The organism is Streptomyces sp. NPDC030809, assembly GCF_055572195.1.
On the sequence record NZ_JBVIDV010000018.1, the window covers coordinates 1 to 55432 of the forward strand.

Sequence of the window (55432 nt, forward strand, 5' to 3'; positions counted from 1 at the left end):
CCCCCCCCCCCCCCCCCCCCCCCCCTGCCCGGCGCCAGCCGGGTTGCCTTGGGGCTCCGCCCCAAACCCCGCGCCTCAAACGCCGGCGGGGCTGGAGGTTGCCCCGCCCGGTGGGCGGCTGCGGGCTGTCGTGTCGGGGCTCCGCCCCGAACCCCGCTCCTCAAGCGCCGGAGGGGCTGGGTATTGGCCCGCCTCGTGGGCACCGCCCGCTCGATGGGCATTGGCGGGGTGGGGAGAAGTGCGGCATGCTACCCGCCGGTAGTGCATCACGCGTCCGCCCCGCCCCGAGGAGCCCCATGGCCGTCCCCCGCCCCAACCCCGCACTCGCCCTGGCGGGCCTGCTCGCGACCGCCGGGGTCGCGCACTTCGCCGTGCCCCGGCAGTTCGACGCGCTCGTGCCGGAGGCGCTGCCGGGTTCCGCCCGGGCCTGGACCCAGGCCAGCGGGGTCGTGGAACTCGCCCTCGCGGCGGGCCTGGCGATACCGGCCACCCGCCGGCTCAGCGCCAAGGCGGCCGCGCTGTTCTTCGTCGGGGTGTTCCCCGCCAACCTCAAGATGGCCTACGACTGGCGCGACCGCCCCGCTCCGGCCCCCGCGCTGGCGATGGCCCGGCTGCCGCTCCAGGTGCCCCTCGTCCTCTGGGCGCGCGCGGCCGCCCGCACCGCCCGCTGAGACCCGCGGGCCGGACGGGGCCGCGACGGGCCGGAGCCCGTCCGCCCCGTCCGCCCCACCGGCTCAGTGCACGAAGGAGTAGCTGCGCCAGGGCTTGGCCTCCGGCGCGCGCCGGTTGCTCAGCGTGGTGCCCAGGTAGGTGTAGCCGCCCTTGCAGTCGGCGTCTTCGTACAGCCGCATGTCGACCAGCGTGCCGTTCTGCACCACGCTCGCCCCGCCGGCCAGCCGGTGGCAGCCGCGCACCCGGGGGCTGGTGACCGCGATGGCCAGGTGCTCGGCACCCTCGGCCGCCTCGGCCTGCTGCCCTTCCTCGGTGCGTGCTCCCTCTTCGGCGTGCGCGGCCGGCTTGGCGGCCGACTCGTACATCACGGGGCCCACGGCCGTCCGGCCGAGGGAGGAGCACGCGGTCGTGGTGAGCGCCAGGGCCAGGACGGCCACGGCGGCGCCGCGCAGACGGCGGCGCCGGGCGCCGGGGGCGGTTGCTGCGGTCATGGTGTTCCTTCAGAAGTGACGGACAGGTGGGAAGGGTCGGGAAGGTCGGAAGGTTTGGTGCCGGGCCGTGCGCGCGTGCGGCGCGCGGTGCTTCTCGCCGCCGGCCCGGGTCGGCCGAGTGCCGCGGGGCGCATTTCCGCAGCCGCGCGCGATTCTGGCAGACCCGCTGTCGATCCGCCGGTTTTCCGGGGCGCGGCCGGTGCGGCGCGCCGGTCCCCGCTTCCGCACCACCCCCCGCCACACGGGTGTTCCGGCGCCCGGCACACAGCCTGAACACGGAGGACGGGCCCCGGCACCGGGCGTGCGCATCGCGCGGGGAGGGCGGCCCGCCGGCTGCACCGTGCGCGCCGGGGCGCCCGTCGGGCTCACCGCGCCCCGTGCACGTCGCACGTCCACCGGAGCAGGACCGGGACCGGGCCCGCGGCCGCGCGCCTGGAACGGCCTGCGGAGGCCGGGCCGCCGCCCGGGCGCGCCCGTGCCTCAGTCGGCCGCGACCACGCCCGGCTTGAGGGTGCCGTTGCCGGGTCCCTCGTACAGGTGCAGGCTCCGGTTGTTCCAGTAGCCCATCACGTCCGAGCCGCCGCTGCCGGTGAACTCGCCGGACAGCACGGCGCGCATGCCGCCCCAGGTCCGGTCCGGCCACATCGTCCGGGAGGCGCCCACCGTGCCCGCCGCGTTGCCCCGGTAGAGCCGCAGCGAGCCGTCCCACCAGACCGCGAGCAGGTCCGTGGCGCCCGATTCCGTGAACTGCCCGGTGGCGAGGTGCCGGATGCTGCGCCAGGTGTTGTCGTGGCCCAGCTGCTGCGAGCCGGCGGTCAGGGCGCCGTCCGCCTTCGTCGCGTACCGGTGCAGGGTGCCGTTGTTCCACACCGCCACGAGCCCGTCCCGGCCGCCGTCGGCGCCCTGCCAGGCGGCGAGCCGGCGGATGTTGCGCCAGGTGGTGTCCTGCCACATCCGCCGCACGTGCCGCAGTGCGCCGTCCTCTCCGGCCGCGTACAGGTGCAGGGAGCCGTCGGCCCACACCGCCGCCAACTGCGCCTCCCCGGTCCCGGTGAAGTCGCCGCCCGTCACGAGCCGGACGCTGCGCCAGGTCCGGTCCGGCCAGAGCCGGCGCGCGTACGTCAGCCTGCCGCTCCGGTCGGCCACGTACGAGTGCAGGGAGCCGTCCCGGTGGACGGCGGCGAGGTCCGCGCGCCCGTCGCCGGTGAAGTCGGCGGCGGCCAGCAGCCGGGGGTCGTTCACGGAGAGGTCCGGGTCCGGGACGTCGACGGGCCCGCCGACGTCCAGCTGGTTGCGGTCGATCGCGATCCGCACCCCGCCGTACGTTTCGGGGACGTTCCCCTTGTACTGGTGGGCTCTTCGGGCCCCGGGCCACCGGCCGCTGCCGGCGGGCAGGCCCATGGAGGCGTCCCCGGTGTCGGCCGAGCCGTTCCAGTACGCCGTCCACAGCACGTCCGGCATGGCGTACGTGCCTTTGTCGTACTGGGCGCTGAGGGCCTGCACCCCCGAGGACTTGGCCACGTACGCCCCCGACCGGTAGCCGTGTTCCCGGACGCGGCGGGTCCACGCGTCCAGGTACGCGAGCACCGGGCGGTCCCACTTGGCGCGGTCGCTGTAGTTCTCCAGGTCGTTGTAGAGGACCGTGCCCTCGCCCAGGCCGAGGGCCCCGGCCGCGGTGACGGCCCCGTCGGCGGCCGTGCGGCCCTGGGACGCGGCCGTCGAGGCGCTGGTGGACAGGGCGTTCGAGCCGCTCCACGGCTGTGGGCCGACCCAGATCGGCATGAGGTGCCACCCGGCCGCGTGCTGGCTGCTCACCCAGTCCGGGGTGAGCTCGTTCTGGGCGCAGGCCCGGGCCGGTCCGCCGATGTAGACGCCGATGCCGCCGTACGGGGAGCTCGTCCGCCAGGCGCGCATCTGGGCGGGGGTGGGGGCGGTGCAGGCGTCGAAGGCCCGGCCGCGGAAGGCGCGGGGCACGACCGGGGCCTTGGCCGAGGGCCGGGTGGGGCGCCTGGTGCGCCACTCTCCGGCCGTGCCGTCCTCCGCCTGCGCGAGCACGTCGGCGACGATCGCGACGACCTGCTCGGGGGAGGCGCCGTAGGCGACGGTGGCGACCAGGCCCTGCCGTTCGAGCAGGAACCGCAGCTCCCGGCTGGGGGCCTCGGGCAGCCGGTCCGGCAGCCGCTGCCCGGGGCGCACGGTCACCGTCGGGATGTCCGCGCGCTCCGGTGCGCCGTCGGCCGGCTCCAGATGGAGGGTGTCGCCGCGGTCGCGGGCCACGGCGGAGGCGGCGCAGTCCGCCTGGTCCCCGGCGTGGCCGAGGTACAGGGCCGGTTTGTCGAGGCGCAGACAGGCGTGCGGGCTCGTGTCGAAGCTGACGACCTGCCAGTCCTGAGGGACGGTCACCTGGACGTCGCGGTACGGGACCTCGCGCCCCGCGGGGGTCTCGTCGGCCGTCGCGGGCGCGGCGCCGGGCAGGGCGGCCGGCACGGCGAGCACCCCGGCTCCGATGAGGACGGAGAGCCTGGTCCGGCGGCTGCGGTTGCGGCGGTTGCGGTGCCGGGTCCCCGAGGGCCCGGAGTTCTCGGATTGCATGCGGAACTGCATCGTTCCCCCATCGTCGGATCGGCTGCGGCCGTTTGCCGGACCGCTCCTGCGACGATGGCATCAAGTGTTCATATGACCTGGTTGCCTTGGTCGTCGTGCCGCGCCCTTTTTGTGGCGTTCCATCCGTTCGGGGGAGCGGGATGCGCTGTGTGGGGTGGTTTGGCCGAAATGCATGTACGGGTCATAGGTGCCTCAGGCATGTAATGGAACAGGCACCACGGCCCCACGTGAGCGAGGCATTTCATGACACAGATGTCCGATCCCGTCTCCTTCCCCCAGGACCGCACCTGCCCCTACCACCCCCCGACGGCCTACCAGCCGCTGCGCGAGGAGCGGCCGCTGTCGCGCATGAGCCTCTTCGACGGCCGCTCGGTCTGGGCGGTGACCGGCCACGGCGTCGCCCGCGAACTCCTCGCCGACCAGCGGCTCTCCTCGAACCGGGACCACGAGGGATTTCCCGTGCCCGTGGCCCGGGTCAGGGACATCCGGCGCCGCCGGCCCGCCCTGCTCGGGGTGGACGACCCCGAGCACAACGCCCAGCGCCGGATGCTCATCCCCAGCTTCAGCCTCAAGCGCACCGCCGCCTTGCGCCCGAGGATCCAGGAGACCGTGGACCGCCTCCTCGACGCGATCACCCTCGCCGGTCCGGGTGCCGAGCTGGTCGAGGCCTTCGCCCTGCCCGTCCCGTCCATGGTGATCTGCGCCCTGCTCGGAGTCCCGTACGAGGACCACGAGTTCTTCGAGGCCCAGTCCCGGCGGCTGCTGCGCGGGCCCGCGCCCGAGGACGTGGAGGACGCGCTCGACCGGCTGGAGGCCTATCTCGGCGAGCTGATCGACCGGAAGCGGGCCGAGCCGGGCGACGGGCTCCTCGACGAACTGATCGCCGACCGGCTCGCGACGGGGGAGACCGACCGGGCGGAACTCGTCAGCCTGGCCGCGATCCTGCTCGTCGCCGGCCACGAGACCACCGCCAACATGATCTCCCTGGGGGCGTTCACCCTGCTCACCCACCCCGAACAGCTCGCCCAGCTGCGGGCGCGGCCCGCGCTGCTGCCCACCGCCGTCGAAGAGCTGATGCGCTTCCTCTCGATCGCGGACGGCATGCTGCGTGTGGCGGTCGAGGACATCGAGGTCGCAGGGGTGACGGTGCGCGCCGGGGACGGGCTGGTCTTCCCCACCTCCGTCATCAACCGGGACGCCGACGTCTACGCGGACCCCGACGTGCTGGACTGGCACCGCTCGCCGCGCCACCACGTCGCCTTCGGCTTCGGCATCCACCAGTGCCTGGGGCAGAACCTCGCCCGCGCCGAGATGGAGATCGCCCTCGGCACCCTCTTCACCCGCCTCCCGGGCCTCCGGCTCGCCGTGCCCCCCGCCGAGGTCCCGTTCAAACCGGGTGACACGATCCAGGGCCTGACCAGGCTCCCCGTCACCTGGTGAGCCGCCCGCTCCCGGCCCTCTGACGATCCCGGCGGGCGGGCGCGAGCCCGCCCGCCGGGAGGAACCGAACCTTCCGGACAGCCTCCGTACCCCCTGAGCAGGCCGTATAAGCCTCACGTAAGGTCGCTCGCACGCCTGCCGACCTGCGGGCGGCGCACACCGTGAGTCCTGGGGGTACCCCGCCGTGTTCCTGAAGCCGTCCGATGTCGGCCTGCCCGCCAAGCCGTTGCTGCCGCGGCCCGAACTGCGCTCGCCGGCCGGTCTGTCGTACGCGGCGACCGCCTTCCTGGGGGCCGTGGCCCTGTTGGACCTCCTGTCGCTCGGGGCCGACCTGGCCTCGTACGTCCTGACGGACCCGCTGCCGGAGCCGGGCTCCGCCGCCGAGGGTGCGCTGGAGACGGCCGACCGCCTCCGGGTCTCCGCGTCGAACTTCTACGCGGCCGCGTTCTTCTTCGCCGCGGTGACCTTCCTGATGTGGTTCCGGCGGGTCCGGCTCAACGCCGAAACGTTTCGGTGGGACGGATGGGAGCGGGGTCGCGGCTGGGCCCTCGGCAGCTGGTTCATCCCCATCGGCAACCTCTGGCTGCCGTACGGCATCGCCCGCGAGGTCTGGAGTGCCTGCGCACCCGCGGCAGAGCGGGCGGGCGCGGGTGGCCGCCGCTCGGTGCACTCCACCGCGCCGGTCACCGTGTGGTGGGTGCTGTGGGTGGCGAGCTGCCTCATCGACCAGGCCGTACGGCGGATGGAGGCGGGTGCGGGGCAGCTGGACGGCTACCGCGCGGCCGTTCTGGCGGCCGCCGGCTCCGACCTGGTGGACCTGGCCGCGGCCGTGGCCGCCGCCCTGTTCGTCCGCAGGCTCACCACGCTGCAGACCCGCGCCGCAGCCGCCCGCCGGGCCGCCGCGGCGGAGCCCGCTCGGGCCCTGCCCTGACGGGCTCCTCCGGAGGACGGCCGTGGACTTCGCCCGCCCCGCTGTCAGGTGCCCGCGAGGAGCATGCCGCCCATCGCCAGCATGGTTGCGGCCACCAGGCCGTCCAGGACCCGCCAGGCGGACGGCCTCGACAGCAGGCCGCCGAGCAGCCGGGCCCCGTAGCCCAGGGTGGCGAACCAGGTCAGGCTGGCCACCGCCGCGCCCGTGCCGAAGGCCCAGCGCAGGTCCCCGCGGTCCGAGGCCAGGGAGCCGAGCAGGAGCACCGTGTCCAGGTAGACGTGCGGGTTGAGCCAGGTCATCGCCAGGCAGGTCAGCACCGCGGCCCGAGCCGAGCCGGCCGCCGGGCCCCCGGCACTGAGCCCGCCCGCCGGGGCCGGCCCCAGCGCCCGGCGGGCGGCGAGCACCCCGTAGCAGACCAGGAAGGCCCCGCCCGCCAGGCCGACGGCCGTCAGTGCGGCCGGCCAGGCGGTGACCGCGGCCCCCACCCCCGCCACGCCGAGGGTGATGAGCAGGGCGTCGGAGACGGCGCAGATCGCCACGACCGCCAGGACGGCGTGCCGGCGGACCCCCTGCCGCAGGACGAACGCGTTCTGGGCGCCGATGGCCACGATCAGGGAGAGTCCGGTTCCGAATCCGGCGAGGGCCGCCGCGGTGATGCCTTGAGTCATGCCTCCGACCGTAGGGACCGCCGATTCATCAGTACAGCTAAAGATTCTTACGTATCCTTAGCGCTCGTGATGGACGAACTCCCCCTGGACCAGGTCCGCACCCTGCTGGCCGTGGTCGACGAAGGCACCTTCGACGCGGCCGCCGCCGCACTCCACGTGACCCCCTCCGCCGTCAGCCAGCGGGTCAAGGCCCTGGAACAGCGGACCGGCCGGGTGCTCCTCATGCGCACCAAACCCGTACGGCCCACCGAATCCGGCCAGGTCGTGGTCCGCTACGCCCGCCAGCTGGCCCGGCTGGAACGGGACGCGCGCGCCGCCCTCGGCCTCGCCGACGGCCGCGGCGGCCCGGCCCGGCTGCCGATCGCCGTGAACGCGGACTCGCTCGCCACCTGGTTCCTGCCCGCCCTCAGCCGGGTCCCCCAGGACCCGCCGGTCTGCTTCGAGCTGCACCGCGAGGACGAGTCCCACACCACCGCCCTGCTCCGCGAGGGCCAGGTCATGGCCGCGGTCACCTCCTCGCCCGACCCGGTCGCCGGCTGCACGGTGCGGCGCCTCGGGCTCGCCCGCTACCTCCCGGTGGCCGCCCCCGCCTTCGCCGCCCGGTACCTGTCCGGCCCGCTGGAGGAGTGCCTGCCCGAGGCCCCCGTGATCGTCTTCGACCGCCGTGACGACCTCCAGGACGCCTTCGTGCGCACCCTCACCGGCGAGGCGACCGGGGCGAGCCCGCTGCGGCACTCCATCCCCGCCTCCCAGGGATTCAGCGAGGCGGTGGCGGCCGGCCTCGGCTGGGGCCTGGTCCCCGAACCCCAGGCCCTGCCGCTGCTCCGCTCGGGCGCCCTCGTCCCGCTGGGCGGGGCCCCGCCCGTGGACGTACCGCTGTACTGGCAGCAGTGGAAACTCGATTCGCCCGCCCTGTCCGCGGTCGCCGAGGTGATCGCCCAGGTCGCGGCCGAGGAGCTGTACGCGGCATAGGCCGGGCCCGGTCCGGGGCGGACGGGCGCTCCCGGCGCTCACCGCTCAGGCCGCCCGGCGCCGGACCCGCTGTTCCACGGCCGCCCAGCCGGCCAGGACCATCGCCACCGAGACCGGCGCCGTGACCGGGACCGCCACCAGGGTCGCGGCGTGGCCCTCCAGCAGCCCGCCGAGCCCGGTCATCGACAGGCCGAGCACCCCGAAGAGGCACACGGCGACGCCCACGGCCGCCAGCGCACCGGAGCCGCCCGCGGCCGCCGGTATCCGCCCGCCCGGGCTCTCGAACCGGCGGAACGCGGCCACCAGCAGCCCGGTCAGCGCGGCCGCCGCCGCGATCCGCAGCGGAACCTGCGCCCACCACCCGGCCGAGGCGGGCGCGGGCAGCCCGATGCCGAGGGCCGACTGCACCGCGTACACGCCGAGCATGGCCGTCAGGTGCCACAGGAAGGCGGTCATCGCCAGCCCGTTCGCTGCGACCACCCGGCGCCACACGGCCGGGCGCGCCAGCAGCCGGGCGGCCGGCCCGCGCAGCAGTTCCACCGCCCCCACCAGCCACAGCGCGTGCGCGAGCAGGGCGAGCGTGGGCGGGGCCATGTTGGAGACCTTCTCTCCCGGCATGCCCACCATCGACAGCGGATACGGCCCGAACCGGACCAGCAGCACGCCCGCGGCGAGCCCGGCCCCGGCCAGGACCGCGGGCCGCCGGATCCGCCCGTCCGCGCGCAGGAAGCCCAGCTGGTGCACCGCGAGCCAGACGAACGCGAAGTTCAGGAACTCCAGGTACGGCACGCCGGCGCCGAACCGCAGCAGGTCCACCGCGGCGGCGGCCGCAGCGAGCGCCCCGAACGCCCCCCAGCCGTACCGGTCGTGCAGCCGCAGCAGCGGCGGAGTGAAGGCCACCATGGCGAGGTAGATCCCGATGAACCACAGCGGCTGCGTCACCAGCCGCAGCGCCGCCGCCGGCAGCCCGTGCCGCCCGCCGCCCGCGAGCTGCACGAGCAGCGCGCCCGCCCCCCACACGAGGACGAACACCAGGGTGGGACGCAGCAGCCTGCGCAGCCGGGCCCGCAGGAACAGCGCGTACACGGGCGAGCCCGGCCGCCTGCGGGCCAGCGAGCGGTACGAGAGGGCGTGCGAGAAACCGCCGACGAAGAAGAACACCGGCATCACCTGCAACACCCAGGTCAGCAGCTGCAATCGGGGCACGAAGGCCAGCAGGTTCCCGATCCCGCCGTCGGTGACGGCGGCCATGAGCCAGTGCCCGAGCACGACGGTCCCGAGCGAGGCGACCCGCAGCAGATCGACGTACCGGTCCCGGGAGTCCGGTGTCGCGGCGGCCAGTTCGGTGGCGGTGAGTCCCTTTCCCATGCCCCCACCTTCCGGCTGCCGACCCGGCTGCCGTCAGGGTGCGCGTACTCAGCCCGGCCTGAGTACGCCGGTCCCCCCGAGGGGGTCTGTCGCCGCACCCCCGGGACCGGCACACTGGCCCCGGCACCTCCTCGTCCACGGCAACCCCCGAACCACCCCCCGCGCCAAGGAGGAAGAGCACCCCATGCCCCTGAAACACGCCCTGGCCGCCGCCACGGCCGCGCTCGGCCTGCTGCTCGCCGGCAGCACCCTCCAGGCCCGGCCCGCACAGGCCGGCCCGGCCCACGAGGCAGCCGCCCGGACCGGAGCCGCGCAGGCCGGAGCCCAGGCCCGCGGTGCACCGCTGCCGTCCGCGGCGGCCGAGCCCCCGGCCGCGCCCGCCCGGGGCCCCCTCCCGGCGGTCTCCGGAGCCCTGCCCAACACCGTCGTCCCCGCCCCCGCGAGCGCCGTGGCCACCGGCCCCGCCTTCGCCCTCACCTCTTCCCTCGCGGTCACCGCCGACGGCGCCGCCTCCCGTCCCGTGGCCGACCACCTCGCCGGGATCCTGCGCGCCTCCACCGGCCACCCCGTGCCCGTGGACACCGGCGGCGGCACCTCCGGCACCATCGCCCTGCTGCTTTCCGGGGCGCCCGCCACCGTCGGCCCGGAGGGCTACCAGCTCACCTCCTCCGCCACCGGCGTGGTCATCCGCGCCACCCACCCGGCCGGGCTCTTCCACGGCGTGCAGACCCTCCTGCAGCTGCTGCCCGCCAAGGTGATGAGCCGCACCGTGCAGCCCGGGCCCTGGAACGTGCCGGGCGGGACCGTCACCGACCGCCCCCGCTTCGGCTACCGCGGCGCGATGCTCGACGTGGCCCGGCACTTCTTCACCGTCGCCCAGGTGAAGCGGTACATCGACCAGCTCGCCCTGTACAAGATCAACGTCCTGCACCTGCACCTGTCCGACGACCAGGGTTGGCGGATCGCGGTGGACAGCTGGCCCAACCTGGCCGCGCACGGGGGCAGTACGCAGGTCGGCGGCGGGCCCGGCGGCTACTACACCAAGGCCGACTACACGGCCCTCGTCTCGTACGCCGCCGCCCGGTACATCACCCTCGTGCCCGAAATCGACATGCCCGGGCACACCAACGCCGCCCTGTCCTCGTACGCCCGGCTCAACTGCGACGGGGTCGCGCCCCCGCTGTACACCGGCACCCACGTCGGCTTCAGCTCGCTGTGCGTGCCCCTGGAGACCACGTACGCCTTCGTCGACGACGTGATCGGGGAGCTGGCGGCGCTCACGCCCGGCCCGTGGATCCACATCGGCGGGGACGAGGCCTCCTCCACCACCCCGGCCGACTACCGCACCTTCCTCGACCGGGCCCAGCAGATCGTCGCCCGGCACGGCAAGACCGTCGTCGGCTGGCACGACGTCACGAACGCCACCCTGCTGCCCTCGACCGTGGCCCAGTACTGGGGCACGGCCCGCACCCACGACCGCACGGCGGCCGCGGCCGCCGCCGGCACCAAGGTGATCATGTCCCCGGCCAACCTCGCCTACCTGGACATGAAGTACGACCGCAACACCCCCCTCGGCCTCTCCTGGGCCGGCTACACCGAGGTCAACAAGGCCTACGACTGGGACCCCGCCACCAGGCTGACCGGAGTCGGCGAGTCCGCCATCGCCGGGGTCGAGGCCCCGCTGTGGTCCGAGACCCTCGTCACCTCGGCCCACATCGACTACATGGCCTTCCCGCGGCTGCCCGCCCTCGCCGAGCTGGGCTGGTCCCCGTGGAGCACCCACGACGTACGCGCGTTCGACGAGCGGCTCGGCAGCCAGGGACCCCGCTGGAAAGCGCTCGGCATCAACTACTACCGCTCCCCGCAGATCCGCTGGCCCGCCGGCTCCTGACCGGCACCGACCGCCCCCGGTCCGCCGGCTCCGACCGGCGGTCCCGGTCCGCCCGTGACCCACAGCGACCTCCCGCACCCGCCCACCAGGGGTGCGGGAGGCCTCGGGGCCGCCCGCCGGAACCCGTTCGGCCCAACCGGAGCACTCGTAAAGGAAGGGCGTGCGCCCGGCGCGCAGGCGGGCCCGGCCCGTTCCGCGGCGCCGCGACACGCCGCGCAGCGCGCGGGAGTCGGCGCATAGTGCAGGCATGCGGCCGGATTCGGTGACCTCACGCTCTGTATCCGCGTACCACGGCTCCGCCTACGCGGCGTACGCGACCCTGTCGGCCCTGCTGGCCGTGTCGTTGCTCGGCGGTCCGTGGCTCCGCCCGGCGCCGCAGCCCGGCGCGGGCCGGACCGCGGCCGCCGGCCCGGGACCCGGGCGCGCCGCCGCACCCGCCTACGACCGCCAGGCGAAACACGAGACCGCGCTCTTCGGCATCACCGCCGAGAACAACGCGGCGGCCCAGGAGTTCACGGCCCCCGACCGCAGGATCACCCGGGTCGGCCTGTACCTCTCCGGCACCGCCGCCACCGGCACGCTCACGGTGCAGGTCCGCACCCGGCGCGACCGGCCCTCCAGCGCCCTCGCCACCGCCACCGCCGACCTCGCCGCACTCGGCGGCGCAGGCGCCGGCTGGGTCGAGCTCCCGCTCGACGCCGCCATCAAGCCCGGTACCACGTACTACCTCCACGCCCAGGCCCGCACCCCGGCCCCCGGCCAGGTCCGCTGGCACGGCACCCTGAACGGCGACCCCGGCTCGCTCACCGCCTGGAACTACGACAAGGCGTACTGGGGCGGCTGGCAGCCCTACGAGTCGAGGCTCGCCTTCCACATCAACCCCACCGGCACCGCCCGGTGCGGCGAGACCGAGGAGTGCTACGTCCCCGCCACCGCGCTCAAAGCGCGCACCTCGGGGGTCCTGTCCAACCTGGCGGCGACCGAGGCGGTCCTCCCGCAATTCGCCGTGGGGGCCGTCTACATGGAGAACAGCCACGTGCTGAGGCTGCCCTCCGGCCGGTGGCGCTACCTGCCCGAAGGCGCCACCCGCTCCGTGGTCGTCCCCGCCGGGGACCCCTCCGCCTGGCAGCAGATCGACGCCTCCCGCGCCTGGCTGGCCTCCGGCACCGTGCCCGGGACCGCGGACGCCCGCCGCACCGCCGCCCGGGCCCTGCTCGCCATGCGCGCCCTGCTCCGGCCCAACGGCGCCTTCGCGGCCGCCTGGTCCCCGCCCTGGGAGTACTCCTGGCCGCGCGATTCCAGCTTCGCCGCCGTCGCCTTCGCGCACACCGGCCACGACGAGGAGGCCTACCGCATCCTCCGCCACAACGCCGACACCCAGCGCGCCGACGGCACGTGGGAGGCCCGGACCACGCTCGACGGCGCCGGCCCGCCCGACGCCCGGCGCTGGCAGCTGGATGCCAACGGCTGGCTGCCGTGGGCCACTTGGCAGTGGTACCAGGCCGCCCCGCCGGACACCCGCAAGGCCCGGCTCGCCGCCCTCTTCCCCATGGTCCGGAAGGCCGCCGACCACGCCGCCGGCTCCCTCGACGCGAACGGGCTGCCGCCCGCCTCCCCCGACTACTGGGAGCTGATGGCCACCACCGTCACCATCGGCACCGCCGCCCCCCTGCTCTCCGGGCTCAACGCGGCCGCCGACCTCGCCACCACCCTCGGCCGGGACGCGGAAGCCGACCGCTGGTCCGTCGCCGCCCGACGGCTGTCGGCCGGCATCGCCGCCCACTTCGCCCCGCTCGGCTACCAGCGCACCATCGACGGGGCCCACGGCCGCGACAGCGCGGCGGCCTTCATGGCCCCGCCGTTCAACGCGGCCCCGCCGGACCTCGCCGCGGCCCTCGACGAGACCTGGCAGGCCCTGCTGCTCCCGAACGGCGGACTGCGCCCCGGGGACGACCCCGACCACGCCTGGAGCAAGTCCGCCTGGACGGCCAGCACCTCCTTCTTCGCCCTCGCATGGCTCCACCTGGGCCAGCGGGACAAGGGCAACCGGGTCCTGGACTACGTCCTGAGCACGCAGAACCACCTCGGCGAACTCCCCGAGACGGTCACCGAGAAGGGCCACCCCTCCCAGGTCGCCCCCCTGGGCTGGACCGACTCGCTGGTCCTGCTCGCCCTCCTGGCCCGGCACGGCACCCCGCTCCAGACCCCGCCGCTGCGCCCCGCGCCCACCGCCCCCGCGGTGCCGGACCCGGCCGTCCCGGGCGTTCCGGACCCGGCCGCGACCCCGGGCGCGGACACGAGCCCGGCGCCGGACCTCATGCAGGTCTCGGCGCCGGATTGAAACGGGGCAGGCGGGCGGCTCCGGGCGGCCGTCCGGTGGTCCGGAAGTCCGGTGATCCGGTGGTCCGGAAGTCCGGTGATCCGGTGGTCCGGAAGTCCGGTGGTCCGCCGGGTCAGTCCAGCGGATCGGTGTCCGCCACCCGGTGCGCCTCCAGCGCGGGATCCGCGAGGAGTTCCGCGACGAGGGCCTCCGAGCCGCCGACGTACGTGCTCTTGAGGTCGGTGTCCCCGCCCAGGCACCAGGCGCGGTCCTCGGGCCACCACAGGTCCGGCAGCTCGGCGAAGGGGTCGAGCGCGGTCGGCGAGAGGGCGTCGGCCAGGGTCCCGGCCATCAGCACCTTGTCGCGGTGCGGGGTCTCGAAGCGGGGCACTTCCGCCCAGTCCCAGCGCCCGTAGCCCTCCCACAGCGCGTACCAGCACCGGTCGGGCGTGCCGGTGTGCCGGGCCAGTACGGGGAGCAGGGCGCGGGCCACGTCCGGCGGGGTGGGCCCCTCGCCCGGCCACTCGTCCCAGACGCCGTCGGGCGCGAGCCCGCCGTCGGACTCCTCCCGCGACACGCCGAGCAGTTCGTGCCAGCGGGTGCTCCCGTCCGGGGTGCGCCCGTACGCCGCGCCGACGGTCTCCCAGCGCACCGGCTGCCCGTCGAGGTGCGCGGGGTGCAGGATGCGCGCGTACGCGGGGAAGCCGGGGGCGCAGACCCCCGCCACGGTGCCGAAGTCCCCGTGTCCGGGGCGCCGCCCGGTGAGCCAGCGGGCGGGGGAGAGGCCGTCGGTCTGCACGAGGAGGCGGCCGTAGCGGCCCGGACCGGGCTCGCGGTGTGTCGATCCGTACATGGTCATCCGGCCAGTCTGCCGCCCTCCGTGAGGAGGGCCGAACGATTATCCGGTCATGCCCGGCCCGCGGCCCGCCGGCGGCGCAGCGCCAGCCGGGCGTAGCCGAGGTGCGCGGTGGCCTCGGCCGCCAGGACCAGCACCACCAGCCACGGAGCCAGGTGCCCGGCTCCCCACACGACCAGCAGCGGTACGGCGATCCCCGGCACGGCCCACACGGCCACCGAGCGCACCGGTCGGCGGTAGCGCAGGGCGATGGCCGCGTGCGCGGCGTGGTAGAGCGCGAGCCCGCCCGCCAGCGCCCACACGGCGCCGTCCGGCAGACGGGCGTGGTCCGCCTCCTCGACGGCGGTGGCCAGCCCCGCGGCCATGCACAGGACGGCGGCGGTCACGAAGAAGTGCAGGAAGCCCCCGATGTCGCGGGCCAGGAAGTAGGCGGTACGGCTGTCCGCCGCGCCGAGCACCACCTCCGCCGAGGCCGAGCCGAAGTCGAAGTACGACCACCACAGCGCGGCGAGCAGCACGAAGCCGATCGCGCCGGTGATCCCGGCCAGGACGGTCCAGTGGTGGTCGGCGGAGGACACCAGGGCGATGACCGACTCGCCCAGGACGATGATGACGAACAGGCCGACCCGCTCGACGAAATGCCCGGTGTGCAGGTCCCTGGGCATGCCGCGGCCCCGGGCGGTGAGCAGCAGCACCATCTCCGCGAGGATCAGCACGGCCCACAGGACGTACCGGCCCGGGGAGGGCACCGCGGCGGACACGGCCCACAGCACTCCGGAGGCCAGGCAGTACGTCAGCGGCCGCCAGCGGGGGAGCCGCCGGGGCTCCGGGTACCGGGTGCCGGGCCACCAGAGGCCCAGGAGGACCAGCCGGGTCCCGGCGTAGCCCAGGGCGTAGGCGGACGCGCGGTCCCCGCCCGCACCGGGCACGGCGGCGGCCATGACGGCCAGGCAGAGCATGGCCGAGAGCATCAGCAGCCGGCGGCGCGGGCTGTCGTCCGCGAACACGTTCGCCGAGACGGTGATGTTGACCCACATCCACCAGGGCGGGAAGTACAGCGCGAAGAACACGGCGAAGTCGGCCGGGCCCGGATCACCGTGCAGCTGGTGCGAGAGCTGTGCGGCCAGGGCCACGAACACCAGGTCGAAGAAGAGTTCCAGCCAGTCGGCGTGCCGGTCCTCGTGCCGTGCGGCCGTCACCGCGGCGCCGGTGCCGGCGCCGGGGTGCGCACCGTGTCCCGGGCCGGCGCCGGCCCCCGCCTGAGGAGTGCCCATGGGTCCGCCCGGGTCCGTGCCGCTGCCTTCCGTGGCCTGCCTCCCTGTATGACACCACGGAGGACGCCCCGCCGCCTGCGCTGGGCCGGGTCCGTGCGCAGCCGGCCGCCGGCCGCGGACCGCTGCCGGGCACAATGGGGCCCGTGACGGCATTCCTGGACGAGCAGTTGACCGGCCTCTGGTGCAGCGCCCCCTTCGACGTGGGCGCGATGGAGACCAGCGAACTCGCCCTGCTGCCCGACGGCGCGGGCTGGAGCCGCTTCGAGAGCATCACCGGGGAACTGGCCGTGACCCGGTTCCGTTGGCGCTGCCCGGCCCCGGGCCGGCTGGTCCTGCACCACACCTGGCAGATCACCGGGACGTGGGGCTCCGGGACCGAAGGGTTCGACGGCGTACCCGACTGCGTCCCGGACACCGATGTGGTCGGCGTCGGCTACCGGATCTCCCCGCAGTGCCCGCCGTACCGGGACGAGCCCGTGACCACGCTCGAACTCGACTCCGCCGTCGAGTTCGCCTTCCGGTTCGCCCGCAGCGTCCTGCCGGTGACCGCCGGGGACGACCCGTCGGCGGCCCACCTGCCGTACCCTCCGCCGCCCCGGCCCGGCCCGCCCTCGCAGGCCGGGCGCGGGAGGTGACGCGGCGCCGGCTCAGCCGTGCAGGAGCACCGGCAGGCGCCGGTGGCCGTTGGCGATCAGGGAGGGCAGCGGGAGCAGGGACTCCACGGGCTCGGCGAGCGCGAGGGCCGGGAACCGCCCGAACAACCGCGGCAGGGCGATGCCCGCCTCCATGCGGGCCAGGTGCGCGCCGATGCAGTAGTGGGCGCCGTGCCCGAACGACAGGTGGTCCTTGCGCTCGCGGGTGATGTCGAAGACGTCGGCGCTCTCCCCGTGCACCCCCGGATCGCGGCCCGCCGCCCCGTACGAGGGCAGCACCGCCTCGCCGGCCCGGATGCGGAAGGACGCGTCCACCGGGATGTCCTCGACGGCGTAGTACATGGGGACGTGCGCGATGGGGGCCTGGAAGCGCAGGGCCTCCTCGATCGCGTCGGGCCAGCCGGCCCGGCCGGTGCGCAGCAGCTCCAGTTGCGCGGGGTGCGTCAGCAGCAGGGTGACGGCCTGGTCCAGGAGGTTGACGGTGGTCTCGTAGCCGGCGCTGATCACGAGGAGCAGGGTGTCCAGGAGCTCCTGCTCGGTCAGCGCCCCGCCGTCGCCCTCGGTGTCGCGGGTGGCGATCAGGGCCGAGGTGAGGTCGTCCGCGGGCTCGGCCCGTTTGGCCTTGAGCAGGCCGCCCAGCACCTCGTACAGCTCCGCCATGTTGGCGGCGGCCCGGTCGGCGTCGAGCGTGGTGTCGAAGACGGCGTTGACGTGGGCGGAGAACGAGTGCCGCAGCCCCTCGGGCAGCCCCATCAGGAGGCCGATGACCCGGATGGGCAGCGGGAAGGCGAACCGCTCGCGCAGGTCGGCCGCTCGGCCCGGCGGTACGGCCGCCAGTCCGGCCAGGAGCGCGTCGGTGATCTCCTCGATGCGCGGGGCCAGGGCGTTCATGCGGCGGACGGCGAAGGCGGGTGCGACCAGGCGGCGCAGCCGCTGGTGGTCGGCGCCGTGGGCCGTGAACATGTTGGAGACGCCCACCCAGTGCGCGAGCGGCCACTTGCCCACGATCCCGTCCGGGAACAGCGGCCAGTGCCGGTGCGCGTCCTTGGAGAGCCGGGGGTCCGTCAGGAGCCTTTTGAGCAGCACCGGTTCGCTCACCGACCAGGCCGTCACCCCGAGGACGTCCACCCGGGTGACCGGCCCGCGCCGCCTCAGCTCGGCGTGTTCGCGGTGCCGGTCGGCGCCCTGCGGGTCGAGGATCAGGGGCTGCTCGTCGGACATGCGCGCTCCTCGGGGGTGGGGGGAAGGAGCCCGGTGCCGGAAGCCGCCGGTCCGGCCTGGGCGCAGGCATCGTGCCAGGGCGGGCGGCCGACCGGAAGGGGCGCCCGCCCCGCGCCCGGGCGCACGGCGGGGAGTGCAGTGCCTCCGCCCCGCCCCCCGGGCCCCCGGACGGCTGCCGGATCCCGTGCGCGGGGCCGACTGTCAGTGGGCGCTGGCATGGTGGCGCCATGGACGAGCAGATCATGCGCGGGCGGGTGTACGGGGCCGACCACGAGGACCCCGACCCGGGACCGCGTCCGGGGCGTGAATACGCCGAGTTGGTCGGGGGGCCGTTGGACGGGCTGCTGCTGGACGTCACGGGCTGGAGCGCCCGGGACCGTGCGGAGGGGGCGTTGCTGATGACGGAGATCGGGCGGTTCGGGCCGGGCGGCCGGGCCCTGTACGAGCCGCGGCCGCACGATCCGGGGCGGTTCGACTGGCAGGGGGATGCGCGGTGAGCCGGCGGGCGGCCCCGTGCCTGCGGGCGGTCGGGGCCGCTTCGCTCAGCAGGCCCGGCCGCCGGCCGAGGCCATGCCCAGCCAGGTGTGGGGGTTGCCCTCCCAGCACCAGCCGAGCTTCGGCGCGTTCCTGCTGATCCACAGGGCGGGCACGCGCCGGTCGCCGAACCGGCTGCCGGCCAGGGAGAAGCACTTGTTCCTGGCCAGGGCCCTGGGGAACAGGGTGATCAGGGCCACGCCCTCTTCGATGGTGAGCGGTGTACGGTTCCGGCCGGCCACCGCGGCGAGCGCGTCCAGCGGGACGGTGTTGCAGAACTCCTCCCCGCGGTCCACGTCGAAGACCGCGTACACCGGGCTGTCCGGTACGCCGAACTCCTCGACCGTGACGAACCGTTCGAGCTCGCCGGGGGCGTAGAAGCGCTCGATGACCCCCGGGTGCCGCTTGCCGGCGAGGGTGGTCAGCGGGACCGACCCCTCCAGCGGGACCAGGGCCCGGGTCGCCACCAGCAGGAAGGGCACCCGCCCCTCGGTGGGCGGCCGCATCGCGGCCGCCCGCTCGGCGACCGGCGCCCGCAGGGGTTCGAGGAGGGCGCGGAAGGCGGCGTCCGTCAGCCCGGCGAGGCCCGGATGGCCCAGCTCGACGAGGGTCCGGACCTGGCGGTCGAACTCGGTGCCCGCATCGAAGGGGGCGGGAGACGGGGTGGGGCCGGGGGCTCCGTGCAGCGGTGCGGAGGAGGGCATCTGTGCCTTTCGCTCGAATGGCGGGTGGCCCTGAGAAAATTACCACCGACGTAAAAATACGCCGGTCCTGCTGAAGTGGTCAAGGTGAAATTTACGTCCGGGGTAAGATCCGTCCATGGCTGACGGGCCGGGGGAACCGGTGGGACTGCGCGAGTCCAAGAAGCAGGAGACCAGAAGGCTCATCTCCGACCACGCGACCAGGCTGTTCATCGCCCAGGGCTTCGAGGAGACCACCATCGCCGAGATCGCGGCGGCGGCGCGGGTGGCCAAGAAGACCGTCACCAACTACTTCGCCCGCAAGGAGGACATGGCCTTCGACCGGCACGAGGAGTTCACCGCGGGCCTCGCCGCCACCGTCGCGGCCCGCGCCCCGGGCGAGTCGGCCCTGGCCGCCCTGGAGCGGGCCTTCGCCGAAGGCGTGCGCCGGCACGACCCCGTCATCGGCTTCTCCGGACCGGTCTTCGCCACGATGATCGCGAACAGCCCCACCCTGCTGGCCCGCCTGCGCGACCTGCACGACCTGCGGGAGGCCGCACTCGCCCGGACCCTGGCCGAGGAAACGGCCGCGGACCCCTCGGACATCACCCCGCGCGCCGCGGCCGGGCAGCTCGGCTCCGCCCACCGCATCCTCTTCGAGCAGATCCTCCGGCTCACCCTCGACGGGGTCTCGGACGCGGAGATCGAGCGGACCGTCGCGGACTCCGCACGCCGCGTGTTCGGCCTCCTCGCCGGATCACTGGCCGGCTACGCCGTGAAGTGACCCGGCATGCGGGCCGCCGGTGATCATGGTTGGCTTGAATCGACAGGACCGCCCCCGACGCCCGAGGAGCCTTTGACGATGGCTGCAGCAGGTGAACCCGGAAGCCGGCCCGACCAGCTGCAGGCCAAGGCCCGGGAACTGAAGGCCGCGGCCGAGCGCGCCACCGAACCGCAGGAGCGCCGCCGCCTCCAGGAGAAGGCGGACCGGCTGCTCCGGCAGAGCGAGCAGGAGCGCCGGCTCACCGAAAAGGGCCCGGACGCGCTCTGACCGGCGCCCTCGGAACGCGGCCGCCGGCCGCCGGCAAGGAGGTCGGGTCTGTGTCGACGTCAAGCCACGAAATGTTCGGGTCGCCGTGCTGGGTCAGCCTGATGGCCCGCGACCTCGGCGCCTCGCAGCAGTTCTACGGCGCGGTGCTCGGCTGGGTCTTCCGCCGGACCCGTCTGGGCGAGGGCTTCTCCGTGGCCTTCCGCGACGGCACCCCCGTGGCCGGCATCGGCGCGCTGGCCGAACAGCTGGGCATCCCCGTGGCCTGGACCCCGTACTTCGCCGTGGACGACGCCGACGACACCGCCGCACGCATCCGCGAGCGCGGGGCCACCATGGCCGTCGGGCCGCTCTCCTTCGGCACCGGCCGGGCCGCGCTGGCCGCCGACCCCGACGGAGCCGTCTTCGGCTTCTGGCAGGGGGAGGTGATCCCCGACTGGACCGTCGGCCGCGGCACCGCCCCCGCCTGGCTGGAACTGCGCACCCGCGACGCCTTCGCCGCCGCCGTCTTCTACGGCGAGGTGCTCGACTGGGCCTGCGAGCGGGCCGGCTGCTGCGACGTGGCCTACGAACAGGACCACGTGGTGGTCCGCCGCGGGACCGACATCGTGGCCCGGCTCAGCGGCGGCGCCGTCGAAGAGGCTCCCGACCCCCAGGTCCGGCCGCGCTGGCACGTCCACTTCGAGGTGCCCGACCTGGAGGCGGCAGTGGAAACGGCCACCCGCCTCGGCGGCCGCGCCGCCTCCCCGGTCCGCGACATCCCCGGCGGCCGCTCCGTGGAACTCAAGGACCCCGACGGCGCCCTGTTCACGGCGGTCTGCCCGGCCCCGTCCGGGGAAGCGGGCGACGCCGAGGACGCCGGAGACTGAGGCGCGGGTCCGGGGCGGAGCCCCGAAAGGCCCCGCCCCGGGCTTCCCGGCCCCCGCCGGCCACGTCGTACGGGTCACGTCGTACGGGCATCCGCCCGCGCCCGGCGCTGCCACCGCCTGCGCCACCAGTGCCCGACCAGCGGCAGTGCGGCGCTCACCGTCAGCAGCCAGGTCCCGGCGAAGGCCCAGATCAGCGGCTGGGACACGGTGATGCACGCCACCACGAACAGGACCGCGCTCAGCGGCCCGAGCACGCACACCGCCCACACGCTGCGCCGGGTACCCGCCCGCCGCATCAGCTGCACGAGGGTGTGGTCCTGCGCCAGCTCCGTCTCGATGGCGCGCAGCTCCTGCCGCTCGCGGTCGGAAAGACCGGATCCGTCCATGGGGAGCCTCCTCCGCCGTTCCACCGCGCGGCTACCCCCCGCCCCGCGCGCTCACTCCTGCTTGGTGGTGTGCCGGATTCGCGCCCACAGGGGCAGCGCGAACCAGCACAGCAGGTACCAGGCCAGCACCCCTCCGACCAGCGGCGGAGCGACGGAATCGGGGGCCGCCACCCGCAGGATCAGGAAGAGCGCGCTGGTCAGCGTGGCCACGAGGAGGACCAGTCCGACGAAGGTCAGGCGGGAGGCCCAGACCACGGCCTGCGGCTTGATCCGCCTCCCCGACACGATGCGGTGGAAGGAGACCGGTCCGATGAGGGCCCCCGTGGCCAGGGAGCCGAGCACGACGGTGACGAGGTAGACCGTCTTCTCGGTGCTGCCGAGCGACTGGTACCGCGGGGTGAACACCACCGTCAGGAGGAAGCCCAGCAGGATCTGCACCCCGGTCTGCGCTACCCGGATCTCCTGCATCAGCTCCTGCCACTGCCGGTCGGCGCGCTCCTCGGTGCTCTCCTCGCGCCCCGACCGCGCGGGCCTGCCCGGCACGCCTCGGCCCCCCTCGCCGGGCCCCGCGGGTCCGTCGGGCCCCCCGGGTGCGCCGCTCCGGACGTGCTCCTGCCCGTGCGATCCGTTCGACATGGCCGCTCCTCGGCTCGACTCCGGTCGAAACCCTTCCTCCCTCCCTCCTACCCCGCATGACACACCCCGGTCTGAACCGGCCGCAACGGGGCACCCGCCGGGCATGGACGCCGTCGGCACCCCGCCGGCCCAGGGCCGGCCCGATCCCCCCGACCGGGAGCAGCAGTCGTACTGGACCCTCACCGCCCCCGGCCGGCCACCGCACCCCGCCCTGCGCGAGGACCTGACCGCCGACCTGGTCGTCATCGGCGGCGGCATCGCGGGCCTGTGCACCGCCCACGAGGCCGCCTGCTCGGGCCGCCGGGTGGTCCTCCTGGAGGCCGGCCGCCTCGCCCACGGGACGACCGGCCACACCACAGGCAAGCTGAGCTCGCTCCACGGCCTGCGCTACGCCCGGCTGCGCAACACCCTCGGCGCCGAGGCCGCGGCCCTGTACGCGCAGTCCCAGGAGGACGCGCTGCGGCACGTCGCGGCGCGCTGCCGGGAGCTGGACACCGACGCCGAGCTGGAACGGACACCCGCCTACACCTACGTCACCGACCCCGAGCGGGTGCCGGAGGTGCGGGCCGAGGCCGCCGCAGCGAAGGAGGCCGGACTCGACGCCTCGTACACCGAGGAGACGGACCTGCCCTTCCCGGTGGCCGGCGCGGTCCGGGTGGAAGGGCAGCTGGTCTTCCACCCGCGGCGCTACCTGCTGGCCCTGGCCGCCGACCTGACCGCCCGTGGCGGAGCCGTGTACGAGCACACCCGGGTCACCGGGCTCAAGGAGCGGGCCGACTGCCGGCTGACCGTCGAGGGGGGCGCCACCGTGCACGCCGCCGACGTGGTCATCGCCACGCACTACCCCTTCGCCGCACCGCTGTCGCTGATGGCCCGGCTGTCCGTGTGCCGGGAGCTGGTCGTCGCCGCGCCGGTGGCGGCGGAGCACGCCCCGGCGGGGATGTACCTCACACCGGAGGAGGGCACCCGCTCACTGCGCAGCGCCCCGTACGGCAAGAGCCGGCGGCTGCTCATCGTCACGGGGGAGCGGTTCGAACCGGGCGCGGCCGACGTCGCGGAGCGCTGGGAGCGGCTCCACTCGTGGGCCTGCCGCCGCCTGCCGGGTTTCGCCGGGGCGGAGACCGTGTACCGGTGGGCGGCGCAGGACGTGCAGTCGGTCGATCTGCTGCCGTCGGTGGGCCGCGAGCACCCGGACAGCCTCCACGTGTACGTGGCCACGGGTTTCGGCGGCTGGGGGATGAGCGGCGGGGTGATGGCGGGCCGACTGCTCGCGGCGGACCTGTGCGGCACCCCGCACCCGCCCTGGGCCCGGCTGTTCGACCCGCGGCGCCCGCTCCCGCTGCGCGGGGTCCCGGAGGTGCTGCGCTCGCAGGCGGCGGTGGCCCGCCACTACGTCGCCGGCCGGGCCGGGCCCCGCTGCACGCACATGGGCTGCGAACTGGGGTTCAACGGAGCGGAGCAGACCTGGGAGTGCCCCTGCCACGGGTCGCGCTTCGACCGGGAGGGGCGGGTCTTGGAGGGACCTGCCACGGAGCCGCTCGAACAGCCCCCCGGTGCGCCGTAGCAACTGCACGAGCATTCATGGAAGCGAGCGGGTCACGGCGGGACGTGCACGAGGGGCCGAGGATGCGGTCGTCCCGTGTGCGGCACCCGCGGGGGCGGTCGGCGAGCGGACAGCGGACGGCCGCCCTGACGGCGAGAGCGGCCCTCACGGCGACGGGTGCCCCCACCGGGAGGGCGGGCGCGCCGGCTCCAGCGCGGCCACCGCGTCGAGTACCCGCGACCAGAACAGCTCCCGGTCCAGGGTGACTCCGACCTTCGCGTTGACCGGCCGGTCCAGATAGCCGTGCAGGTCCACCACGGTCGCCCCGCGCGTGTACTCCCCGCGCAGCTCCACCACCACGTTCGCGTCCACGCACTGCACGATCTTCGGGTCGATCACCCGCGCCACCGCCACCGGATCGTGCAGCGGCGGGCTCTCGAACCCCCACAACTCGCGGTAGGTGCCCGCGAAGTACGTCATCAGCTCCGCGCAGATCCGCCCGAGCCGGCTGCCGAGCGCCTCGAAACGGGCCACCACCTCGGGGGTGGCGAGGGCCTGGTGGGTGACGTTCAGCCCGCACATGGTGAGCGGGACCCCGCTGCGGAACACGATGTCCGCGGCCTCCGGGTCCGAGACGATGTTGAACTCGGCGGCCGGGGTGCGGTTCCCGCGGTCGGCCGACCCGCCCATGAGCACGATCTCGCGGATCCGCGCGGCGTCCTCCGGGTACCGGGTGAGCAGCAGGGCGATGTTGGTGAGCGGGGCGGTGGGCACGAGGGTGACCGGCTCGGGGTGCTCGGCCAGGATCCGGTGGATGAGGTCCACCGCGTGCTCGGGCGCCACCGGCACCGTCGGCTCGGGGAACTGCGGCCCGTCCAGCCCGGATGCGCCGTGTACGTCGGCCGCCACCGCCAGGGGAGCCAGCAGCGGCCGGTCGCACCCAGCCGCGACCGGCACTCCGGTGATCCCCGCGACCGTGCACACCCGCCGGGCATTGAGGGTGGTCTTCTCCAGGGTCTGGTTGCCCGCCACGGTGGTGATGGCCAGGAGCTCCACCCCCGGATCGCCCGCCGCCAGCATGATGGCGAGGGCGTCGTCGTGCCCCGGGTCGCAGTCGATGATGAGGGGGACGGCCAAGGTCGCTCCTTCGTCGTACACACGCACGTGCATGCGCACAGCCGCACGCCGCGCCGGACAACCGCCCCACCAGTCTGCCCGCTGGGCCGTCCGACCGGCCACGGGGCGTCGCCCGCCCCGCCGTGGTCACGTGTTCCCGGGCGGGATACCCCGTACGCGAGCCGCCCCGCCCGCCCGGGGATGTTCCCGGGCCGGCGGGGCGGCTGCTTCCGGGAACCGTGGGGGCGGCCACCGGGGAGGACTGCTACTGGATGCCGGGGATCTCACGCGCCTTGAAGGCCGCGCGGACGGCCGCGGCCGCGGTCGGGCCGTACATGCGCCCGGCCGTCGCGATCGTGGTCAGCGCCGCGTCGCGGAAGTCCGTGTCCGGCTTGAAGCCGAACTGCGCGTTCACGATGATGCGGTCCGCGGTCCGGGCGCCCAGGGCGCCGCGGATGTCGAACAGCGCCCGGGACCAGATCTCGCCGTCCGCGTGGACCTCGCCGGTCCGGTCGGCGTACACCTTGTTCCCGTCGATGCGCCGTAGGCAGTGCGGGGCGGTGCTGTACGGCACCGAGTCCCAGTCCGCGACGCACGCGAGGTCCGTCTTGACCGGCCAGCCGTTCGCGGTGGCCGCGTGGGTGCCGACCTCGACGGCCAGGTAGTCGCCGAAGGCCTCGCCGATCGCCCCCGCCTCGGGGGACGAACCGAAGCCCGGGACCTGGGCGTCGTGCACGGCGTGACCGTACTCGTGGACGATGACCTCGGCGTCCTCGGCGTCGTCCACCCCGCCCTTGCCGAAGCGGATCTCGTCCTTCTTGTCGGTGAAGAAGGAGTTGTCCGCACCCCACTGGTTGATGCGGACCGGCTGCACCCGGTTGTTGGCGCCCGGCAGTTCGGTGCCGAAGCCGAGCCCCTGGAGGTACTCCTGCGCCTGGTTCACCCAGAAGTAGGCCATGACCTGCTCGAACTGGTCGTCGGACCGGTTGTACGCGCCCGCCTGGGCGACCTGGGCGGGCGCGCCGGTCTCGGAGCGGACGCGCGCCCACGTGCCGGACAGGGTGCCGCTCGCGTCCAGATTGCGCAGGGCGACGGTCGCGTAGGCCGAGGCGGGCACGGCGGTGGCCGAATCCTTGCCGTCGGCGAGGTTCTGGTCACCGGTGGCCTGCACCGGGTTGACCATGAAGACGCGTGCCTGGGGGAGTCCGGCCGCGTTCCCCGCGGGGAGCGCGGAGACGGGGCCGGCCAGGGTGAACACGGCCACGGTGGCGGTGGCCGCGGCGATCAGGCCGCGGGATGTGCGGCGGGCCATAGACATCCTCTCGTCGTGGAGCGGTGGCATGGGGTGCGGCGTGATCCTTGCCTACGCCCCACCCCTTTGGCCAGGCCTCCGGAAGGAACGTGACCAGGCATTTGCCAGACCGCACCGATGGTCCGGACCAGCCCGCCAGTGGCCGGTTTCCGGCCCTATCGGTGCGTACCGGGCCGTTCCCTCCCGTCGCCCGCCGCCCCGCCCGCGCCCGCCGGCCGCCGCGCCGGAAATGCGCGGACCCCTTCCCCCGTGCGGCGGGGGAAGGGGTCCGCGGGGCCGGCGGGCGGTTACGGCTTGGGCAGGGCGCAGCCCGGGCGGCTGAGGTCGATCTTGTTGCCGGGGGCGATGCAGGGCACGATCGTGTAGGTCTCCTGGGCGTAGTTGATGCCCTGGCGGACCGTCACGGTGCCGTTCTCGTCCACCTCGCAGGGGTTGTTGTCCGTGCAGCGGCCGCCGTCCTCGTTGCCGGTGTTGTTCACGGCGACGACCTTGCCGGTGGCGGTGTCGATGACCGGCGAGCCGGAGGTGCCGCCGATCGTGTTGCAGGACGAGGTGTAGCGGACCGAGTCCTTCCAGGTCCACTCGCCTTCCAGCAGCCGGTAGGCGAACCCGTCGATGTTGCAGCTGTACGTCCGCTTCCAGTAGCCCGAGACCACCTTGATGGCGGTTCCCGCCACCGGGTGCGCGTCGTTGAGCGTGAGCGGGCTGATCCCGTACTGGCTCTGGATCTGCGCGTACGTCTTGGTCAGCTGGTAGATCGAGACGTCGGTGTCGGTCATGGTCGCGTACGCGATCTTGCTCGCGCGCACGGTCCCGGCCCGCGCCCCGGAGGCGGTGAGCAGGGTGAACGAGCGGCTCGACGCCTGGTCCTTGACGACCTCGCCGGCGGCCGGGAAGCCGGTCTCCAGGCAGTGCCCGTTGGACAGGACGAGTGCCGGGTCGGTGGACAGGGAGCCGGGGGCGCGGACCACGGAGCCGGAGCAGTTGCTGAGCGCGACGGTTCCCGCGTACGTGACGGCCACCGCCGGTGCGGCCTTCTCCCGGGATGCGGGGGCCGGGGCGGTCGACTGGGGTGCGGAAGCCAAGGCCGGGCCTGCCGCCGCTCCGGTGAGGAGCAGGGCGAGCAGGGCGCTGGCGAGAGGCTTGTTCATGTGGGGGTTCCCCTCTGATGGCGCTGGTGGCGACACAACCGAAGATCCTTCGATTGTCATGTGCATTGTTGGGACGGAAGTGTCAACTGGCAAGGGTCCAGGCCGGGTTGGCGCGTTTGCGGTGCGTCCGGCCGGAAGGCGGCGCTCCGGCCCCCGCCGCTCGGCCACCCCTGTGCGGCCCGTCCCGATTTGACGGATCGCCACCTCCGATTGCATCGTTCCACTAACGCATTAGTGGAACGATGCAATGAGGCGGAGATGATCGAGTTTCAGGTGGACCGACACAGCGGTGTCGCCACCTATCTGCAGCTCGTCAACCAGGTGAAACAGGCGCTCAGACTGGGCGTGCTGGAACCAGGTGACCGGCTGCCCACCGCCCGGGCCGTGGTCGAGGCGACCGCGATCAACCCCAACACCGTGCTCAAGGCCTACCGCGAGCTCGAACGGGAGGGGCTGGTCGAACCCCGCCCGGGCCGCGGCACCTTCGTCACCCGCTCGCTGTCGCGCCCCGAGGCCGCGGCCGACTCCCCGCTGCGCACCGAGCTCCTCGCATGGATGCGCCGGGCGCACGCCGCCGGACTGGACCGCGAGGAGATCACGGCACTCGTCGAGGCGGCCCGGGCCGAAGCCGAGGCCGCAGTCTCGCCCCCGGCCGGGGCCGAGCGGACCACACCCACACGAAAGGACGAGAAGTGAACGACCCGACCGCCGCCCCTGCACTGCAGGTCACCGCGGTCGAGCAGAGGTTCCGGGGCATACCCGCCCTGACGGACTGCACGTTCGACCTGCCCGCCGGCCGCATCGCCGCACTCGTCGGCCCCAACGGCGCGGGCAAGAGCACCCTCCTGCACCTCGCGGCCGGCCTGCTGCGGCCCACCGCCGGGGAGGTGCGGGTCTTCGGCGCCGCACCCGGCACCCCGCAGGCCCTGGCCCGTACCGCCTTCGTCAGCCAGGACAAGCCGCTCTTCCCGCACTTCACGGTGGCCGACACGCTCGCCATGGCCCGCCGGCTCAACCACGGCTGGGACCAGGACGAGGCCGAGCGGATCGTGCGCGCCGGCGGCATCTCCCCGCGGGCCCGCGTCGGCACCCTCTCCGGGGGCAAGCGCACCCGGGTGGCCCTCGCCCTCGCCCTGGCCAAGCGGGCCGGTCTGCTCCTCCTCGACGAGCCGCTCGCCGACCTCGACCCGCTGGTCCGCCACGAGATCACCGGACTGCTCATGGCCGACGCCGCCGAGCGCGGCACCACGATCGTGATCTCCTCGCACGTCCTGCCCGAGCTGGAAGACGTCTGCGATCACGTCCTCCTGGTCCAAGGCGGCCGGCTCCGGCTCGCCGGGGACACCGAGGACCTGCGCGAGGCCCACTCCCGGCTCACCGGCCGCGCCGACCCCGGGACCCCGGACGGGCTGCCCGCCGACGCCGACCGCAGTGCCGTCGTCCACGCCGCCACCACCGGCCGCCAGCTGACCGCCCTGGTGCGCAACGCCCCCGGCACGGCCCGCCCGGCCGGCTTCGGCGGCCCGGACGGCGAGGACCGCTGGGTCACCGCCACCCCCTCCCTCGAACAGCTCCTCCTCGCCCACCTGCGCTCTGCCCCGCCGGCCGTGCCCGCCGGCACCGGCGCGCCCCACCGAACGGAGGCCGCGGCATGACCGGCACCCTGTGGCTCGCCTGGCGCCAGCAGCGCCCGCTCGTCCTCGCGGGCACCCTGCTCCTCCTCCTGTGCACCGTCTGGGTCGCGGTCCGCCGCGCCGACCTCATGGACGCCATCGGAGGCTACGACCTGAGCCGGTGCAAGGGCTGGAACGGCACCTGCCCGCCCGAGGCATTCGAGGCCATGGACAGCGCCGGCTCGGGCATCCGCCTCCTCGGCAGCCTCGGCCTCCTGGTCCCCGCCGCCATCGGCATGTTCTGGGGCGCCCCGCTGATCGGCCGCGAGTTGGAGAGCGGTACCATCAAGCTCGTCCTCACCCAGGGCGCCGGCCTGCGCAGCTGGTTCACCGCCCGCCTCGCCCTGGCCGCCGGCTGCGCCACCGTCCTGTCCGCCGCGTTCGCCGGACTGACGCTCTGGTGGTGGCAGCCCGTCGCCAACATGCTGAACGGCGTCTACTGGCACGACCCGTACATCCTCAACTCCACCGGCCCCGCGGCCGTCGCCGCCGCCCTGTTCGCCCTGGCCGCGGGCACCGCGACCGGCCTGCTGGTACGCCGTACCCTGCCCGCGATGGGGATCACCCTCGGCGCGGTCCTCGCCACCGCGGCCGTACTGACCTTCTTCCGCCGGGACTTCGTGTCCCCCGTGGACCGGATCACCCCCGGCACCACCCCCAAGCGGCTGATCGGCAGCGCCTGGTCGGCGGGCTACCGCTACCTCACCCCCGACGGCGGGCAGCACCCCCTGGAGAACTGCCTCTTCTCCGGCGAGGAGCTGCGCCGCTGCATGGCCGAGAAGGGGTACGTGGGCCGGGTGCACAAGGTGTACCCGAGCTCCGACTACTGGACCTTCCAGCAGATCGACACCCTCGTGTACCTCGTGCTCGCGCTGGCCCTCGTCGCGCTGACGGCCGTACTCCTGCGCCGCCGCACCCGTTTCGTCTGAGCCCGCTCCCGCTCCCGCCGGCCGCGCGCCCGCCCGGGCGCCGCGGCCGCCGCACGGCACCACCGCACACCGCCAGACCCCTCCGGAGGAACTCCGCATGGCCGGCAAGAAGAACCTCGTCGCCAACCGCACCACGCTGACCCACAAGGTCCGCTACGCAGTGCGCAACCCCCGCCGCATCGCCCCGTACGTCCGCCGGGCGGCCCGCGACACCTGGCTGCGCGTCAAGCACCCCGACCACGTCGGCTACTACCGCGCCGTCATGGCCTCCGACGCCGCCCGCAACCCCGAGGCGGCCGTCGGCAGCCGGACCCACGACCGCTGGCTGGCCCTCGGCAAGATGCAGTTCGACTACCTCCTCGGGCACGGGCTGAGCCCCCGGCACACCATGCTGGACATAGGCTGCGGCAACCTCCGGGCGGGCTGGCGCTTCATCGAGCACCTGGAGACCGGCCACTACTACGGGATCGACATCTCGCCGGACATCCTCATCTCCGCCAAGGACACCCTGACCCGGCAGGAGCTGCAGGCCAAGCTGCCGCACCTGACCCTCACCAAGGACCTCACGCTGGACTTCCTGCCCGACGCGCACTTCGACGTGGTGCACGCCCACAGCGTGTTCTCCCACTCGCCGATCGGGATCATCGACGAATGCCTCGCGCACGTCGGCCGGATCCTCGCCCCCGGAGGCTTCTTCGACTTCACCTTCGACCGCACCGAGGGGGCCGAGCACCAGGTGCTGCGCGAGGACTTCTACTACCGCACGCAGACCCTCCTGGACCTCGCCGCCAAGCACGGGCTCGAAGCCCGCTTCATGGACGACTGGGAGCTCCTGGACCACGGCCAGTCCAAGATCCGGGTGACAGCGCCGGCCCGGCCGGAGTGACGGCCCGGCCGGCGCCGCGCCTCAGCGCCAGACGGTCTGCACCGAGTCGAACTGCACCCAGCCGATCGTGTTGCCGGCGTTGGCCCCGTAGATGGACACGGCGCCCGCGGGGTTGACCTCGAAACGGCAGGAGTTGATGCCCTGGCTGTTGTTGCGCGGGGCCACGGCCCGGATGTAGCCGGTGGGCTTGAGGCCGCCCGGCAGGGTGGCGATCTTGGCGTCGGTGGCGAGGGAGCACGTCACCGCACCCCGGGCCTGGAGGTACGTGGTGCCGGCGACGGTGACGATGCGGACCTGCGGGGTGGCCCCGGCCTGCGCGGTGATGCCGGGCTCCAGGAGCAGGTCGGCCCACTCTCCGGCCTCGACCCCGCCCGCGGCGGCCGCGGGTGCGGCGGCCGCGACGGTGCCCACGGTCAGGGCGGCGGGCAGGGCGAAGGCGGCACCGAGGATGCTGCGGCGGTTCTGCGACATGTTCGGACGTCTCCTTGACGGAAGCGGGAGGAGGAAGGGGAACGGGGGACGGGCGGCCGGACCGGCCGGCGTCAGCGCCACACCGCGCTGAAGCAGTCCAGCTGCGCCCACGTGATGGCGTTGGTGCTGCGGCCGCCGTACAGCCGCAGTTCGCGATTGGTGTCGGCCTCGACCCGGGCGGCGACGAACCCGCCGACGTTGTTCCGGGGGACGCTCGCCCGCACGACCATGCTCGGGGTCAGGGCGTCCGGCAGGGTGCCGATCACGGCATCGGCGTCGAAGGTGCCCTTGACCCCGCCGCTGAGCTGGAGGGTGGTCGTGCCGCCGAGGCTGATGAGCCGGCCCTTCGGGGGGTTCTGGTCGGCGGTGACCCCGGCGGCGAGCGCGATGGTCTGCCAGTCGGTCAGCACCTTCACGCCGTCGGTCTCGGGGGCGCCCGACAGGGAGAGGATGGTGGCGGTGCGCGGGCTCGGGTCCTCACAGGCGAAACCGAAGTGCAGGTGCGGGACCCCGCCCCGCACGGACACGGCCATGCCCTCCGGCTCCCGGTACTCCAGTCCGGGAGCCGCCAGGACGCGCTGCTGGTCCAGCACCTCGCCGGTGGCCCAGTCCACCGCCGTGAGGTACGTGTTGCCCGGCGCAGGATTGTCCGGGTTGGCGGCGCTGATGGCCTCGCCGGCCAGCATGTAGAGCACCCCGCCCAGCGAGGCGTATCCCTGGAACACCCCGTGCGGGTCGGGCTGGGTGAGGCGCGCGATCGGCTCCCAGACCCCCGCGGCCGCCTTGGCGAGGTCGTACGACTCGTACTGCATCGTGCCGGAGAGGAAGCGGACCACGAGCCGGTTGGTGGTCGGGTCCACCGTGCAGGTCACGTTCGTCGCGCCGGCCACCGGCGTGTGCTGCGGGGAGAGCAGCGGGGAGCCGTGGTCGAGGACGGTGCCGGTGCGGAAGGCGAAGCTGGTGACCGCCGTGCCGTAGCCGTCGTTCTCCTTGTTCGGCTTGGCGTCGGTCTCGGTCCACAGGTACGGGGTTCCGCCCCGGTTCTCGACGCCGATGGACACGCCGTGACCGAAGCCGCGCAGGTACATGTGGCCGGTGATGGCGCCCGAGCCGTCGAGCCGGGTCACGCACAGGTCCCCGTTCGTCGCCCGCTCGGTGCCGGTCAGCGGCCCGGACTCGCCGGAGAGGGTCAGGCCGCCCTGCACCACCTGGGCCACGTAGACCTCGCCCGTGACCGGGTCGATGCCGAACGACTGCATCACGGTCGTGTTCTTGAGCGGACGGCGGTGGAGCAGTTTGCCCACCGGCCCCGCTATGTCTATTTGTCCTGGAATGGTGACACTCAACGCCGTGGCTCCTTTGCTCACTTCCGGCTCTCCGCCATCGGAGCGCGTCATTCTGCCAGAGTGGAATTTGTCATTCCGGACCGGCCTCCCGGCCATTCGGAGCACGCTCGCACTCCCGTTCCGCGCCCCCGGCGCGGCGGCGCCGGGCCGCTCCCCGCGGCCTCTACATTCGGCGCATGGCAGACACGTTCGAGCATGAGCCGCAGGTGTGGACGGCGGGCAGGCTGCGCCAGGCGCTGGCCGGGCTCCCCGACGAGACCCCGATCCACATCGGCGTCGCGGACAGCCCCGGGGACTTCGAGGGCTACGGCGAGTACGTCCTCGTGGACGCCGAGCCGGTGGAGGTGGATCCCGAGGGGCCCGAGGGCGACGAGGACCGGCACGACGGTCCCGGCGAGCAGCCGCGCGTCCAGTTCACCCTCTTCGCCGACGCCTCCGCCGGCGTCTACTACCTCGACCTCGACTGAACCCCCGGCCCGTGCCCGGGTCCTGCGCTCAGGGCCCGGTGTGCACGTACGCGGCCCACCACAGCGGGTCCCCGTCCAGCTCCCGCAGCCGCTGCACCGCCGCGTGCAGGGCGCGCGCGGACCGGCCCGCGTCGAGGCCCGCGGGCCCCGCGGCGGACTCCGGCGCGGCCAGCCCGGCGTAGAACTCCTCCACCGCCCGCAGCGCGTTCGCGTCGCCCACCACCCACTGCGCGGCCACCACATGGGCGAACCCGGCCAGTTGCAGGGCCCCGGCCAGGTGCACCGCCTCGTCGGGAAGCCCGGCCGCGCCGCGCGCGGTCTCACACGCCGACAGGAACGCCAGCTGCGCCCCCGACAGCCGCAGCCGGGCGATGTCCGCGGCCGTCAGCGGACCGGCGCTGTCGTGGTCGTGGCAGAACAGCGCCCCGCCTGCCGTGTCGGCGGGGTCCTGGCTGCCGTGACCCGAGAAGTGCAGGAAACCGTGGGCGGGCAGGCCCTCCAGGAGCGCCCCGCGGGAGGCGTCCGCCCCGGCCAGCAGGGTGGCCCCCGGCACCCGGTCCGCCACCCTGCGGGCCTCCGTCCGCGCGTGCGGCAGTGCGGGCAGCCCCGGTGCGTGGGACGCGTCCACCGCGAGCAGCCGGCCGCGGCCGCCACCGGCTGCGCCCGGGCCGGCCGCCCCCGGACCCGCCGCCCGTCCGGCCGCCGCGCCCTCCGGTTCCGACTGCGCCGCCAGGGCCCGCAAGGTGGTCGTGTACGAGCAGACGTACCGGTCCGGCAGGGTGCGCGGGGGCTGCGCAGGGGCTCCTCGGGATGCACCCGGGCCCGGCCCGTAGTGCCCGGCCGCGTGCAGCGGCAGCAGCGAGAGCAGGCCGGTGGGGCACCACCACAGCCGCGGCGGCCCGGCGCCCTCCGGCGCCGGGCCCGCGCCGGACTCCAACTCGGCCACCACCGGCCCGGCCACCGCGTCCCACAGCCAGGCCAGGGTGCGCAGCAGGATCCGCTGGGCCCGCCAGGCGTCCGCCGCCGACCGGCCGGCCGCGGCCAGCGCGGCGAGCAGTTCCCCGGCCCGCTCCGCCACCCCGCCCGGCCCGGTCAGCCGCAGGTCCGGCAGCGGGACCGGGCGCAGGCCCTCCCGGGTCACGATCAGCGCGTCGCACCGCAGTTCGCTGGTGTTCACCACCACCACGGGGCCGTGCGCCGCCGCGGCCCGCAGCCGCTCGGGGGAGGGCAGCCGCAGGAAGTCACCGAGCCCCGGCAGCTCCCGCGCCCGGGCCACCAGATCGTCCATCTCGCGCGCCAGCTCCCGCCGCAGGTCCGCCGCCTGCCGCTCCCCGACCGGTCCGGGACCTGCGGCCTCGGTGCCGGACGCCACGGGCGCCGGGGCGCCCGCACCCTCCTCGGCGTCCAGCAGGGCGCGGACCTCCCGGAACCGGTCGGCGAGGCGGGGTGCCAGCTCCCGCAGCCGGGTCATGTCGTCGCGGGCCTCCAGCGCCTGGGCCAGCAGCACACCGCGGCCCTGCTCCAGCAGCTGCAGGGCCTCCTCCGGACGCCCCGCGTTCAGGGCGGCGGCCGCGGCCTGCCCGGCCAGACCTGCGGACGGGCCCAGGGCGTCGAGCCGGTCCGCCCGGTCCAGCCCGTGCCAGGCCAGCAGCGGCAGTTCCGCGACCGCCGCCCGATGGGCCGCCAGCGCCTGCGGCCAATCCTCCGCCGCGGTGGCCGCGGCGGCCCACCTGCGCGCCGCCTGGAACCTGACCCGGGCGGGAGCGGTGGCGTTCCCCACGGCCTCCCGGAACAGGGCGTACGCCTTCCTGATGCCGAAGGGGTTCCTCCGCATCACGGCGCGGACGAACAGCACCGAGGCGAGCTGGGACAGGTGCATGCTCCGGTTCACGTCCTCCGCCGGAGTCAGCCGCACCGCCTCCCGGGCGTGCTTCAGCGCCTCCTCCACGGCCGGGTCCGAGGCACGGCGCCGGAACGGGCCGGCGCCGGCCGCCGGGTCGTACGCCAGGGAGAACCCGTCGAACAGGGCGCGGGACAGGTTGGCCAGGCACACGCCCCGCGACGGATGGCCCGGCGGGAGTGCGTCCAGGGCCTGGCGCAGGCAGGCCACCGCCTCGTCCCGGTCGGCCCGCTCACGGCCGGCGCGGTAGCGGGCGAGCAGGGCCAGGGACAGGTTCGACAGGTGCCCGGGCCGCAGCGGATGCCCCTGCGGCACGGCCCCGACGGCCGCCCGCCCCGCCTCGATCGCCTCGTCCAGTGCGGCGGTCCCGCGGGAGCGCTCGTACAGGTTGAGCAGCGCGATGCCGAGGTTCCCCTGGTACAGGGAGGTGTCCAGGTGCCCGGCCGGCAGCGCCCGCACCGCGGCCCGCTCCGCCGCCACCGCCCCGTCCAGGTCGGCCCGCGCACCCGACAGCTCGTACCGCCGGCGCAGGGCCAGGCCGAGGTTCGCCTGGTGGACGGCGAGCTCGTACCCCGCGCCCGGCGGGGTACGCGCCACGGCTTGACGGCTCGTCCGGACGGCCTCCTCCACGTCCTGCTGCCCGCCGGAGCGGACGTAGCGGCTGAGCAGGGCGGTGCTCAGGTTGGACAGGTACACGGCGTGGTGCGGGTGGTCGGCGGGCAGGACGGCCACCGCCTGCCGGCTCAGCCCGACCGCACGGTCCAGGTCCTCCGGGCGGCCGAGCCGCTCACCCCGCCTGCGCAGGACGGCGCCCAGGTGGGACAGGCCCATCGCGTCGGCGGGCCCGGCCGGCCGGTCGCTGCGCACCGCCTCCTCCAGGCGCTGCACCGCCTCGTCCAGCACGGCGAGGTCGCCCGACTGCTCGTACGCGGACTGGAGGGCCACGCCCAGGTTGAAGTGCACCTGGCCGGCCCTTTGCGGATGGTTTCCCGCGAGGGACCGGGCGGCCCGCCGGTGCCGGTCGAGGGCCTCCGCGAGCGCGCGGGGGTCCCGGGTGCGGTGGAAGCGCTGCATCAGGAGCCCGCCGAGGTGCGATTCGTCCACGACGCGCTCCGGGGAGTCCGGACCCAGCCGGAGCGCCTCCCGGCAGGCCTCGACCGCCGCGTCGAGATCGGCCGGGGAGCCCGTCCGGTCGAACCGGTGGGAGAGCGCGTGGGCGAGCTCGGACCGGCACTTCGCCAGGGCGGCCGGGTGGTAGTCCGCGAGCAAGGCGCAGGCCTCGGTCAGGGCCTCCACCGCCGCGTCGTTGTCGGCCGCGGCCCCGGACCGCAGGTGCCGGGCGTCCAGCGCTTCCCCGAGCAGGCTCAGCGGCATCCCGCGGTCGGGGCCTCCGCCGCCGGAGGACTCCACGCAGAGCCGGGCCGCGGCCACGGCCGCGTCGGCGTCCGCGGGGTCCGCCGTGTGGCGCAGGCGCGTCAGCAGGGCGTGGCCGAGCTTGTACGCCGTCGTCCCGGACGTCCCGAGGTCCGCGCTCTCGTCCAGGTCCTGCCGGAACAGTCCCACCGCCTCGTCCAGATCCGCCCGGTCCTCCCGGCGGTCGAAGCGCAGCCGCAGCGCATCGCCCAGGGAGCACAGCAGCAGGGAGCGCTGCGGGGCGCCGGCGGGGGCCGCCGCCAGGGCCCGGCGCGCGGCATCCACCGCCGCGTCCAGGTCGGCGGCCGTCCCGGACCGCTCGGCCTTGGACCGGAGCACCCCGCTGAGGGTGGCCTGGTACCCGGGCCGGGCCGGGTGCCCCGGCGGGCAGGCCACCACCGCCCGGATCGCCGCGTCCACCGCCCCGTCGAGGTCCGCCGGGTCCCCGGAACGCGTGAACCGCCGGTCGAGGGCGAGTCCCAGCGTGGACAGGTAGAAGGCCCGCTGCGGATCGTCGGGCGCGGCCGCGGAGACGGCGAGCCGCAGCGCCTCCACGGCCTCCGTCAGATCGGCCGGGCCGGCGTCCTGCTCGTGGCGCAGCAGCAGGGCCAGTCCCGCGTTGGCATGGAACAGGGCCTGCGGCTCAGGCGCGACCCGCACGGACTCCCGGCCGGCCGCCACCGCCTCGTCGAGGTCGGCCCGGATCCGGCGCCTCCCGTACCGCGCGGAGAGCGTGCCCGCGAGGTTGGCCAGGTACAGCGCCCGCTCGGGATCCTCCGGCGGGGCCAGCCGTACGGCCGCCCGGCCCAGCTCCGCGGCCTCCTCCAGATCGTCGCCGTCGCCGAGCAGGGTGAACCGGCTGCGCAGCGCGAACGACAGGTTGGACAGCATCATCGGGACGGCCGGGTGGCCCTCGGGCAGCACGCTCAGCACCTCGCGCCACAGCCGGGCCGACTCCTCCAGCGCCTCGCCGTCCCCGGTACCCGTCCAGCGTGCGGTCAGCTCAAGGCCCTCGGCCACCAGGCCGGGTACGTCGTACGGGGCGGGGAGGTCCACCCCGGCCACCGCCTCGCGGAGCTGCTCCGGTACCTCCCCCGGGGCGAAGCGCCCCACGAACGAGAAGAGCGCGAGGGTCAACTGCACGTCCTCCTGCGCGCTTTCGTTCCCGGTTCCCAGCACCAGGCAGCGGGCGAAGTGCAGGCAGGCCACCCGGTACAGCGGGGCCAGGTCCAGCAGGTACACCCCCTCGCGGGGGCCGTCGGCCGCGGCCGGTGCGGCGGCCGGATCCGGGGAGCGCAGGACCAGCAGCCGCAGCGCCGTCGCCTCCGCCACGGCGTCGGGCGCCAGGACGGCTTCCCGGTCGCCGCCGGTCCAGAAGGCCTCCAGCCGTTCGTCCAGGGCGGCCGAGAGCCGGTCCGCCTCGGCCCAGCCGCTCTTCTCCGCCATCCCCGCCCCCGTCACCCCGCCTCGCCCTTCACATGACATGATGATCCATCAACTCCACCGCGGAGGAGGCGGATTGTGGACACGGCGGAGCTGCTGAGCACCCTGTGCCGGGAACTTCCCCGGCTGCGGGCGGTCGCCGAGAGCACCGGCGACGGGCCCGCGCTGGAGCAGGCCGCGGAGGCCGCGCGCCGCGGGGAGCCCGTCGAAGCACGGCTCGAAGCACTGGGGCTGCTGCGGCTCCTCGAGTCCTGGACGGCCCGCGCGGTCCCGGCACCCGGGGAGCAGCCCGGCCTGGTCGCGCTGCCCGGCGGCATGCCCGGCCATGTCCCCCTGGGCGGCTACCGGTGCCCGGCCGGAACCTGCCGCCGCGCGGAGCAGCCCGCACCGGGCGAGGACCTGCCGGTGTGCTCGCTCCACGGCCGCCCGCTCAGGTTCGCCTGACCACATGCCGGCAACCGGCCGGGGGAGGAGCGGAGCGCCGTGAACACCATGCTCGCCGAGCTGGGCCGCCGTTACGCCGACCGCTGGGTGGCCGGCGTGGTGCTGCCCGGGCTGCTCTTCGTCGCCGGCACGGTGGCCGCGTACCGGCTGGGGCACGCCCACTGGGCCGACCTCGGCCGGCTGACCGCCCTGCTGGACGCCGACGGACCCTTCGGCGGCCGCCGCCGCTCGCCGTGGGTGCTGCTCGTGGCCGTCCTGCCCGTGCTCTCGGCCGCCTCCGGGCTGGCCGCGCGCGGGGCCGCCGCGGTCCTCGCCCGGCTGTGGTTCGAGCCCTGGCCCGCTGCCCTGCGGGGACTCGCGGCCCGCCGCACCGCGGGCCGCGCCGCCCGCTGGCAGGAGCTGGACTCCCGCTACCGCACCGCGCTGGCCGCAGCGCAGGAGCCCGCCGCGCCCGCCGGAGGGCCGGACGCCGCCGCACCCGCCGGAGCGCAAGAGCCCGGAGGGCCGGACGCCGCCGCACCCGCCGCAGTCCGGCAGGCCCCCGCCCCCGCGGCCCGGCGGCCCTCGCCGCAGGACCGGGCCCGGATCGACGCCCTCGCCGCCCGGCGCAACGCGGTCGCCCTCGGTCCTCCGACCCGCCCCACCTGGGCCGGTGACCGGCTGGCCGCCGTCGACGCACGCATCTGGGCCTGGTACCGGCTCGACCTCGGCTTCGCCTGGCCGCGCCTGTGGCTGGTGATGGCGGAGCCCGAGCAGAACACCCTGCGCGCGGCGCGCACCGAACTCGACGCCGCCGTCACCCTCGCCGGCTGGGCCCTGCTGTGCGTGCTGCCGGGGCTGCTGTGGTGGCCCTTCCTCCTGTTCGCGGCCGGGCTGTTCCTGCGCGGGCGGCGCCGTACGCACGCGGCCGTCGACACCCTCGCCCACCTCACCGAGGCCGCCTTCGACCTGCGGGCCGCCCTGCTCGCCCGCGAACTCGGCTTCGAGGTCCCCGAAGGCCCGCTGCCCCCGGCCGTGGGCGCGCAGGTCACCGCCCACCTGCGCAAACACGCCTGAGCCCGGACATGCCGGATCGCCGGGGTGCGGCCCCTGCCCGATAGTGGACCCATGGAGCGCTACCCGCCCATCGCGGACCACGGCCTGGTGGGAGACCTGCAGACGGCGGCCCTGATCTCGGACCGGGGCGTGGTGGACTGGTTCGCGGCCCCGCGCTTCGACTCCCCGGGGATCTTCTCCGCGCTCCTGGACCACGACCGCGGCGGCTGGTTCCGGCTGGCCATGGACGGGCCGGGGGTCACCGTCAAGCAGCTGTACTACCCCGACACGGCGGTCCTGGTGACCCGCTTCATGTCCCCGGACGGGGTGGGGGAGCTGCTCGACTGGATGCCCCCCGACCGCACGGCCCGGCGCGCCACCCGGCACACCCTCATGCGCGTGGTGCGCTGCACGCGCGGCACGGTGCGCTTCGTCCTGGAGTGCCGGCCCCGCTTCGGCTTCGGGCGCGACCGGCACACCGTGCGGATCGACGGGCGCACCGCCGAGTTCCGGGCGGCGGGCAGCTCCGGCTTCCTCCAGTCCGACATCCCCATGGAATGCGAGGGCGAGGCGGACGTACGGGGGGAGATCGTCCTGAACCGGGGGGAGCAGGCCGGGGCGGCGTTCACCGCGGACGCGCCCGACGCGGCGGCCCCGGGACCGGTGGACGCCGCGGCCATCGAGGCCGAACTGTGGGCGACGGTCGACTACTGGCAGGACTGGATGAGCAGCACCCGCTACCGCGGCCGCTGGCCCGACATGGTGCACCGCTCCGCCATCACCCTCAAACTCCTCACCTACCTGCCCTCCGGCGCCCCCATCGCGGCCGCCACCCTGGGCCTGCCCGAACTCGTCGGCGGCGAGCGCAACTGGGACTACCGCTACACGTGGATCCGCGACGGCTCGCTGTCCGTACGGGCCCTGCTCGACCTGGGCTTCGTGGCGGAGGCCACGGCCTTCACCCAGTGGCTCACCGACCGGGTGACCGAGCGGGGCACGGCCAAGGGCGGCGCGGTGCAGCCCCTCCAGATCATGTACCGGGTGGACGGGGACCCGCGGCTGCCCGAGGAGGTGCTGGAGCACTTCGAGGGGTACCGCGGCTCGTACCCCGTACGGGTCGGCAACGCGGCGGCGGACCAGGTGCAGTTGGACATCTACGGGGAGGCCCTCTACGCCCTCGCGCAGGGCGAGGGCCGGGACGCCCAGCCGACCTACGCCGGCTGGCAGGCCGTCGCCTCGATGCTGGACTGGCTGACGGAGGCGTGGGACCGGCCCGACGAGGGCATCTGGGAGACCCGCGGCGGTCCCAAGGAGTTCACGTACAGCCGCGTGATGTCCTGGGTGGCGTTCGACCGCGGGCTGCGGCTCGCCGCCGAGTTCGGGCGCCCGGCGCCGCCCGACAGCTGGCGGGAAGCCCGCGACGCGATCTTCGAACAGGTGATGCGGCGCGGCTGGAACGTGCAGCGCGGGGCCTTCGTGCAGCACTACGGCGGCGACGTCCTCGACGCCTCGCTGCTGCTGATCCCCCGGGTGGGGATGCTCGGCCCCACCGACCCGGTCTGGCTCAGCACCCTCGACGCCATCGACCGCGAACTCGTCGAGGACAGCCTCGTGTTCCGCTACGACCCCAAGGCCTCGCCGGACGGACTGCGCGGAGCGGAGGGCACGTTCAGCCTGTGCACCTTCCTGCACGTGGACGCGCTGGCCCGGGCCGGGCGGGTCCGGCAGGCCCGCTTCTCCTTCGAGAAGATGCTCACCTACGCCAACCACGTCGGGCTGTTCTCCGAGGAGATCGGCCCCAGCGGGGAGCAACTGGGCAACTTTCCGCAGGCGTTCACCCATTTGTCGCTCATCATGGCGGCCACCACCCTGGACGAGGCCCTGGACCGGGCGCGCGAGCGGAGGCGGTGACGGCGGAGGGCGCGCCCCGGCCGGGGGCTGGTCCGGGCCGGTCCGAGCGGGGATCATGAAGGGCTCCCGTCCTGCCGGGCCCGCACGCCCGACGACCCCAGGAGGACCCACGTGGCCGTCCCGCCGAAGACGTCGCACACGGCACCCGCGCCCCACCCGCCGTCCTCGTCCTACGCCTCGGGCACGAGCGACGTGCCGCTGCTCGGCGAAACGATCGGCGAGAACCTCGATCGGACCGTACGGGCCTTCCCGGACCGGGACGCGCTCGTCGAGCTCGCCACCGGACGCCGCTGGACGTACGCGGAGTTCGCCTCCGACGTGGACGCCCTCGCCCTCGGACTCCTCGGCCTCGGCATCGCCCAGGGCGACCGGGTCGGCATCTGGGCCCCCAACCAGGCCGAGTGGACCCTGCTCCAGTACGCCACCGCGAAGATCGGCGCGATCCTCGTCACCGTCAACCCGGCCTACCGCTCCCACGAACTGGAATACGTACTGGGCCAGTCGGGCATCCGGCTGCTCGCCGCCGCCGAGCGGTTCAAGAGCTCCGACTACGCCGCCATGATCGAGGAGGTGCGGCCCCGCTGCCCCGGCCTGGAGCACGTCGTCCTGCTCGGCGGCGAGCGCTGGCAGGGCCTGCTGGACAGCGGCCGGGCCGCCGACCCCGCCCGGCTCGCCGAGGCCCAGGCCGCCCTGAGCCCCGACGATCCCGTCAACATCCAGTACACCTCGGGGACCACCGGCTTCCCCAAGGGCGCGACCCTCTCGCACCACAACATCCTCAACAACGGCTTCTTCGTGGGCGAGCTGTGCCACTACACGGAGCGGGACCGGGTCTGCATCCCCGTGCCCTTCTACCACTGCTTCGGCATGGTCATGGGGAACCTGGCGTGCACCAGCCACGGGGCCGCCATGGTCATCCCGGCCCCCTCCTTCGAGCCGGCCGCCACCCTCGCCGCCGTGGAGGCGGAGGCCTGCACCTCGCTCTACGGGGTGCCGACCATGTTCATCGCCGAACTCGCCGAACCCGGCTTCGACGGCTACGACCTCGGCAGCCTGCGCACCGGCATCATGGCGGGCTCGCCCTGCCCGGTGGAGGTGATGAAGGAGGTCATCGACCGCATGGGCATGACCGAAGTCGCCATCTGCTACGGCATGACCGAGACCTCCCCGGTCTCCACGCAGACCCGCGCCGACGACTCGGTCGAACGCCGGGTCGCCACCGTCGGCCGGGTCGGCCCGCACCTGGAGATCAAGGTCGTGGACCCGGACACCGGGCGGACCGTGCCCCGCGGCACCCCCGGCGAGCTCTGCACCCGCGGCTATGCGGTGATGCTCGGCTACTGGGGGGAGCCGGAGAAGACGGCCGAGGCCGTGGACTCCGCCCGCTGGATGCACACCGGGGACCTCGCGGTGATGGACGGGGACGGATACCTGAGCATCACGGGCCGCATCAAGGACATGGTCATCCGCGGCGGGGAGAACCTGTACCCGCGGGAGATCGAGGAGTTCCTGCACACCCACCCGGACGTGCTCGACGTCCAGGTCATCGGGGTCCCCGACGCCAAGTACGGCGAGGAGCTGATGGCCTGGGTGCGCATGCGCGAGGGCGCCGAGCCGCTCACGGCCGCCGCGGTCCGGGAGTTCTGCACGGGCCGGCTCGCGCACTTCAAGATCCCCCGGTACGTGCACGTCGTGGGCGAGTTCCCGATGACCGTCACCGGGAAGATCCGCAAGATCGAGATGCGGGAGACGGCGGCCCGGCTGCTGGCCGAAGGGGCCTTCCCCGCCTGACCGCCGGGCGGGACGCCGTACGCGCCGACGGCCGGGGCGGGGACATCCGTACGCGCCGACCGGCCGGGGCGGGGACGCGCACGAAGGGGCCGGGCCCGGGAGAGGACTCCCGGGCCCGGCCGTCATGGAGGGGGCCGCACTTCAGCGGCAGGGGCTGGGCCACCGGCGGGCGGCGGTCGCGGGGACCGTCGTCAGGAGGTGTAGAGGTACCACTTGCCGTGCTCCTGCTTGCAGTAGTACTTGTGCCACTTGCCCTGGTCCTTGCCCTTCTTCCCGGCCGACTGGCAGGAAGAGGAGCTGGAGTACGGCCCGTACTTGCCGGCGTGCGCCAGCTGCGGGGCCGACACGGCGGCGGCCGAGTGCTGCGGAGCGGCGGAGGCCGCCGCGACCGGACCGGCCACCAGCAGGCCCGCGGTCACCAGAGCGGCAGCCGGAGCGGTTCGAAAGATCTTCGCGTTCATGGTGGGTTCCTCATTTCGGGTTTCCTGTCGGACTTGCGGTTCCGAGCCCCGCTGGGGGACTTCGGACCACCAACGTAGGAACCCCCGCATCCCGGGCACATGGGCCTGACCTCCCAACCGGCTCCCGGCCGCCCGCCCGGCCCCGGCCGGGCCGGGAACCGGGCCCGCAGGGGAACACGGGCTCATGCCCCCGGGGCGGCCTCCCGGGGACCGTGACGGCATGTCCGAGAACCCGGGCGCCGCGCGCGCCGGCATCCGCATCGACCGGCACCTCGTGGCCGGCCCGCTGCACTTCCCCGTACAGATCCGCCACGGCGCCGCTCACCACGGTGAACTCGCCGACCTCGTCCGTGCGTTCGCCCCGGAGCTGATCGTCCTGGTCACCGGCCCCGGGCTGCCCCGTGCGCACGCGTCCGGCGTCCTGCGCCGGCTCGGCGCCGCCGCCCCCACCGCCCTGCTGTGGCCGGGACCGGCCGGCGCGGCCCGGGTGCCGGACGGGGCCCTGGTCGTCGCGCTCGGCGGCACCCGCGTCCTCGCCGCTGCCGGGCGGCTCCGCCGCGCCGACGGGACCCGGCCGCCCGTGGTGCGCCTGCCCACCACCCTGCGGGCCATGGCCGACACCGCCCTCGCCGCGACCGGCGCGGCGCCCGCCCTGGTCCGGGCCGAGCTCGAATTCCTGGAGACCCTCCCGGCGCGCGCCGTGCGGGCGGGGCTGAGCGTGCTCGTGCGCGACGTGCTGGCCGTGGTGCCGGGCTCCGCCGCCCAGGTCGCGGCGCGGCTGCGGACGGACGGCCGGTACGACCCCGCCACCCTGGCCCGCTTCGTCACCCTCTGCGTCCAGGCGAGGGCCGGGCTCGTGCAGTACGACCCCCTCGGGCAGGGTCCGGCGGCGGCCCTGCACTACGGGGCGGCCGTGGCCCGCGCCGTCCACGCCCTGGCACCCGTACCCGTGCCCTACGGAGAGGCGCTGGCCCTCGGGCTGCGCGCGGCCGCACGCGCCGCGCGGCTGGCCGGCCTGCTGCCGGAGGCGGACGAGGCCCTGCACGCGGACCTCCTCGACCGCGCCGGGGCCCCGGGGACCCTGCCGGCGGGTGTCGGGGTGCAGGACGTGCGGCAGGCGCTGACGGGCGGCGGGGAACACGCAGGACTGGTGCTGCTGCGCCGGCCGGGTGAACCCCACGTCCACCGCGGACGGCTCCGCACCCCGCTCGGAGCAGGGGTCCTGACCGAGGCCCTGGCGGCCCTCGCCCCGCTCCCGCAGTTCCCCGCCCCCGCCGGCCCGCACGCGCCCGCCCCGCGGACCGGGACCGGGAAAGGGTCCGCTCCCCATGCGGCCGGGTCGCCGGGAGCTGCATGGTGGATCACAGAACCCGTTCCGGCGGTCCGAGAGGTACGGCCGGAGAATGAATGGCAGAGGTGAGAACAGTGACGAGTCCGACTCCGGCCCAGTTCCGGGCCACCCATGGCGACATGGGCCAATGGCAATCGGTCGACTTCGAGGTGTACGAACACCTCCTGGAGAAGCAGCGGGCCGTCCCCCGCGGCCGCAAGGATCGCGTCGGCGTGGCCGGATCCGGCCGGCAGGGCGGGGACGGCGCCGGCGCCCACAAGGGCGGCTGACCGCCCGGCCCCCGGCACGGGTGCCCGCGGGCCGGGCCCGCACGGGGCCCGGGCCGCGGGGTGCGGTCAGGACAGCTTGCCGTCGTAGTCCGGCAGCTTGAAGGTGCGCTCGGCGTGGCCGCCCACGAGGTCGCTCTCCTTGTTCCCGATGTTGGCGATGATCGTGTAGCCCCGGGCCTCGATCTCGGCCCGCTTGGCCGTCTTGTACGTGCTGACCTCGTGGAACAGGTCCGGGAGGTCCCGTACGTAGAGCCCCGAGACCGGGTAGCCGACCGACTTGAGGTTCCGCTCCGTGAGGGAGTGCACGATGCCCGGACGGGCCGTGACGAAGAAGACCGCCACGCCCCGCTCGTTCGCGTACCGGGTCAGGTCGCGGACCTCGGAGATCGCGGGGGTGGGGAAGGTCCAGAACCAGTGGAAGTCCGTCTCCAGCGAGGAGTTGTCGATGTCGAGGACGATCGCGGGCTTCTCGCCGGCGGGCCCCTGGCCGATGCGCTGCTCCACGTACGGGCGGGCCTGGCCGATGACGGCGGCCACGTCCCGCTTCCAGGTCGCGTAGTCGACGCCGAGGATGGCCGCGTTGCCGCCCGGGGCGGAGGCGGTGACGGCCGCCGGGGCCGCGGCCGGGGCCGCCTGGGCCGGGGCGGCGGGGGCCAGCATGAGGGCGGCGGCGGCCGCGGCCGCGCCCGCGGCGGTGCCGAGGGTGCGGGTGCGGGAGACCGTGCGGGTGCCGGTGCTGCGCATGTGGGGGCGCTCCTTGCGGGGAGTGGGATTGGCGTGTACACGCTCAGAATCGGCAAGATCCAGCCCCCTGTCTACCGGTCGGTAGGAAACTTCTTCCGGCCGGCGGGTGAACGGCCGTGTCCGGATCCGCCCCCCGCCCGACCCTGCGGCCCGCCCGGCTATTTCGCGAGCTTGCCCTCGGCGGTGACCGCGAACCACTTGCCGCCGATGCCCTGCCCGTTGGTGTCGCCGGGGGCCTTGTCGCCCGTGTACCAGTAGAGCGGCCAGCAGTCCAGCGTCAGCTGGACGGTGCCGTCGGGGCGGGTGAAGGAGCCGGTCTTCTTCGGGTCGATGCCCCGGACGGCCCCGCCCGCCTTGAGCGCGTCCGTCCCGGCCGGCTTCCAGGTCTCCAGGCAGGCGCCGGTGCACCGGGAGCGCATCGGCCAGGCCGAGTCCGCGGTGAAGCGGTAGAGCGTACGGCCCTTCCCGTCGCGCACGATCTCGCCGAGCCGGGGGTCGCGCTGCAGGGACAGGGCGGGCGGCGGACCGGCGGGCCGCCCGGCCTTCCGCCCCTCGGGAGTGACGGCGAACCAGGTGCCGCCCACCCCCTGGCCGCGGGTCTGCCCGGGCGCGGTGTCCTTCGCGTACCGGTAGACGGGCCACCCGGCCACGGTGAGCTGCCGGGTGCCGTCCGCACGGGTCAGCGAGCCGAGGCGGGCGGGGTCGATGCCGGTGCCCGCCGCGGCGCCCGCCGGCACCGGAGGCCAGGCCTCGGCGCAGGCACCCGCGCAGGCGGAGGCGGGCGGCTTGGCGCTGTCCTTGTCGAACCGGTACAGGGTGAAGCCGGCGGAGTCGGTCACGAGCGTGCCGAGGGCGGGGTCCCGGCGGGCGGACACCGGGCCCTTGGCGGCGGGGGCGGCCCCGCCGCCGGCCGCCGAGCCGGAGCCGTAGCCGCCCGCGGAGCCGGACCCCGACCCGTAGGCGTCCCCGTTCCCGTACCCGTCGTCCTTCCCGCCCCCGGAGGAGTCCGCGGCTCCTGCTCCCGCGCCCGCCGATCCGGCCGCCGCGGGGGCCTTGGCCTCCGCGGCGGCGTTCGCCGTGCGGGCCGAGTCCGCACCACCGCAGGCACTCGCCCCCAGGAGCAGGGCCGCACTCGCCCCGGCCAGTCCTATCTTGCGCCAGTTCATCATGGTCACTCCGCTCATCCGGTGGTACGCCGTTTTCCTTCGCTTTCGACGGTCACTGGAGACACGACGCCCCGGGCGGGGGAGTTCAACGGATCCGGGGAAATTCTCAGACGGGCACCGCCACGAACCTCCGCCCCGCCTCGTTCTCGACGAGCACCTGCCGGACCTCGGACGGGGCCACGGCCGCCGAACCGTCCACGGCCGCCTCCTTGCCCCCGCCGTCCGGCGCCCGGCCCACCACCCAGCTCCCCGCGATGGTCCGGCTCCCGTCCTGCGCCACGACCACGAGCCGGCACCGCTCCCCGGGCGGCAGCCCGGTGACCGCCGCGTGCAGCCGCACCCACTGCGCGGCCGGGGTCAGGCGGACGGTCATCCGCGCCCCGCTGGCGGGGTCGGCAGCCGAGGCCACCCGGGCGCCGGGCGGCGCCGTGGAGGCGGGAGGTGTCGGTGCCGGCGGCGCCGACACCACCTCCGTGCCGTCCCCGGCCTGCGTGCCCAGCCAGAACACCCCGGCCAGCGCGGCCGCGGCGGCCATACCGGCCACCGCCCGGGTGCGCCGCAGCCCGGCGGCCCGTTCCGCCCGCGCCCTGCGCAGGGTCCGCCGCAGCAGCAGTTCGCCATCCGGCGGCGGCCCCTCCAACAGGGCCTCCTCCGGCACCTCGCCCAGCGCCGCTTCCATCTCCCGCAGACCCGCCAGCTCCCGTGCGCACCGCTCGCATTCCGCCAGGTGATCCTCCAGCCGCCGTACCTCCGGACCGTCGAGCACCCCGAGCACGTACGGGCCGAGCAGCTCCTCTTCGTGCTGCTGCCGGGTCATGCCGCCACCTCCTGCAGCCCGGTGGGCCTGCCGCCCCTGCCGGGTCCGTCGCCGTCGTGCGCGAACGCCTCGCGCAGCGCCTTGAGCGCGTAATGGGAACGGGACTTGACCGTGCCCGCCGGTATGCCGAGTGCCTCCGCCGCCTCGGCGACGCTGCGCTGGCGGAAATACAGCTGCACCAGCACGTCCCGGTGGTCCGGCGAGAGGCGGCCGAGCGCCCCCAGCACGGCCATGCTGTCCACCACCCCGTCCGCATGGTCCGGTTCCGCGGGCGGATGCGCCGGGGAGCCGGCAACCTCGGGCGGCCGGGCCGCCTTCGCGCGGTACCGGTCGGTGACGAGGTTGCGCGCCACCGTCAGCAGCCAGCCGCGGACCGAGCCCTTTCCGTTCACCATCACCTCCGGATGCCGCCAGGCGCGGATCAGGGTCTCCTGTACGACGTCCTCCGCGGCACCGCGATCCCCGGTCAGCCGGGTCGCGTAGGCCAGCAGGGCGTTGCCGTGTTCCTCGTACAGGGACCTGATCAGCAGCTCGTCGCCCGCGCTGCGCCGGGCGCGGGACCACAGTCCGGCCATGTCACCTTCTCCGTCCGTCGGCGTGCTCCGCGTTTCACACGGGCCGCGGAGCCCTCCGGTTCAACGGGTCCCGCCGGATTTCGCCGGACCCCGCCGGACCCCGCCCGCCCGGCCGGATCCGGCAGGTGCGGCCGGTCAGGCCGCGAACTCCCGGACCGCCGCCGTGAAGCGGGCGGCGTCGTCGAGCCACGGGTAGTGCCCCGCCCCGGGCTGCACCTGCAGCACGGCCTTCGGGAACGCGGCGGCCAGCTCGGCCACGGCCGCCGGCGGCGAGTTGAGGTCCAGCTCCCCCGCGAGCACCAGCACGGGGGCGTCCAGCCCGGCCAGGGCCGCCCGGGTGGCCGGCGGATCGTAGGCCCCCTCGGCCCCGAAGGCGGCGGCCGCGTCCGCGTTCTTCTGCTCCGCGTCGGCGGACTCCAGCGCCCGGGCGGCCGCGTCCCAGCGGCCGTGGAAGAAGGGGGCCAAGGCCTCGCGCCCGCCCGGCGCGGGCCGGCCGGCCACGAGTTCCTCCAGCGCGGCGTACGCCGCCCCGAACCAGGGCTCCCCGGCCCGCAGCCGCGCCGCCTCCAGCCGCTCTTCGGGCGCGATGCCGATGCCGAGCACCTGCGGGCTCGGGGTCACCAGGACCAGCCGGCCGACCCGCTCCGGGTGGCGGGCCGCGTACAGCACCGCCAGGTTGGTGGCGGCCGAGTGCGCGAGCAGGTCGATCCGCTCCAGGCCCAGGTGCACCCGCAGCGCCTCCACGTCCGCCACCTGCCGGTCGCAGCGGTAGGTGCCGGGGTCCGCGGGCGGCGCGGAGCGCCCGGTGCCGCGCAGGTCCAGCAGGAGCAGCCGGCGGTGCGCGGACAGCCCGCCCAGTTCACCCAGGTACGCGGAGTCGCGCATGGGGCCGCCGGGCAGGCAGATCAGAGGGGGACCTGCTCCGAAGGCGCGATGGGCGAGCAACGTCCCGTCATACGAAATGAATTCAGCCACGCGGGGCACCTTTTCAGCGCCCGGCCGCCGGGACAAGCCGATATCGGCGCCGGGCGGCAGCGGCCCCGGCCGGTCGCCCGGCGGCGGTCCGGTCGGGCCGACCGCGGCGGTGGAGTGCAGCGGCGCGACATCGCCTGCCGCCTCGTGGACCGGCTCCCGGCCAGGCTCCCGTACGCCAGGCCGACGCGCATCCAAGCCTTCGCCCTCCGCCCCGGCGGGTACGTCGCGCCCGGCTGAGCCCGCCCCGGTCCCGGCACCGCCCGCGCACCTCGGCGCGGTAGTGCGGGACGAGGCCGCGGGCAGGGCGCACGGTGGGGGGCCGCCGCCTCCGGTCGGCCCCTCACCGGGCGGGCGGACGGCGGGAAACGGACACGGCGGGGCCCTCCGCATCCAGCCGCTGTGTAATGTCACATCGCATGATGCTCTTACGGCGCGCGGCATCGGCCGCAGCCCTCCTCGCCTCCGTCCTTCCCCTCGCCGCCGCCTCCACTCCCGCCGCCGCGGCACCCGCCCCCGCGGCCGCCGAGGGCCCCGCCTGCCGCACCCAGGCCGCGCCCGCCCCCGACCGGGAGCAGGCCCGCCTCGGCGACCCGCGCACCACCGCCCTCGTCGACCGCTCCGGGCTCGGCGACTTCGTCCGCCGCTTCCCCACCGCCCTGTGCAGCGCCCGCACCGCCCGGGAGGCGGCCGCGACCGCCGAGGCCTGGGGCGAGGCCCTGTGGTGGTCCGCCGTACACCGGGCGCAGGGCCGCCGGCCGGCCGGCACCCTCCCGGCCGGGGACGACCGGCCCCTGTACTGGACCCGCCTGGCGATGACCGTGCAACTCGACCGCTGGGAGCCCGGGTTCGAGGTGGACCGGACCGCCCTGCGGACCCGGTTCGAGGACGCCTCCCGCGGACTTTCGGACAACTCCTTCACCGGCTCCCCGGGCGTCCGGCGCGTGTTCATCAGCGGCTTCGACCCCTTCGGCCTGGACACCGAGCTGCGCCGCGCCAATCCGTCCGGGTCCGCCGCCCTCCGCCTCAACGGCCGCCGCGTGACCCTCGCCGACGGCACCCGCGCGGAAATACGGGCCGTCGTCCTGCCCGTGCGCTACGGGGACTTCGACCGCGGGATCGTCGAGCGCGCCTTCGCCCCGCGGATGGCCGGCGGTCCGCGCTCCGCGGACCTCGTCACCACCGTCAGCCAGGGCTACCCCGGCCTCTTCACCCTGGAGGAGTGGGCCGGCCGCTCCCGGTCCGCCGACCCCTACCCGGACAACACCGGAACCCTGTCCGGCGGCACCCGCAACCGGCCCGTGACGGCCCCCGGCATGGGTCCCGGGGCCGAGTTCATCCGCACCACCCTGCCCGCGGACGCGGTCACGGCCGCGGTGCAGACCCCGTACCCCGTCCTGCTCAACCCGGACGTGACCGAGATCCCCGCGGGCGGGACCGAGCCGGTGGACCGGGCCGACGGGCCCACTCCGGGCTCGCGTGCCGTCGCGGGCGGCGGAGGCGGCTACCTCTCCAACGAGGTCGCCTACCGCTCGAACCGGCTCCGCCTCGAACTCGCCCCCGCACTCCCCGGCGGCCACCTCCACACCCCCGTGCTCACCGGCCTGCCGGCCGATCCCGCGGAGCTGACCGGCCCCGAGTTCGAGCGGAACGAGACGGCCATCGCGGAGGAGGTGCGGGCCGTGCTGGAGGTCGCGGCGGCCGTCCGGCAGACGCCCTGACGGCCCGTCCGGGACTCACACCAGGACGTTGCGGTAGTGCGTCGTCACCCGGCCGGCCGGGTCCAGCACGTGGAAGGCCACCGCCGGCGGCTGGTCGAGGTGGACGTGGTCCGCGGGGTGGGCGTACCGCTCCCACGGGAGCCGCAGGGTGGAGACCACCCCCGGTGCCACCAGCAGCGGCCGCCCGGCGAAGGCGGTGGCGGCCGCGGTGTGCGCGTGCCCGCAGACCAGCGCGGCGACCCGGGGGTGGCGGGCCACCAGTTCCGCGAGCCGCTCCTCTCCGCCCTGCCGGATGCCGTCCACGTACGGGACGTGCAGCGGGACCGGCGGGTGGTGGAAGCCCACGAGGACGTGCTCGCCCTCCCGCGTGCCGGCGAGTACGTCCTCCAGCCAGGCCAGGGTGACGTCCTCCAGCAGGCCTTCGTCCTTGCCCGGCACCGAGGAGTCGCACAGGGCGAGGGTGAGGCCGGGCGCCCGGTGGACCCGGTTCACGGGCGCGGCGGAGGGCTCCTCGCCGAGCAGGTGGCGGCGGAAGGCGGCCCGGTCGTCGTGGTTGCCCGGGCAGACCAGCACCGGGTGCCGGGAGTGCAGGAGTTCGCGGGCCTGCTCGTACTCCTCCGGCAGGCCGTGGTCGGCGATGTCGCCGGTCACCAGCACGGCGGCGAGGTCGTGGGGGAGGGCCTCCAGGTAGTCCATGACGGCGCGGGTGCGGTCGGTGCTGCGCTGCCCGCCGTCGAGGTGGAGGTCACTGAGATGCGCGATGACGGTCACGGTTCCGATCGGCCTTTCCGAAGACGCGGTGGGTCGGGATGCGGCGGCCGGTCTCGGCGCCGGCCCCGCGAAGGCGAACCTAGGCGGCCACCGGACCACGCGTAAGATCCACTTCCGTGCCGAAAAACTGGTCCGGTTCCGCCCCCGCCGGCTCCGATCTGCACCTCGACCTCGGTGCCGGGCCAGCCGGGCGCCGCGCCCGGCTGGAGGACGCGCTGCGGGAGGCCGTCCGCTCGGGGCGCCTCGCCCCCGGCAGCCCGCTCCCGTCCAGCCGCGCCCTGGCCGCGGAACTCGGTTTCTCCCGCGGCACGGTGACCGCCGCCTACGACCAGCTGGCGGAGGAGGGGCACCTCGTCATCCGGCCCGGCTCGGGCACCCGCGTCGCACCGGCCCGCCCCGGCGCGCCGGCCCCCTCCGCACCGGCCCCCTCCGGACCCGCCCCCGCCGCGGCGGACTCCGGCCCGCCCGCCGTCCGCCACGACCTGCGGCCCGGGCTCCCGGACGTCGGCGCCTTCCCGGCCCGGGCCTGGCTGAGGGCCGCCCGCCGCGTCCTCGGGCAGGCCCCGCCCCACACCTTCGGCGCGGGCGACCCGCGCGGCCACCCCGCCCTGCGCGAGGCGCTCGCCGACCACCTCGGCCGCACCCGCGGGGTGCGCACCACCCCGGCGCACCTCCTCGTCACCACGGGCTTCTACCAGTCGGTGGGCCTGCTGAGCCGGGTCCTGGCGGACCGCGGGGCCACCGCAGCGGCGATGGAGGAGCCCGGGCACGACCTCTACCGCGCGGTCGTCCGACGGGCCGGACTCGACGTGCTCCCGCTGCCCGTGGACGCCGACGGCGCCCGGGTGGCGGACCTCCCCGCCCGGGCCGGGGCGGTCGTCGTCACGCCCTCGCACCACTACCCCACCGGCGTGCCCCTCCACCCGGACCGCCGCCAGGCCCTGTGCGCCTGGGCCCGCAGCACCGGCGGGCTGATCGTGGAGGACGACTACGACGGCGAGTTCCGCTACGACCGGCGGCCCGTGGCCGCACTTCAGGGGCTGGCGCCCGACCACGTCGTCTACTGCGGCACCACCTCCAAGACCCTCGGGCCCGCCGTGCGGCTGGCCTGGATGGCGCTGCCGGCCGCGCTGGTGGAACCGGTGCTGCGCGCGAAGGAGGAGGCCGACCTCTACACCGAGACCATCGGGCAGCTCGTCCTCGCCGACCTCATCCGCACCCACGCCTACGAACGGCACGTCCGCGCGGCCCGCCTGCGCTACCGGCGCCGCCGCGAACTGCTCCTGGAGCGGCTCGCGGAATTCCCCGGGCTGACCCCGCACGGGGTCCCGGCCGGGCTGCACACCCTCGTCACGCTGCCGGCCGGCGGCCCCCGCGAGGAACGGATCCTGGCCGAGTGCGCCGCCCGCGGCATCGCCCTGCGCGGGCTCACCGAGCTCCGCCACCGGCCGGATCCGGCCAGGTCCGAGGGGCTGCTCATCGGTTTCGCGGCCGCCTCCGAACACGGCTTCCCGCGGGCCGTCGACGCCCTGTGCGCCGTGCTGCGCGCGCTGCCGGGCCGTTCAACTCCGCACGGGGGAGCGGTCGGTGACGAGGAGCACCACGGCGCTCCCGGCCCCCTGTGAGCGGTCCTCGTCGTCCCGGTCCGGGGTCGTGGCCGGGGTGACGGCGTGGGCGGCGAGACCGAGGACGAGGAAGACCACGATCAGCACCTTGGACCCGGTGTCGAGCAGCAGCGGGCGGGTGGCCGAGGGCCGCCCCTGTGCCGCATGCGTGCCCGGAGTCCCGTGAGCGGCAGGCGTCCCGTACCCGCCCGGCGTCCCGTACCCGCCCGGGCCCCCGTACGCGTCCGCCCCCGCTCCCGCCTCCGCAGGCCCGTCGCCGAACAGCCGCTTCGGGTAGGCGGAGGTGAGCATCATCGCGTACGCCCCGAAGCGCATCCGGAACCGCTCGCAGGCGGCCACCGCGCCGAAGATGGGCTCCGGTAGCCGCCCGAGCACCAGCGTGATCAGCCAGAACACCCAGCTGAGCGTCATCCAGCCGTACTGCAGCAGGTTCGTGATGATCGCCGCCGGAATCATCAGGACCAGCCGGAAGAGCACCGCCAGGCGGTTCAGCGGACCGGGGCGCAGCTCGATCTGCACGGGGTGGTCCGGCGCCGAGAAGGCGAACGGCGGATACCGGTCCACCAGCAGCAGGGAACTCGCCTCCACGCGCGTCTGGTACGCCAGGAAGCCGCCGAGGAACCGGGCGAGCGGATCCGGCACCCGGCCCAGGACCAGGGCCGCGCACCAGGCGCCGACCGTGCCGAAGAAGGCCGCGATGCCGAGCACGACCAGCACCAGGTACTGCGGGATCAGGAGCAGCCACCGCAGGAGCACGGTCCACCGGCGCTGCGGTCCGGGAGCGGGGATGTCGAGGGCGGGCAGCCATTCGCCGCCGTCCGTCTCGGTCGCGGGACGCGGGTCCCAGCCTGCCGCCATGAGCGCTCCGATCGGTCGGGTGAGGGCTTCGTCCGGGCCCTTCCGTTATCTCACCTCTCGTGCCGGTCCGCCGCCCGCGGGCCCGCAGGGGTGCGGGGTGCCCGCGCTCCGGACGGGCGGCCGGAAATCTCCGTCCGCCCGCGCGGCCGCGGTGTACGGTCGTCGCCGATGTCGGCGGGGGTCCTGGGGCGGGAGTGGGCATGGGTGGCGAATTTCGCTATTGGGCGGAGCGGATCGCGCTCGCGGTCATGGCCGCTTCCGGTGTCGTGGTGCTCATCGCCGACCTCTTCGGGTGGCTGGACGCGCTGGCGCCGGGCGGTGCCCTGCCCAAGGTCACCCTGCTGATCCTCAGTACCGTCACGGTGTTCCTGCTGATGGAGGTCGACCGGCTCAAGCGCCTCGACGACGTCCAGGCCCAGCTGGTCCGGATGGACGACACCATGCAGGCGCAGCTGTCCAAGCTCGACATCGAGTCCACCGCCCGCAGGCTCCGGGAGGCGCACTACGGGGGAGTGGTGCGCGTCCACGAGGAGTTCCCCGACGCCGAGTTCAACCGGCTCGCGGAGCGGGCCGCGGCGGAGATCGTCATCCTGCAGACCTGGATCCCCAACCTGCGCCGCATCCGGCGGGCGCTCGCGAAGGCGCTCGCCGAGCGGGTGCCGGTGCGCGTGATGCTGCTCCACCCGCGGTCCTCCGTGGCGGGGCAGCGGGACGCGGCCCTGAGCAGGGTCCGGGACGTGGCCTTCGAGGAGAACGTACGGCAGAGCGTCGAGCGCTGCCTGGCCGGCCTCGCCGAGCTGTACGGGGAGGTCGACGCAGAAGGCCGGGCGCACCTGCAGGTGCGGGTGTACAGCTCCCTGCCGTCCATCGCCGTCTACAAGGCGGACGAGCGCTACTTCGTGAGCTCCTTCCTGCACGGCCAGCTGGCCATCGAATCCACTCAGACGGAGGTCGAGGGCAGCGGCAGCGTGATGGGCCGGGGAATCCAGGGGGAGCTGGACACGCTGTGGAGCATCGGCGCGGACGTGGACCTGCGGGACTGGCGGGCTTCGGTCGCGGGCATCAGTCCCGAAGCCCTGGAGAACAGATCGGAAGGGTAAGGCCATGCACGAACTGGACGCATTCGAAGACGGGCTGATCGAGCGGTTCCGCCGGCATCCGGTGCTGGCGAACGTCTCGCTCCTGCCGGAGGAGGACTTCACCGCCGTTCTGCTCCAACGCCGTTTCGTCTCCCTGGCGTTCACCCCCTGCTACGACCTCGCGATCGATCTGCTGCAGGACGAGGAGGGGCTGCGGATCGCCCGGGTCATCCTGCGCGAGGAGTACCCGGACGTCCTGGGGCGCACGCCCTCGCACCGCGAGGACATGACCGCGGACCTGCGCCTGCTGGGAGTCTCCCGGGAGGCCGTGGTGGCCTCCCGGCCCACCGCCGAGACCCGGCGGGCCATCGGCGACGCCCTCGCCTTCATCGCCGATGCGGGCGGGCACCCCGACTCCGACCTGCGGATCCTGACGATCCTGCGGTTCTGGGGGGAGGTGCTGGTGTCCGTGGAGTACGGGCGGCTGTGGGAGCGGATGGAGCCGCTGTTCACCGGAGACGGCGGGAACCGCTCGCGCTTCTACCACCCGCACCACGTCCACGACGCCAAGGCCACCCCGCTGGCCGCGGTCTCCGTGCTCTCCGGCACCCACTCCGACCGGCTGGCCGCCCGGGTCACCGAACTCCTGGCCCGCGAGGGGTCGTCCGACTCCTTCCG

General features: G+C 75.1%; 51 protein-coding genes (1 of these 51 cut by a window edge). 27 read left to right on the forward strand and 24 right to left on the reverse strand.

Features of this window, described 5'->3' with window-relative positions; translation table 11 throughout:
- The first annotated feature begins 296 nt into the window (after positions 1-296).
- Entirely contained in the window at positions 297-671 is a 375-nt protein-coding gene (locus ACZ407_RS23075; protein ID WP_468131126.1) for a DoxX family protein, read from the forward strand.
- Positions 672-734: 63 nt separating this feature from the next.
- On the opposite strand, the gene ACZ407_RS23080 is transcribed toward ACZ407_RS23075, so the two are convergent.
- On the reverse strand, positions 735-1163 hold the full coding sequence (locus tag ACZ407_RS23080; protein WP_468131128.1) for a hypothetical protein: 429 nt from the start codon (positions 1161-1163) through the stop codon (positions 735-737).
- Between the two features lie 480 nt (positions 1164-1643).
- Positions 1644-3755, reverse strand: a complete 2112-nt coding sequence (locus tag ACZ407_RS23085; RefSeq protein WP_468131130.1) for a glycoside hydrolase domain-containing protein — start codon at positions 3753-3755, stop codon at positions 1644-1646.
- 255 nt (positions 3756-4010) lie between these two features.
- On the opposite strand from ACZ407_RS23085, the gene ACZ407_RS23090 reads away from it, so the two are divergent.
- Together ACZ407_RS23090 and ACZ407_RS23095 are read left to right on the forward strand one after the other, a co-directional pair.
- Entirely contained in the window at positions 4011-5207 is a 1197-nt protein-coding gene (locus ACZ407_RS23090) for a cytochrome P450 (protein WP_468131132.1), read from the forward strand.
- A 184-nt stretch (positions 5208-5391) separates the two neighbouring features.
- Positions 5392-6138: a DUF4328 domain-containing protein gene (locus tag ACZ407_RS23095; RefSeq protein WP_468131134.1), complete on the forward strand. Its 747-nt coding sequence runs from the start codon at positions 5392-5394 to the stop codon at positions 6136-6138.
- Between the two features lie 44 nt (positions 6139-6182).
- Here ACZ407_RS23095 and ACZ407_RS23100 read toward each other — a convergent pair whose 3' ends face one another.
- A complete protein-coding gene (locus ACZ407_RS23100) occupies positions 6183-6806 on the reverse strand; it encodes a LysE/ArgO family amino acid transporter (RefSeq protein ID WP_468131136.1) in 624 nt (207 codons plus the stop codon).
- A gap of 69 nt (positions 6807-6875) precedes the next feature.
- On the opposite strand from ACZ407_RS23100, the gene ACZ407_RS23105 reads away from it, so the two are divergent.
- Positions 6876-7778, forward strand: coding sequence for a LysR family transcriptional regulator ArgP (locus ACZ407_RS23105; protein ID WP_468131451.1), 903 nt, complete (start codon positions 6876-6878; stop codon positions 7776-7778).
- A gap of 45 nt (positions 7779-7823) precedes the next feature.
- Here the strand turns inward: ACZ407_RS23105 and ACZ407_RS23110 are convergent, their stop codons facing one another.
- Positions 7824-9146, reverse strand: a complete 1323-nt coding sequence (locus tag ACZ407_RS23110; RefSeq protein WP_468131138.1) for an acyltransferase family protein — start codon at positions 9144-9146, stop codon at positions 7824-7826.
- 184 nt (positions 9147-9330) lie between these two features.
- Between ACZ407_RS23110 and ACZ407_RS23115 the strand changes: the two genes are divergently transcribed.
- Positions 9331-11037, forward strand: a complete 1707-nt coding sequence (locus ACZ407_RS23115) for a beta-N-acetylhexosaminidase (RefSeq protein WP_468131140.1) — start codon at positions 9331-9333, stop codon at positions 11035-11037.
- Positions 11038-11284: 247 nt separating this feature from the next.
- Positions 11285-13378: a choice-of-anchor R domain-containing protein gene (locus ACZ407_RS23120; RefSeq protein ID WP_468131142.1), complete on the forward strand. Its 2094-nt coding sequence runs from the start codon at positions 11285-11287 to the stop codon at positions 13376-13378.
- A 112-nt stretch (positions 13379-13490) separates the two neighbouring features.
- Here the strand turns inward: ACZ407_RS23120 and ACZ407_RS23125 are convergent, their stop codons facing one another.
- Positions 13491-14216, reverse strand: coding sequence for a hypothetical protein (locus tag ACZ407_RS23125; protein ID WP_468131144.1), 726 nt, complete (start codon positions 14214-14216; stop codon positions 13491-13493).
- Positions 14217-14263: 47 nt separating this feature from the next.
- A complete protein-coding gene (locus ACZ407_RS23130; protein ID WP_468131146.1) occupies positions 14264-15487 on the reverse strand; it encodes a low temperature requirement protein A in 1224 nt (407 codons plus the stop codon).
- Between the two features lie 143 nt (positions 15488-15630).
- On the opposite strand from ACZ407_RS23130, the gene ACZ407_RS23135 reads away from it, so the two are divergent.
- Positions 15631-16122: a hypothetical protein gene (locus ACZ407_RS23135; protein ID WP_468131148.1), complete on the forward strand. Its 492-nt coding sequence runs from the start codon at positions 15631-15633 to the stop codon at positions 16120-16122.
- A 12-nt stretch (positions 16123-16134) separates the two neighbouring features.
- On the opposite strand, the gene ACZ407_RS23140 is transcribed toward ACZ407_RS23135, so the two are convergent.
- Complete coding sequence (locus tag ACZ407_RS23140) at positions 16135-17361, reverse strand: cytochrome P450 family protein (RefSeq protein WP_468131150.1); 1227 nt, start codon at positions 17359-17361, stop codon at positions 16135-16137.
- Between the two features lie 227 nt (positions 17362-17588).
- Between ACZ407_RS23140 and ACZ407_RS23145 the strand changes: the two genes are divergently transcribed.
- Positions 17589-17858, forward strand: coding sequence for a hypothetical protein (locus ACZ407_RS23145; RefSeq protein WP_468131152.1), 270 nt, complete (start codon positions 17589-17591; stop codon positions 17856-17858).
- A 45-nt stretch (positions 17859-17903) separates the two neighbouring features.
- Here ACZ407_RS23145 and ACZ407_RS23150 read toward each other — a convergent pair whose 3' ends face one another.
- Positions 17904-18599: a DUF5701 family protein gene (locus tag ACZ407_RS23150; RefSeq protein ID WP_468131154.1), complete on the reverse strand. Its 696-nt coding sequence runs from the start codon at positions 18597-18599 to the stop codon at positions 17904-17906.
- Between the two features lie 115 nt (positions 18600-18714).
- Between ACZ407_RS23150 and ACZ407_RS23155 the strand changes: the two genes are divergently transcribed.
- The 3 genes from ACZ407_RS23155 to ACZ407_RS23165 all read left to right on the forward strand — a co-directional run bounded on the left by ACZ407_RS23155 (position 18715) and on the right by ACZ407_RS23165 (position 20492).
- Entirely contained in the window at positions 18715-19359 is a 645-nt protein-coding gene (locus tag ACZ407_RS23155; protein ID WP_468131156.1) for a TetR/AcrR family transcriptional regulator, read from the forward strand.
- 78 nt (positions 19360-19437) lie between these two features.
- Positions 19438-19626 (forward strand): DUF6381 family protein, encoded by a 189-nt coding sequence (locus ACZ407_RS23160; RefSeq protein ID WP_468131158.1) that lies wholly within the window; start codon positions 19438-19440, stop codon positions 19624-19626.
- Between the two features lie 101 nt (positions 19627-19727).
- Positions 19728-20492, forward strand: a complete 765-nt coding sequence (locus ACZ407_RS23165; protein WP_468131453.1) for a VOC family protein — start codon at positions 19728-19730, stop codon at positions 20490-20492.
- A 74-nt stretch (positions 20493-20566) separates the two neighbouring features.
- Here ACZ407_RS23165 and ACZ407_RS23170 read toward each other — a convergent pair whose 3' ends face one another.
- Positions 20567-20878 carry a DUF3040 domain-containing protein gene (locus ACZ407_RS23170; protein ID WP_468131160.1) on the reverse strand — a complete coding sequence of 104 codons (312 nt, stop codon included), beginning with the start codon at positions 20876-20878 and terminating at the stop codon, positions 20567-20569.
- 51 nt (positions 20879-20929) lie between these two features.
- Positions 20930-21421, reverse strand: a complete 492-nt coding sequence (locus tag ACZ407_RS23175) for a DUF6328 family protein (protein ID WP_468131162.1) — start codon at positions 21419-21421, stop codon at positions 20930-20932.
- A gap of 196 nt (positions 21422-21617) precedes the next feature.
- Between ACZ407_RS23175 and ACZ407_RS23180 the strand changes: the two genes are divergently transcribed.
- Positions 21618-23078 (forward strand): FAD-dependent oxidoreductase, encoded by a 1461-nt coding sequence (locus tag ACZ407_RS23180; RefSeq protein ID WP_468131164.1) that lies wholly within the window; start codon positions 21618-21620, stop codon positions 23076-23078.
- Positions 23079-23222: 144 nt separating this feature from the next.
- On the opposite strand, the gene ACZ407_RS23185 is transcribed toward ACZ407_RS23180, so the two are convergent.
- From ACZ407_RS23185 to ACZ407_RS23195, 3 genes are all read right to left on the reverse strand, one after another.
- Positions 23223-24194 (reverse strand): nucleoside hydrolase, encoded by a 972-nt coding sequence (locus ACZ407_RS23185; RefSeq protein ID WP_468131166.1) that lies wholly within the window; start codon positions 24192-24194, stop codon positions 23223-23225.
- 244 nt (positions 24195-24438) lie between these two features.
- Positions 24439-25485, reverse strand: coding sequence for a M4 family metallopeptidase (locus ACZ407_RS23190; RefSeq protein WP_468131167.1), 1047 nt, complete (start codon positions 25483-25485; stop codon positions 24439-24441).
- A gap of 287 nt (positions 25486-25772) precedes the next feature.
- Entirely contained in the window at positions 25773-26636 is an 864-nt protein-coding gene (locus ACZ407_RS23195; protein WP_468131169.1) for a S1 family peptidase, read from the reverse strand.
- A gap of 258 nt (positions 26637-26894) precedes the next feature.
- Between ACZ407_RS23195 and ACZ407_RS23200 the strand changes: the two genes are divergently transcribed.
- The 4 genes from ACZ407_RS23200 to ACZ407_RS23215 all read left to right on the forward strand — a co-directional run bounded on the left by ACZ407_RS23200 (position 26895) and on the right by ACZ407_RS23215 (position 30124).
- Entirely contained in the window at positions 26895-27332 is a 438-nt protein-coding gene (locus ACZ407_RS23200) for a GntR family transcriptional regulator (protein WP_468131171.1), read from the forward strand.
- Positions 27329-28291, forward strand: coding sequence for an ABC transporter ATP-binding protein (locus tag ACZ407_RS23205; protein WP_468131173.1), 963 nt, complete (start codon positions 27329-27331; stop codon positions 28289-28291). Before ACZ407_RS23200 ends, ACZ407_RS23205 begins: the two co-directional genes overlap by 4 nt.
- A complete protein-coding gene (locus ACZ407_RS23210; RefSeq protein WP_468131175.1) occupies positions 28288-29238 on the forward strand; it encodes a transporter in 951 nt (316 codons plus the stop codon). Before ACZ407_RS23205 ends, ACZ407_RS23210 begins: the two co-directional genes overlap by 4 nt.
- Positions 29239-29335: 97 nt before the next feature.
- Complete coding sequence (locus ACZ407_RS23215) at positions 29336-30124, forward strand: class I SAM-dependent methyltransferase (RefSeq protein ID WP_468131177.1); 789 nt, start codon at positions 29336-29338, stop codon at positions 30122-30124.
- Between the two features lie 21 nt (positions 30125-30145).
- Here ACZ407_RS23215 and ACZ407_RS23220 read toward each other — a convergent pair whose 3' ends face one another.
- Together ACZ407_RS23220 and ACZ407_RS23225 are read right to left on the reverse strand one after the other, a co-directional pair.
- Positions 30146-30595 (reverse strand): hypothetical protein, encoded by a 450-nt coding sequence (locus ACZ407_RS23220; RefSeq protein WP_468131179.1) that lies wholly within the window; start codon positions 30593-30595, stop codon positions 30146-30148.
- A gap of 71 nt (positions 30596-30666) precedes the next feature.
- Positions 30667-31941, reverse strand: coding sequence for a phage baseplate protein (locus ACZ407_RS23225; RefSeq protein WP_468131181.1), 1275 nt, complete (start codon positions 31939-31941; stop codon positions 30667-30669).
- A 176-nt stretch (positions 31942-32117) separates the two neighbouring features.
- Between ACZ407_RS23225 and ACZ407_RS23230 the strand changes: the two genes are divergently transcribed.
- Positions 32118-32408 carry a DUF6225 family protein gene (locus tag ACZ407_RS23230; RefSeq protein ID WP_468131183.1) on the forward strand — a complete coding sequence of 97 codons (291 nt, stop codon included), beginning with the start codon at positions 32118-32120 and terminating at the stop codon, positions 32406-32408.
- 28 nt (positions 32409-32436) lie between these two features.
- Here the strand turns inward: ACZ407_RS23230 and ACZ407_RS23235 are convergent, their stop codons facing one another.
- Positions 32437-37167 (reverse strand): CHAT domain-containing protein, encoded by a 4731-nt coding sequence (locus ACZ407_RS23235; RefSeq protein ID WP_468131185.1) that lies wholly within the window; start codon positions 37165-37167, stop codon positions 32437-32439.
- 75 nt (positions 37168-37242) lie between these two features.
- Between ACZ407_RS23235 and ACZ407_RS23240 the strand changes: the two genes are divergently transcribed.
- The 4 genes from ACZ407_RS23240 (at position 37243) to ACZ407_RS23255 (ending at position 42345) form a co-directional block, all read left to right on the forward strand.
- On the forward strand, positions 37243-37608 hold the full coding sequence (locus tag ACZ407_RS23240; protein WP_468131187.1) for a hypothetical protein: 366 nt from the start codon (positions 37243-37245) through the stop codon (positions 37606-37608).
- 39 nt (positions 37609-37647) lie between these two features.
- Complete coding sequence (locus tag ACZ407_RS23245; RefSeq protein WP_468131189.1) at positions 37648-38664, forward strand: hypothetical protein; 1017 nt, start codon at positions 37648-37650, stop codon at positions 38662-38664.
- 51 nt (positions 38665-38715) lie between these two features.
- Entirely contained in the window at positions 38716-40554 is a 1839-nt protein-coding gene (locus ACZ407_RS23250; RefSeq protein ID WP_468131191.1) for a glycoside hydrolase family 15 protein, read from the forward strand.
- A gap of 111 nt (positions 40555-40665) precedes the next feature.
- Positions 40666-42345, forward strand: a complete 1680-nt coding sequence (locus tag ACZ407_RS23255) for an AMP-binding protein (RefSeq protein ID WP_468131193.1) — start codon at positions 40666-40668, stop codon at positions 42343-42345.
- A 191-nt stretch (positions 42346-42536) separates the two neighbouring features.
- Here the strand turns inward: ACZ407_RS23255 and ACZ407_RS23260 are convergent, their stop codons facing one another.
- Complete coding sequence (locus ACZ407_RS23260) at positions 42537-42806, reverse strand: hypothetical protein (protein ID WP_468131195.1); 270 nt, start codon at positions 42804-42806, stop codon at positions 42537-42539.
- Between the two features lie 220 nt (positions 42807-43026).
- Between ACZ407_RS23260 and ACZ407_RS23265 the strand changes: the two genes are divergently transcribed.
- On the forward strand, positions 43027-44226 hold the full coding sequence (locus tag ACZ407_RS23265; protein WP_468131196.1) for a 3-dehydroquinate synthase family protein: 1200 nt from the start codon (positions 43027-43029) through the stop codon (positions 44224-44226).
- Between the two features lie 5 nt (positions 44227-44231).
- A complete protein-coding gene (locus tag ACZ407_RS23270) occupies positions 44232-44426 on the forward strand; it encodes a hypothetical protein (protein ID WP_468131198.1) in 195 nt (64 codons plus the stop codon).
- 66 nt (positions 44427-44492) lie between these two features.
- Here ACZ407_RS23270 and ACZ407_RS23275 read toward each other — a convergent pair whose 3' ends face one another.
- From ACZ407_RS23275 to ACZ407_RS23295, 5 genes are all read right to left on the reverse strand, one after another.
- Positions 44493-45170, reverse strand: a complete 678-nt coding sequence (locus tag ACZ407_RS23275) for an HAD family acid phosphatase (RefSeq protein WP_468131200.1) — start codon at positions 45168-45170, stop codon at positions 44493-44495.
- Positions 45171-45328: 158 nt separating this feature from the next.
- On the reverse strand, positions 45329-46339 hold the full coding sequence (locus ACZ407_RS23280) for an SCO0930 family lipoprotein (RefSeq protein ID WP_468131455.1): 1011 nt from the start codon (positions 46337-46339) through the stop codon (positions 45329-45331).
- A 103-nt stretch (positions 46340-46442) separates the two neighbouring features.
- Positions 46443-47153: an anti-sigma factor family protein gene (locus ACZ407_RS23285; protein ID WP_468131202.1), complete on the reverse strand. Its 711-nt coding sequence runs from the start codon at positions 47151-47153 to the stop codon at positions 46443-46445.
- Positions 47150-47728: a sigma-70 family RNA polymerase sigma factor gene (locus ACZ407_RS23290; protein WP_468131204.1), complete on the reverse strand. Its 579-nt coding sequence runs from the start codon at positions 47726-47728 to the stop codon at positions 47150-47152. The genes ACZ407_RS23285 and ACZ407_RS23290 overlap by 4 nt, the downstream gene beginning before the upstream one ends.
- Positions 47729-47863: 135 nt before the next feature.
- Positions 47864-48703 (reverse strand): alpha/beta fold hydrolase, encoded by an 840-nt coding sequence (locus tag ACZ407_RS23295; protein WP_468131206.1) that lies wholly within the window; start codon positions 48701-48703, stop codon positions 47864-47866.
- A 416-nt stretch (positions 48704-49119) separates the two neighbouring features.
- Here ACZ407_RS23295 and ACZ407_RS23300 point away from each other — a divergent pair, with 416 nt between their 5' ends.
- Positions 49120-50421: a pyroglutamyl-peptidase I gene (locus tag ACZ407_RS23300; protein ID WP_468131208.1), complete on the forward strand. Its 1302-nt coding sequence runs from the start codon at positions 49120-49122 to the stop codon at positions 50419-50421.
- Positions 50422-50436: 15 nt separating this feature from the next.
- Here the strand turns inward: ACZ407_RS23300 and ACZ407_RS23305 are convergent, their stop codons facing one another.
- Positions 50437-51192, reverse strand: a complete 756-nt coding sequence (locus ACZ407_RS23305) for a metallophosphoesterase (RefSeq protein WP_468131210.1) — start codon at positions 51190-51192, stop codon at positions 50437-50439.
- 116 nt (positions 51193-51308) lie between these two features.
- Here ACZ407_RS23305 and pdxR point away from each other — a divergent pair, with 116 nt between their 5' ends.
- Positions 51309-52817 carry a MocR-like pyridoxine biosynthesis transcription factor PdxR gene (gene pdxR, locus ACZ407_RS23310; RefSeq protein WP_468131212.1) on the forward strand — a complete coding sequence of 503 codons (1509 nt, stop codon included), beginning with the start codon at positions 51309-51311 and terminating at the stop codon, positions 52815-52817.
- Here the strand turns inward: pdxR and ACZ407_RS23315 are convergent.
- Complete coding sequence (locus tag ACZ407_RS23315) at positions 52755-53675, reverse strand: DUF4389 domain-containing protein (RefSeq protein WP_468131214.1); 921 nt, start codon at positions 53673-53675, stop codon at positions 52755-52757. The two genes, pdxR and ACZ407_RS23315, sit on opposite strands and share 63 nt — an antisense overlap.
- 200 nt (positions 53676-53875) lie before the next feature.
- Here ACZ407_RS23315 and ACZ407_RS23320 point away from each other — a divergent pair, with 200 nt between their 5' ends.
- Both ACZ407_RS23320 and ACZ407_RS23325 read left to right on the forward strand, forming a co-directional pair.
- Positions 53876-54775, forward strand: a complete 900-nt coding sequence (locus tag ACZ407_RS23320; protein ID WP_468131216.1) for a hypothetical protein — start codon at positions 53876-53878, stop codon at positions 54773-54775.
- A 4-nt stretch (positions 54776-54779) separates the two neighbouring features.
- A protein-coding gene (locus ACZ407_RS23325) for a hypothetical protein (protein WP_468131218.1) crosses the window boundary here: on the forward strand, positions 54780-55432 show its 5' portion. 82 nt of this gene lie beyond the right edge of the window; only the first 653 of its 735 coding nucleotides appear in the window; it begins with the start codon at positions 54780-54782; the stop codon falls past the right edge of the window.

Bases quoted from the DNA above. Each gene is read 5' to 3' on its own strand.
- ACZ407_RS23075 (WP_468131126.1), top strand. From the start codon at position 297: ATGGCCGTCCCCCGCCCCAACCCCGCACTCGCCCTGGCGGGCCTGCTC.
- ACZ407_RS23080 (WP_468131128.1), bottom strand. From the start codon at position 1,163: ATGACCGCAGCAACCGCCCCCGGCGCCCGGCGCCGCCGTCTGCGCGGC.
- ACZ407_RS23085 (WP_468131130.1), bottom strand. From the start codon at position 3,755: ATGCAATCCGAGAACTCCGGGCCCTCGGGGACCCGGCACCGCAACCGC.
- ACZ407_RS23090 (WP_468131132.1), top strand. From the start codon at position 4,011: ATGACACAGATGTCCGATCCCGTCTCCTTCCCCCAGGACCGCACCTGC.
- ACZ407_RS23100 (WP_468131136.1), bottom strand. From the start codon at position 6,806: ATGACTCAAGGCATCACCGCGGCGGCCCTCGCCGGATTCGGAACCGGA.
- ACZ407_RS23105 (WP_468131451.1), top strand. From the start codon at position 6,876: ATGGACGAACTCCCCCTGGACCAGGTCCGCACCCTGCTGGCCGTGGTC.
- ACZ407_RS23110 (WP_468131138.1), bottom strand. From the start codon at position 9,146: ATGGGAAAGGGACTCACCGCCACCGAACTGGCCGCCGCGACACCGGAC.
- ACZ407_RS23115 (WP_468131140.1), top strand. From the start codon at position 9,331: ATGCCCCTGAAACACGCCCTGGCCGCCGCCACGGCCGCGCTCGGCCTG.
- ACZ407_RS23120 (WP_468131142.1), top strand. From the start codon at position 11,285: ATGCGGCCGGATTCGGTGACCTCACGCTCTGTATCCGCGTACCACGGC.
- ACZ407_RS23125 (WP_468131144.1), bottom strand. From the start codon at position 14,216: ATGACCATGTACGGATCGACACACCGCGAGCCCGGTCCGGGCCGCTAC.
- ACZ407_RS23130 (WP_468131146.1), bottom strand. From the start codon at position 15,487: ATGGGCACTCCTCAGGCGGGGGCCGGCGCCGGCCCGGGACACGGTGCG.
- ACZ407_RS23140 (WP_468131150.1), bottom strand. From the start codon at position 17,361: ATGTCCGACGAGCAGCCCCTGATCCTCGACCCGCAGGGCGCCGACCGG.
- ACZ407_RS23145 (WP_468131152.1), top strand. From the start codon at position 17,589: ATGGACGAGCAGATCATGCGCGGGCGGGTGTACGGGGCCGACCACGAG.
- ACZ407_RS23150 (WP_468131154.1), bottom strand. From the start codon at position 18,599: ATGCCCTCCTCCGCACCGCTGCACGGAGCCCCCGGCCCCACCCCGTCT.
- ACZ407_RS23155 (WP_468131156.1), top strand. From the start codon at position 18,715: ATGGCTGACGGGCCGGGGGAACCGGTGGGACTGCGCGAGTCCAAGAAG.
- ACZ407_RS23160 (WP_468131158.1), top strand. From the start codon at position 19,438: ATGGCTGCAGCAGGTGAACCCGGAAGCCGGCCCGACCAGCTGCAGGCC.
- ACZ407_RS23165 (WP_468131453.1), top strand. From the start codon at position 19,728: ATGGCCCGCGACCTCGGCGCCTCGCAGCAGTTCTACGGCGCGGTGCTC.
- ACZ407_RS23170 (WP_468131160.1), bottom strand. From the start codon at position 20,878: ATGGACGGATCCGGTCTTTCCGACCGCGAGCGGCAGGAGCTGCGCGCC.
- ACZ407_RS23180 (WP_468131164.1), top strand. From the start codon at position 21,618: ATGGACGCCGTCGGCACCCCGCCGGCCCAGGGCCGGCCCGATCCCCCC.
- ACZ407_RS23190 (WP_468131167.1), bottom strand. From the start codon at position 25,485: ATGGCCCGCCGCACATCCCGCGGCCTGATCGCCGCGGCCACCGCCACC.
- ACZ407_RS23195 (WP_468131169.1), bottom strand. From the start codon at position 26,636: ATGAACAAGCCTCTCGCCAGCGCCCTGCTCGCCCTGCTCCTCACCGGA.
- ACZ407_RS23200 (WP_468131171.1), top strand. From the start codon at position 26,895: ATGATCGAGTTTCAGGTGGACCGACACAGCGGTGTCGCCACCTATCTG.
- ACZ407_RS23210 (WP_468131175.1), top strand. From the start codon at position 28,288: ATGACCGGCACCCTGTGGCTCGCCTGGCGCCAGCAGCGCCCGCTCGTC.
- ACZ407_RS23215 (WP_468131177.1), top strand. From the start codon at position 29,336: ATGGCCGGCAAGAAGAACCTCGTCGCCAACCGCACCACGCTGACCCAC.
- ACZ407_RS23220 (WP_468131179.1), bottom strand. From the start codon at position 30,595: ATGTCGCAGAACCGCCGCAGCATCCTCGGTGCCGCCTTCGCCCTGCCC.
- ACZ407_RS23230 (WP_468131183.1), top strand. From the start codon at position 32,118: ATGGCAGACACGTTCGAGCATGAGCCGCAGGTGTGGACGGCGGGCAGG.
- ACZ407_RS23235 (WP_468131185.1), bottom strand. From the start codon at position 37,167: ATGGCGGAGAAGAGCGGCTGGGCCGAGGCGGACCGGCTCTCGGCCGCC.
- ACZ407_RS23250 (WP_468131191.1), top strand. From the start codon at position 38,716: ATGGAGCGCTACCCGCCCATCGCGGACCACGGCCTGGTGGGAGACCTG.
- ACZ407_RS23260 (WP_468131195.1), bottom strand. From the start codon at position 42,806: ATGAACGCGAAGATCTTTCGAACCGCTCCGGCTGCCGCTCTGGTGACC.
- ACZ407_RS23265 (WP_468131196.1), top strand. From the start codon at position 43,027: ATGTCCGAGAACCCGGGCGCCGCGCGCGCCGGCATCCGCATCGACCGG.
- ACZ407_RS23275 (WP_468131200.1), bottom strand. From the start codon at position 45,170: ATGCGCAGCACCGGCACCCGCACGGTCTCCCGCACCCGCACCCTCGGC.
- ACZ407_RS23280 (WP_468131455.1), bottom strand. From the start codon at position 46,339: ATGATGAACTGGCGCAAGATAGGACTGGCCGGGGCGAGTGCGGCCCTG.
- ACZ407_RS23285 (WP_468131202.1), bottom strand. From the start codon at position 47,153: ATGACCCGGCAGCAGCACGAAGAGGAGCTGCTCGGCCCGTACGTGCTC.
- ACZ407_RS23290 (WP_468131204.1), bottom strand. From the start codon at position 47,728: ATGGCCGGACTGTGGTCCCGCGCCCGGCGCAGCGCGGGCGACGAGCTG.
- ACZ407_RS23300 (WP_468131208.1), top strand. From the start codon at position 49,120: ATGATGCTCTTACGGCGCGCGGCATCGGCCGCAGCCCTCCTCGCCTCC.
- ACZ407_RS23315 (WP_468131214.1), bottom strand. From the start codon at position 53,675: ATGGCGGCAGGCTGGGACCCGCGTCCCGCGACCGAGACGGACGGCGGC.
- ACZ407_RS23320 (WP_468131216.1), top strand. From the start codon at position 53,876: ATGGGTGGCGAATTTCGCTATTGGGCGGAGCGGATCGCGCTCGCGGTC.